This window comes from Burkholderia sp. Ac-20344 (genome assembly GCF_017104975.1).
In the GTDB taxonomy this organism is placed as follows: Bacteria; Pseudomonadota; Gammaproteobacteria; order Burkholderiales; family Burkholderiaceae; genus Burkholderia.
In genome coordinates this window covers 1-56,754 of the sequence record NZ_JAAGPP010000041.1, presented here as the reverse complement: position 1 = coordinate 56,754, position 56,754 = coordinate 1, and the positions used below count along the sequence as shown (strand labels likewise).

52 protein-coding genes are annotated in these 56,754 nt (G+C 66.5%); 25 read left to right on the top strand and 27 right to left on the bottom strand.

What is annotated here, in order from left to right; genetic code table 11:
* Window positions 1-52: 52 nt before the first annotated feature.
* From G3N64_RS15635 to G3N64_RS15625, 3 genes are all read left to right on the top strand, one after another.
* Window positions 53-1,084, top strand: coding sequence for a CDP-6-deoxy-delta-3,4-glucoseen reductase (locus G3N64_RS15635; RefSeq protein ID WP_175034341.1), 1,032 nt, complete (start codon window positions 53-55; stop codon window positions 1,082-1,084).
* 294 nt (window positions 1,085-1,378) lie between these two features.
* Window positions 1,379-2,563 carry an acetylornithine transaminase gene (locus G3N64_RS15630; RefSeq protein ID WP_205784747.1) on the top strand — a complete coding sequence of 395 codons (1,185 nt, stop codon included), beginning with the start codon at window positions 1,379-1,381 and terminating at the stop codon, window positions 2,561-2,563.
* A 13-nt stretch (window positions 2,564-2,576) separates the two neighbouring features.
* Complete coding sequence (locus G3N64_RS15625; RefSeq protein WP_205784746.1) at window positions 2,577-3,032, top strand: GNAT family acetyltransferase; 456 nt, start codon at window positions 2,577-2,579, stop codon at window positions 3,030-3,032.
* Window positions 3,033-3,216: 184 nt separating this feature from the next.
* On the opposite strand, the gene G3N64_RS15620 is transcribed toward G3N64_RS15625, so the two are convergent.
* The 8 genes from G3N64_RS15620 to G3N64_RS40205 form a co-directional block, all read right to left on the bottom strand.
* A complete protein-coding gene (locus G3N64_RS15620; RefSeq protein ID WP_205784745.1) occupies window positions 3,217-3,933 on the bottom strand; it encodes an ABC transporter ATP-binding protein in 717 nt (238 codons plus the stop codon).
* Window positions 3,933-4,709 carry an ABC transporter ATP-binding protein gene (locus tag G3N64_RS15615; protein WP_205784744.1) on the bottom strand — a complete coding sequence of 259 codons (777 nt, stop codon included), beginning with the start codon at window positions 4,707-4,709 and terminating at the stop codon, window positions 3,933-3,935. Before G3N64_RS15615 ends, G3N64_RS15620 begins: the two co-directional genes overlap by 1 nt.
* Window positions 4,710-4,732: 23 nt before the next feature.
* A complete protein-coding gene (locus tag G3N64_RS15610) occupies window positions 4,733-5,902 on the bottom strand; it encodes an ABC transporter ATP-binding protein (protein ID WP_175003776.1) in 1,170 nt (389 codons plus the stop codon).
* 18 nt (window positions 5,903-5,920) lie between these two features.
* A complete protein-coding gene (locus tag G3N64_RS15605) occupies window positions 5,921-6,871 on the bottom strand; it encodes a branched-chain amino acid ABC transporter permease (protein ID WP_006488946.1) in 951 nt (316 codons plus the stop codon).
* A 211-nt stretch (window positions 6,872-7,082) separates the two neighbouring features.
* On the bottom strand, window positions 7,083-7,826 hold the full coding sequence (locus G3N64_RS15600) for an amino acid-binding protein (RefSeq protein ID WP_205784743.1): 744 nt from the start codon (window positions 7,824-7,826) through the stop codon (window positions 7,083-7,085).
* 204 nt (window positions 7,827-8,030) lie between these two features.
* Complete coding sequence (gene ispH / locus G3N64_RS15595; protein WP_011352949.1) at window positions 8,031-9,011, bottom strand: 4-hydroxy-3-methylbut-2-enyl diphosphate reductase; 981 nt, start codon at window positions 9,009-9,011, stop codon at window positions 8,031-8,033.
* Between the two features lie 2 nt (window positions 9,012-9,013).
* Complete coding sequence (locus G3N64_RS15590) at window positions 9,014-9,469, bottom strand: peptidylprolyl isomerase (protein WP_205784742.1); 456 nt, start codon at window positions 9,467-9,469, stop codon at window positions 9,014-9,016.
* A gap of 11 nt (window positions 9,470-9,480) precedes the next feature.
* On the bottom strand, window positions 9,481-9,606 hold the full coding sequence (locus G3N64_RS40205; protein WP_277399109.1) for a hypothetical protein: 126 nt from the start codon (window positions 9,604-9,606) through the stop codon (window positions 9,481-9,483).
* Between G3N64_RS40205 and radC the strand changes: the two genes are divergently transcribed.
* The 4 genes from radC to nadB all read left to right on the top strand — a co-directional run bounded on the left by radC (window position 9,605) and on the right by nadB (window position 12,787).
* A complete protein-coding gene (gene radC, locus G3N64_RS15585) occupies window positions 9,605-10,384 on the top strand; it encodes a DNA repair protein RadC (protein ID WP_205784741.1) in 780 nt (259 codons plus the stop codon). The genes G3N64_RS40205 and radC overlap by 2 nt on opposite strands.
* A gap of 237 nt (window positions 10,385-10,621) precedes the next feature.
* Window positions 10,622-10,855, top strand: coding sequence for a 50S ribosomal protein L28 (rpmB, locus tag G3N64_RS15580; RefSeq protein WP_004186391.1), 234 nt, complete (start codon window positions 10,622-10,624; stop codon window positions 10,853-10,855).
* 17 nt (window positions 10,856-10,872) lie between these two features.
* A complete protein-coding gene (gene rpmG, locus G3N64_RS15575; RefSeq protein WP_006478046.1) occupies window positions 10,873-11,040 on the top strand; it encodes a 50S ribosomal protein L33 in 168 nt (55 codons plus the stop codon).
* A 160-nt stretch (window positions 11,041-11,200) separates the two neighbouring features.
* Window positions 11,201-12,787 carry an L-aspartate oxidase gene (nadB, locus tag G3N64_RS15570; RefSeq protein ID WP_046544591.1) on the top strand — a complete coding sequence of 529 codons (1,587 nt, stop codon included), beginning with the start codon at window positions 11,201-11,203 and terminating at the stop codon, window positions 12,785-12,787.
* Between the two features lie 91 nt (window positions 12,788-12,878).
* Here nadB and nadC read toward each other — a convergent pair whose 3' ends face one another.
* From nadC to purN, 6 genes are all read right to left on the bottom strand, one after another.
* Window positions 12,879-13,760: a carboxylating nicotinate-nucleotide diphosphorylase gene (nadC, locus tag G3N64_RS15565; protein WP_205784740.1), complete on the bottom strand. Its 882-nt coding sequence runs from the start codon at window positions 13,758-13,760 to the stop codon at window positions 12,879-12,881.
* Window positions 13,757-14,893, bottom strand: coding sequence for a quinolinate synthase NadA (gene nadA, locus G3N64_RS15560; protein WP_175011514.1), 1,137 nt, complete (start codon window positions 14,891-14,893; stop codon window positions 13,757-13,759). Before nadA ends, nadC begins: the two co-directional genes overlap by 4 nt.
* 304 nt (window positions 14,894-15,197) lie before the next feature.
* The gene (locus G3N64_RS15555; protein ID WP_175950961.1) at window positions 15,198-16,391 is read right to left on the bottom strand and encodes an acyl-CoA desaturase; all 1,194 of its coding nucleotides are present in this window, start codon (window positions 16,389-16,391) and stop codon (window positions 15,198-15,200) included.
* Between the two features lie 221 nt (window positions 16,392-16,612).
* Window positions 16,613-17,995 carry a mechanosensitive ion channel domain-containing protein gene (locus G3N64_RS15550; protein WP_205784739.1) on the bottom strand — a complete coding sequence of 461 codons (1,383 nt, stop codon included), beginning with the start codon at window positions 17,993-17,995 and terminating at the stop codon, window positions 16,613-16,615.
* A gap of 18 nt (window positions 17,996-18,013) precedes the next feature.
* On the bottom strand, window positions 18,014-19,279 hold the full coding sequence (locus tag G3N64_RS15545) for an RsmB/NOP family class I SAM-dependent RNA methyltransferase (RefSeq protein WP_205784738.1): 1,266 nt from the start codon (window positions 19,277-19,279) through the stop codon (window positions 18,014-18,016).
* Window positions 19,276-19,938, bottom strand: coding sequence for a phosphoribosylglycinamide formyltransferase (gene purN / locus G3N64_RS15540; protein WP_011352958.1), 663 nt, complete (start codon window positions 19,936-19,938; stop codon window positions 19,276-19,278). Before purN ends, G3N64_RS15545 begins: the two co-directional genes overlap by 4 nt.
* Window positions 19,939-20,060: 122 nt before the next feature.
* On the opposite strand from purN, the gene G3N64_RS15535 reads away from it, so the two are divergent.
* The 5 genes from G3N64_RS15535 (at window position 20,061) to dut (ending at window position 26,277) form a co-directional block, all read left to right on the top strand.
* Entirely contained in the window at window positions 20,061-21,053 is a 993-nt protein-coding gene (locus G3N64_RS15535; protein ID WP_205784737.1) for a bifunctional riboflavin kinase/FAD synthetase, read from the top strand.
* Window positions 21,054-21,155: 102 nt separating this feature from the next.
* Complete coding sequence (ileS, locus tag G3N64_RS15530; RefSeq protein WP_205784736.1) at window positions 21,156-23,993, top strand: isoleucine--tRNA ligase; 2,838 nt, start codon at window positions 21,156-21,158, stop codon at window positions 23,991-23,993.
* A gap of 2 nt (window positions 23,994-23,995) precedes the next feature.
* Window positions 23,996-24,496, top strand: a complete 501-nt coding sequence (gene lspA / locus G3N64_RS15525) for a signal peptidase II (protein ID WP_205784735.1) — start codon at window positions 23,996-23,998, stop codon at window positions 24,494-24,496.
* A gap of 67 nt (window positions 24,497-24,563) precedes the next feature.
* Window positions 24,564-25,775 (top strand): bifunctional phosphopantothenoylcysteine decarboxylase/phosphopantothenate--cysteine ligase CoaBC, encoded by a 1,212-nt coding sequence (gene coaBC / locus G3N64_RS15520; protein WP_205784734.1) that lies wholly within the window; start codon window positions 24,564-24,566, stop codon window positions 25,773-25,775.
* Between the two features lie 55 nt (window positions 25,776-25,830).
* A complete protein-coding gene (dut, locus tag G3N64_RS15515; protein ID WP_059531700.1) occupies window positions 25,831-26,277 on the top strand; it encodes a dUTP diphosphatase in 447 nt (148 codons plus the stop codon).
* Between the two features lie 51 nt (window positions 26,278-26,328).
* Here dut and G3N64_RS15510 read toward each other — a convergent pair whose 3' ends face one another.
* The 4 genes from G3N64_RS15510 to clpS all read right to left on the bottom strand — a co-directional run bounded on the left by G3N64_RS15510 (window position 26,329) and on the right by clpS (window position 31,331).
* Complete coding sequence (locus G3N64_RS15510) at window positions 26,329-27,099, bottom strand: hypothetical protein (RefSeq protein WP_205784733.1); 771 nt, start codon at window positions 27,097-27,099, stop codon at window positions 26,329-26,331.
* 136 nt (window positions 27,100-27,235) lie between these two features.
* Window positions 27,236-28,615: an amino acid permease gene (locus G3N64_RS15505; RefSeq protein WP_205784732.1), complete on the bottom strand. Its 1,380-nt coding sequence runs from the start codon at window positions 28,613-28,615 to the stop codon at window positions 27,236-27,238.
* A 104-nt stretch (window positions 28,616-28,719) separates the two neighbouring features.
* On the bottom strand, window positions 28,720-31,020 hold the full coding sequence (gene clpA / locus G3N64_RS15500; protein WP_011352966.1) for an ATP-dependent Clp protease ATP-binding subunit ClpA: 2,301 nt from the start codon (window positions 31,018-31,020) through the stop codon (window positions 28,720-28,722).
* Window positions 31,017-31,331, bottom strand: a complete 315-nt coding sequence (clpS, locus tag G3N64_RS15495) for an ATP-dependent Clp protease adapter ClpS (RefSeq protein WP_006398529.1) — start codon at window positions 31,329-31,331, stop codon at window positions 31,017-31,019. Before clpS ends, clpA begins: the two co-directional genes overlap by 4 nt.
* A 545-nt stretch (window positions 31,332-31,876) precedes the next feature.
* On the opposite strand from clpS, the gene G3N64_RS15490 reads away from it, so the two are divergent.
* Entirely contained in the window at window positions 31,877-32,080 is a 204-nt protein-coding gene (locus tag G3N64_RS15490; RefSeq protein WP_006478030.1) for a cold-shock protein, read from the top strand.
* 182 nt (window positions 32,081-32,262) lie between these two features.
* On the opposite strand, the gene G3N64_RS15485 is transcribed toward G3N64_RS15490, so the two are convergent.
* Entirely contained in the window at window positions 32,263-33,861 is a 1,599-nt protein-coding gene (locus tag G3N64_RS15485) for a multicopper oxidase family protein (RefSeq protein WP_205784731.1), read from the bottom strand.
* A 670-nt stretch (window positions 33,862-34,531) separates the two neighbouring features.
* On the opposite strand from G3N64_RS15485, the gene G3N64_RS15480 reads away from it, so the two are divergent.
* Window positions 34,532-34,756: a hypothetical protein gene (locus G3N64_RS15480; RefSeq protein WP_006490888.1), complete on the top strand. Its 225-nt coding sequence runs from the start codon at window positions 34,532-34,534 to the stop codon at window positions 34,754-34,756.
* Between the two features lie 123 nt (window positions 34,757-34,879).
* On the opposite strand, the gene G3N64_RS15475 is transcribed toward G3N64_RS15480, so the two are convergent.
* Together G3N64_RS15475 and icd are read right to left on the bottom strand one after the other, a co-directional pair.
* Complete coding sequence (locus G3N64_RS15475; protein WP_205784730.1) at window positions 34,880-37,108, bottom strand: NADP-dependent isocitrate dehydrogenase; 2,229 nt, start codon at window positions 37,106-37,108, stop codon at window positions 34,880-34,882.
* A gap of 281 nt (window positions 37,109-37,389) precedes the next feature.
* On the bottom strand, window positions 37,390-38,646 hold the full coding sequence (gene icd / locus G3N64_RS15470; RefSeq protein ID WP_006478026.1) for an NADP-dependent isocitrate dehydrogenase: 1,257 nt from the start codon (window positions 38,644-38,646) through the stop codon (window positions 37,390-37,392).
* A 277-nt stretch (window positions 38,647-38,923) separates the two neighbouring features.
* On the opposite strand from icd, the gene G3N64_RS15465 reads away from it, so the two are divergent.
* From G3N64_RS15465 to G3N64_RS39745, 6 genes are all read left to right on the top strand, one after another.
* Entirely contained in the window at window positions 38,924-39,502 is a 579-nt protein-coding gene (locus G3N64_RS15465) for a pseudouridine synthase (RefSeq protein WP_034178831.1), read from the top strand.
* A 280-nt stretch (window positions 39,503-39,782) separates the two neighbouring features.
* Window positions 39,783-40,001: a hypothetical protein gene (locus G3N64_RS15460; protein WP_072444916.1), complete on the top strand. Its 219-nt coding sequence runs from the start codon at window positions 39,783-39,785 to the stop codon at window positions 39,999-40,001.
* Window positions 40,002-40,161: 160 nt separating this feature from the next.
* Complete coding sequence (locus G3N64_RS15455; protein WP_205784729.1) at window positions 40,162-40,662, top strand: DUF192 domain-containing protein; 501 nt, start codon at window positions 40,162-40,164, stop codon at window positions 40,660-40,662.
* A gap of 218 nt (window positions 40,663-40,880) precedes the next feature.
* Window positions 40,881-42,992 carry an elongation factor G gene (fusA, locus tag G3N64_RS15450; protein ID WP_205784728.1) on the top strand — a complete coding sequence of 704 codons (2,112 nt, stop codon included), beginning with the start codon at window positions 40,881-40,883 and terminating at the stop codon, window positions 42,990-42,992.
* 166 nt (window positions 42,993-43,158) lie between these two features.
* Window positions 43,159-44,169 (top strand): HoxN/HupN/NixA family nickel/cobalt transporter, encoded by a 1,011-nt coding sequence (locus tag G3N64_RS15445; protein ID WP_205784727.1) that lies wholly within the window; start codon window positions 43,159-43,161, stop codon window positions 44,167-44,169.
* Window positions 44,170-44,458: 289 nt separating this feature from the next.
* Window positions 44,459-45,928, top strand: a complete 1,470-nt coding sequence (locus G3N64_RS39745; RefSeq protein ID WP_241020992.1) for a hypothetical protein — start codon at window positions 44,459-44,461, stop codon at window positions 45,926-45,928.
* Between the two features lie 27 nt (window positions 45,929-45,955).
* Here the strand turns inward: G3N64_RS39745 and G3N64_RS15435 are convergent, their stop codons facing one another.
* Complete coding sequence (locus G3N64_RS15435; protein ID WP_205784725.1) at window positions 45,956-46,801, bottom strand: aldo/keto reductase; 846 nt, start codon at window positions 46,799-46,801, stop codon at window positions 45,956-45,958.
* Window positions 46,802-46,967: 166 nt separating this feature from the next.
* Here G3N64_RS15435 and G3N64_RS15430 point away from each other — a divergent pair, with 166 nt between their 5' ends.
* Complete coding sequence (locus tag G3N64_RS15430) at window positions 46,968-47,714, top strand: GntR family transcriptional regulator (protein ID WP_205784724.1); 747 nt, start codon at window positions 46,968-46,970, stop codon at window positions 47,712-47,714.
* Window positions 47,715-47,735: 21 nt separating this feature from the next.
* Here the strand turns inward: G3N64_RS15430 and G3N64_RS15425 are convergent, their stop codons facing one another.
* Together G3N64_RS15425 and G3N64_RS15420 are read right to left on the bottom strand one after the other, a co-directional pair.
* Window positions 47,736-49,127, bottom strand: coding sequence for a CoA transferase (locus G3N64_RS15425; RefSeq protein ID WP_205784723.1), 1,392 nt, complete (start codon window positions 49,125-49,127; stop codon window positions 47,736-47,738).
* A 459-nt stretch (window positions 49,128-49,586) separates the two neighbouring features.
* The gene (locus G3N64_RS15420; RefSeq protein ID WP_205784722.1) at window positions 49,587-49,910 is read right to left on the bottom strand and encodes a DUF2917 domain-containing protein; all 324 of its coding nucleotides are present in this window, start codon (window positions 49,908-49,910) and stop codon (window positions 49,587-49,589) included.
* Window positions 49,911-50,128: 218 nt separating this feature from the next.
* On the opposite strand from G3N64_RS15420, the gene mdtD reads away from it, so the two are divergent.
* Together mdtD and G3N64_RS15410 are read left to right on the top strand one after the other, a co-directional pair.
* Window positions 50,129-51,565, top strand: coding sequence for a multidrug transporter subunit MdtD (mdtD, locus tag G3N64_RS15415; RefSeq protein WP_205784748.1), 1,437 nt, complete (start codon window positions 50,129-50,131; stop codon window positions 51,563-51,565).
* Window positions 51,566-51,755: 190 nt separating this feature from the next.
* Window positions 51,756-53,030 (top strand): EAL domain-containing protein, encoded by a 1,275-nt coding sequence (locus tag G3N64_RS15410; protein WP_205784721.1) that lies wholly within the window; start codon window positions 51,756-51,758, stop codon window positions 53,028-53,030.
* Window positions 53,031-53,049: 19 nt separating this feature from the next.
* Here the strand turns inward: G3N64_RS15410 and G3N64_RS15405 are convergent, their stop codons facing one another.
* From G3N64_RS15405 to G3N64_RS15395, 3 genes are all read right to left on the bottom strand, one after another.
* On the bottom strand, window positions 53,050-53,652 hold the full coding sequence (locus tag G3N64_RS15405; protein WP_205784720.1) for a methyltransferase domain-containing protein: 603 nt from the start codon (window positions 53,650-53,652) through the stop codon (window positions 53,050-53,052).
* Between the two features lie 103 nt (window positions 53,653-53,755).
* Entirely contained in the window at window positions 53,756-54,802 is a 1,047-nt protein-coding gene (locus G3N64_RS15400; RefSeq protein WP_205784719.1) for a 2-dehydropantoate 2-reductase, read from the bottom strand.
* Complete coding sequence (locus G3N64_RS15395) at window positions 54,795-55,319, bottom strand: Mpo1-like protein (RefSeq protein WP_205784718.1); 525 nt, start codon at window positions 55,317-55,319, stop codon at window positions 54,795-54,797. Before G3N64_RS15395 ends, G3N64_RS15400 begins: the two co-directional genes overlap by 8 nt.
* An 81-nt stretch (window positions 55,320-55,400) precedes the next feature.
* On the opposite strand from G3N64_RS15395, the gene G3N64_RS15390 reads away from it, so the two are divergent.
* Both G3N64_RS15390 and G3N64_RS15385 read left to right on the top strand, forming a co-directional pair.
* Window positions 55,401-56,108 (top strand): Crp/Fnr family transcriptional regulator, encoded by a 708-nt coding sequence (locus G3N64_RS15390; RefSeq protein ID WP_205784717.1) that lies wholly within the window; start codon window positions 55,401-55,403, stop codon window positions 56,106-56,108.
* Between the two features lie 85 nt (window positions 56,109-56,193).
* On the top strand, window positions 56,194-56,754 hold a 561-nt coding region (locus tag G3N64_RS15385), incomplete at its 3' end, for a chromate transporter (RefSeq protein WP_241020990.1).

Below are 56,754 nucleotides of genomic sequence, written 5' to 3'. Positions count from 1 at the left end.
AGCTGCCGTGCTCGACATGCACGGTCCCCACATTTTGTTCTAGTTTGGTTCTATGGCATTCAACGTCACTCTCAAGCAAAGCGGCCGGCAATTCCAGGTCGAGTCGGACGAAACCGTGCTGGCGGCCGCGCTGCGCCAGAACGTCCATCTGCCGTACGGCTGCAAGAACGGCGCGTGCGGCTCCTGCAAGGGCCAGATCGTGTCGGGCCAGATCGAACAGGGCCCGCACGCCGCGTCGGCCCTGTCCAACGACGAGCGCACGCGCGGCCTTGCGCTGCTGTGCTGCTCGAAGGCGCAATGCGATCTCGAGATCGACGTGCGCGAGATCGCCGGCGTCGACGGCGTGCAGGTGAAGAAGCTGCCGTGCCGGATCGCCGCGCTCGAGCGCAAGGCCGACGACGTGATGGTCGTGAAGCTCCAGTTGCCCGCCAACGAACGCCTGCAGTATCTCGCGGGCCAGTACGTCGAGTTCATCCTGAAGGACGGCTCGCGCCGCAGCTATTCGATGGCGAACGCGCCGCACGAGGAAGGCCCGATCGAGCTGCACATCCGTCACATGCCGGGCGGCAAGTTCACCGACCACGTGTTCGGCGCGATGAAGGAGCGCGACATCCTGCGCTTCGAAGGCCCGCTCGGCACGTTCTTCCTGCGCGAGGATTCCGACAAGCCGATCGTGCTGCTCGCATCGGGCACGGGTTTCGCGCCGATCAAGGCGATCATCGAGCACGTGAAGCACACGGGCATCACGCGCCCGATGACGCTCTACTGGGGCGCACGCCGCAAGAAGGACATCTACCTCGACGAGCTCGCCGAGCAGTGGGCGCGCGAGATCCCGAACTTCAAGTACGTGCCGGTGCTCTCCGAGCCGGACGCCGGCGACCAGTGGACGGGCCGCACGGGCTTCGTCCATCGCGCGGTGATCGAGGACCTGCCCGATCTGTCGGGCCATCAGGTGTACGCGTGCGGCGCGCCGGTGATGGTCGAATCCGCGCAGCGCGACTTCACGCAGCACCACGCACTGCCGGCCGACGAGTTCTACGCGGACTCGTTCACGAGCGCCGCCGATCTCGCGCATCCGGTCTGACACCTGCCCATCCGCGTCCCGCGTTGCGCACCGCGATGTCACACCCGTGGCATCGCGGCGGTTTACAGTGGGGCGCGGGATGCCTTATGCTTGCGCACATGAACTGCTACCTGTCCGCCCTTCGACGTCGCCGCTCGCCGCTCCGCCCGGATGCCGCAGGCTCGTCACGGACTCGCGCGTAACCCCCACACTGCTTCATCGGTTACGCACACGCTGTTCGAACCCACCAGCCACGGCCTTCCGTGGCTTTTTTATTGCCTGTTTCCCTTTCAACGTCCGCTGGAGTCTGCTGCCATGCCCCTGAACGATTATCCGATCGACTCGCTGATGTACATCACGAACCGCCCCGACATCGTGTTTACGCACGGCAAGGGTTCGTGGCTCTACGATCACACGGGCAAGCGCTATCTGGACTTCATCCAGGGCTGGGCCGTCAACAGCCTCGGCCACTGCAACGACGGCATCGTCGAAGCGCTGAAGACGCAGGCGGAAAAGCTGCTGAACCCGTCGCCCGCGTTCTACAACGAACCGATGGCGAAGCTCGCTGGCCTGCTCACGCAGCACAGCGTGTTCGACAAGGTGTTCTTCACGAACAGCGGCGCGGAAGCGAACGAAGGCGCGATCAAGCTCGCGCGCAAGTGGGGCCGCAAGTTCAAGAACGGCGCGTACGAGATCATCACGTTCGACCACAGCTTCCACGGCCGTACGCTCGCGACGATGTCGGCCAGCGGCAAGCCGGGCTGGGACACGATCTACGCACCGCAAGTGCCGGGCTTCCCGAAGGCCGAGCTGAACGACATCAACTCGGTCGAGAAGCTGATCACCGACAAGACCGTCGCGGTGATGCTCGAGCCGATCCAGGGTGAAGGCGGCGTGATTCCGGCGACGCGTGAATTCATGCAGGCGCTGCGCGCGCTGACGAAGCAGCACAACCTGCTGCTGATCGTCGACGAAGTGCAAAGCGGCTGCGGCCGCGCGGGCACGCTGTTCGCGTACGAGCTGTCCGGCATCGAGCCGGACGTCATGACGCTCGCGAAAGGCATCGGCGGCGGCGTCCCGCTCGGCGCGCTGCTGTCGAAGGCCGACGTCGCGGTGTTCGAGGCCGGCGACCAGGGCGGCACGTACAACGGCAATCCGCTGATGACGGCGGCCGGCTATTCGGTGATCTCGCAGCTCGTCGCGCCGGGCTTCCTCGAAGGCGTGCGTGCGCGCAGCGAATACCTGAAGCGCAAGCTGCTCGAGCTGTCGGAAGAGCGTGGCTTCGAAGGCGAACGCGGCGAAGGCCTGCTGCGCGCGCTGCTGCTCGGCAAGGACATCGGCCCGCAGATCGTCGAGAAGGCGCGCGACATGCAGCCCGACGGCCTGCTGCTCAACGCCGCGCGTCCGAACCTGCTGCGCTTCATGCCCGCACTGAACGTGACGACCGAGGAAATCGACCAGATGATGGCGATGCTGCGGTCGGCTCTCGACACGCTCTGAGGAGACCCTGCCGATGGATGCCGCCGCCGATGCTGTCGCAATCCGCCCGTTCGAACGCGCCGACACCGATGCCGTGCTCGCGGTATGGCGCGACGCGTTCCCGCAGTATGACGAAGCCGGTGCGCCGCCGCACCGCGATCCGCTGCGATCGATCGAGCTGAAGCTCGCGACGCAGCCGGATCTGTTCTTCGTCGCGACCAGCGGCGCACGCGTCGTCGGCACGCTGATGGCGGGTTTCGACGGGCATCGCGGCTGGCTCTACTCGTTCGGCGTATCGAACGACGCGCGGCGGCTTGGCATCGGCCGCGCACTGATCGCGCATGCGGAACACGCGCTCGCCGCGCGCGGCTGCCTGAAGATCAACCTCCAGGTGCTGCCCGGCAACGACGACGCGTGCCGCTTCTACGCAGCGCTCGGCTATCGCGTCGAGGAACGCATCTCGTTCGGCAAGACGCTGCCGGCCGCGTGAAGCGAAGGCCGGCGGCCCGCCACAACAGTCGAATGGAGTCGTGCCCGCCCGCACAAGTTCGACTCGCATCGCATGACACGAAAAAAAAGGCTGTCACGGCATCCCGTGACAGCCTTTCGAAAGCCCGTGTGCGACGCGCCCGGCATCCGCCGTCGCGCGCTACCGGGCCCGCTCATTCACTCACTCATTCACCCAGGTACGCAGCCCGCACCTTCGGATCGTCGAGCATCTGCTTCGCGTCGCCTTCCATCGTGACCGTGCCAGAGTCCATCACGTAGCCGCGGTCGGCCGCCTGCAGCGCGAGGCGTGCGTTCTGCTCGACCAGCAGCACTGTGATGCCCTCCTGCGAGATCGTCCGCACCACTTCGAAGATCTTCTCGACCATGATCGGCGACAGCCCCATCGACGGCTCGTCGAGCAGCAACAGCTTCGGCTTGGACAGAATCGCGCGCGACATCGCCAGCATCTGCTGCTCGCCGCCCGACAGCGTGCCCGCGAGCTGCGTCGCACGCTCCTTCAGGCGCGGGAAGAAGCCGAACATCCGGTCGACGTCCTTCTTGATCTGCTCGTTGTCGTTGCGCAGGTACGCGCCCATCTGCATGTTCTCGACGATCGACATCCGCGCAAAGATCCCGCGGCCTTCCGGCACCATCGCGAGGCCGCGCTTGAGCAGTTCGTGCGACGGCACGCCCTTGATCGACTTGCCGTCGTACTCGATGTCGCCTGCCGAATACGCCTTGAGACCCGTGATCGCCTTCATCGTCGTGGTCTTGCCGGCACCGTTCGCGCCGATCAGCGTCACGAGTTCGCCTTGGCGGACTTCCATGTCAACGCCCTTGACGGCCTGGATGCCGCCGTAGTTGACCTGCAAGCCCTTGATTTTCAACATTGCCGCTGCCATCAGTGCACCCCTGCGCCGAGATATGCCTCAATCACCTTCGGATTCTTCTGCACGTCCTGCGGCAGACCCTCGGCGATCACCTTGCCGTAATCGAGCACCGTCATCCGGTTGCACAGCCCCATCACGAGCTTCACGTCGTGCTCGATCAGGAGAATCGTGCGGCCGTCCGAGCGGATCTTGTCGAGCAGGCGCGTGAGTTCGACCTTCTCGGTCGCGTTCATCCCCGCCGCCGGCTCGTCGAGCGCGAGCAGCTTCGGGTCGGTCGCCAGCGCACGCGCGATCTCGAGACGGCGCTGGTGGCCGTACGACAGGTTGCGCGACGTGTAGTCCGCGTACTGCAGCACGCCGACGTATTCGAGCAGCTCGATCGCGCGCTCCTTGATCTCGCGCTCTTCCTGGCGTTCAGCCGGCGTCTGGAACACCGCGCCGAGCAGCCCGTGCTTGGTGCGCACGTGGCGGCCCACCATCACGTTCTCAAGCGCCGTCATCCCGCCGAACAGGCGGATGTTCTGGAACGTGCGCGCGATGCCCGTCTTCGCGACCTGATGCACCGCGGTCGGCTTGTATTCCGTGCCGTCGAGCTTGAACTCGCCGGAGTCCGGCGTGTAGAGGCCCGTGATCACGTTGAAGAACGTCGTCTTGCCGGCGCCGTTCGGGCCGATCAGCCCGTAGATCTCGCCTTCCTTGATCTCGAGGCCGACGTCGGACAGTGCCTGCAGGCCACCGAAGCGCTTGTTCACGCCCTGCACGGACAATCGGATTTGTTTGTCGCTCATGTGTGTATCCCCTTGTCCGTAGGTTAAGCGCGCACCGGCTTCTTGCTGGCGCGCTTCGCCAGTTTCGCGATCTTGTCCTCATGCTTCGGCGCGGGCCACAGGCCTTCCGAGCGGTACAGCATGATGACCACCATCGCGAGGCCGTACAGCGCCTGGCGGATCACTTCCGTATCGACGATGTCATGACCGAACAGCGCGTGCTGCAGCGGGCTCATCGTCGAGCGCAGGAACTCCGGGAAGATCGCGAGCAGCACCGCGCCCAGGATCACGCCCGGGATGTGGCCCATGCCGCCGAGCACCACGCACGCGAGCACGACGATCGATTCCCAGAACGTGAACGATTCCGGCGACACGAAGCCCTGGAACGAGCCGAACATCGCACCCGACAGGCCGCCGAACGACGCGCCCATCGCGAATGCGAGCAGCTTCACGTTACGCGTGTTGATGCCCATCGCCTTCGCCGCGATCTCGTCTTCGCGGATCGCCGCCCATGCGCGGCCGATACGCGAGTGCTGCAGGCGCGTACACACCCAGATCACCAGCAGCGAGCACAGCACGAACAGGTAGTAATACATGTACACCGACGGCAGCTGGATGCCGAACAGCGAGTGCGTCTGCGACAGGTTGAAGCCGCCGACGTGCACCGGATCGATGCCCGTGATCCCCTTCGGGCCGTTGGTGATGTTCACCGGACGGTCGAGGTTGTTCATGAAGATCCGGACGATTTCACCGAAGCCGAGCGTCACGATCGCCAGGTAGTCGCCGCGCAGGCGCAGCGTCGGCGCACCGAGCAGGATCCCGAAAGTCGCCGCCAGCGCCATCGCGATCGGCACGATGATCAGGAACGGCACATGCAGCCCGTTCGGCGCGAGCGCCGCGATCCACTCGAACTGCGAGGTCAGGTGCGGCGAGCTCAACAATGCCGCGGTGTACGCGCCCACCGCGTAGAACGCGATATAGCCCAGGTCGAGCAGGCCGGCGAAGCCGACCACCACGTTCAGGCCCAGCGCGAGCATCACGTACAGCATCGCGAAGTCGAGCACGCGGACCCAGTAGTTGCCGCCGGCCGAGCCGATGATGATCGGCGCGGCGATCACGAAGACAGCGGTCAGGAGGCCGATGATGACGGTCTTGGCGGTGTTGCGCTCTTCGACGAGCGACGTCGAGGATTCGATCGGTTGAATGGATGTCATGTTGTTTGCTCCCTTCCGTTACGCACGATCCGCGACACGTTCGCCCAGCAGGCCGGACGGACGGAACACCAGCACGATGATCAGCACGATGAAGGCGAACACGTCCTGGTAGTTACTGCCGAATACGCCGCCCGTGAGGTTGCCGATGTAGCCGGCCCCGAGCTGCTCGATCAGGCCGAGCAGCACGCCGCCGACCATCGCGCCGCCGAGGTTGCCGATCCCGCCCAGCACCGCGGCCGTGAACGCCTTCATGCCGGGGATGAAGCCCATGTAGAAGTGCACGTTGCCGTATTCGGACGCGATCATCACGCCGGCCAGTGCAGCAAGCGCGGAGCCGATCATGAACGTCGCCGAGATCACGAAGTTCGGGTTCACGCCCATCAGGCTCGCGGTGTTCGGGCTTTCGGCGATCGCGCGCATCGCGCGGCCGAGCTTGGTCTTGTGCACGAGCAGCAGCAGGCCGCCCATCACGATGAACGCCACCGCGATGATCACGATTTCAGTAACCGAGATCACGGCGCCGGGCGTCGTGTCGGTGGCCTTGATCACGTTGATCGGGTCGGTCGGCAGCAATTGCGGGAACGGCAGCGGGTTGCGCGACCAGATGATCATCGCGGCGGTCTGCAGCAGGATCGACACGCCGATCGCGGTGATCAGCGGGGCGAGGCGCGGTGCGCGGCGCAGCGGCCGGTAGGCGACCCGTTCGATCGTGAAGCCGACGAATGCGCAGACGACTGCGGCGATACCCAGGCCGATCGTCAGCGTCGCGACGTTGCCGAGTCCGGGGAAATGGTTCTGCAGCACGGTGATGGCCGACAGCGCGACCATCGCGCCGATCATCAGCACGTCGCCGTGCGCGAAGTTGATGATGCCGAGAATGCCGTACACCATCGTGTAGCCCAACGCGATGATGGCGTAGACACTGCCGAGCACCAGCCCGTTGAGAACCTGCTGGACGAAAATATCCATTTAAAGCTCCTTGGCCCGTGCTGCCGGAGGACGTTGCGCCCCGCGGGTAAGCGAGGAATCGCGCCTTCTCGGCGACACTGCGGGTACTAGTCGATACCGGTAAGGGTGGATCGTCCCGGCGCGCGCCGCCCGGCCTGTACGGCCGGACCTGCCGCCGGAGCGGATACAAAAACGGCACCGCACTGTTCCGGTGCCGTCATGAGTCCCGTCGCTAAATCGTCACGACATCGAGGACGGTGTTCGTGGCCTCCTTGAAGTCGTGGGGCAGCATGCCGAGACGGCCATCGTCCGGTTGCCCGGCATCCGTGCCTTTTCCCGTCCGGCGCGAGGCAAGCCCCGCACCCGGACGGATCGGATTCCGTGCCGCGTCGCCTCGCAAGGCACCGCGAACGCCGCGTCCGACATTCGCCAGGACTGCGTCGGAATCCATCGTACGAACCAGACCGCGCGCCGCGACACCATTGCTCGCGGCAACGCGCTGTTTCGTCGAATCGAAATGAAAGGGGGCTGGCGACATCGGCACGCTGCCCGCATCGCCGGGCGCGATGGCCGGCATGCGTCGCTCGACGTGCCCGGTCGCTGTCGTGTCACGACCGGCGGCTTGCTGTGTTGCAACCTGCATGTCCGCTGCCCGACCGTTCGCCAGGCCAAGCGCGTTGATTTCCTCGATCGCCAAACGTGCCCCGTTTTCCTTGTCCTTGCCCAATTGCGCAATGCGGCACGCGAACGGTGCCGCACGATCGGTTCCGGCGACGCGCACGCCGCTGGCCGGCGGTGCCGCGAACACCGCAGCCTCCCTCCCCGCCCCGTCGTCGCTCTTTTTGCTGCAGCCGGCAAGCATTGCAACCGGTGCGGCGACGGACACGGCGTAAGCCAACTTCACATGCATTGAATGGTCTCCCGCGCCTTGCCAAAACCCGATTTCAAAGCCATTCAGGCCTGAAAACGGGCGCATTGTAACTCCATTTATAGGACGCCAATAATCCTGATTCGATGGGGTTTTCCTGCATTGCAACCAATTTTGAGAGACGCTTGGGAACGCGCGGAGCAACCCGGTTGCACCATGAATGCGGATAATGGTTGCGATTGCAATTCCGGCAGGCCAAAAAAAAGCGCGCCGGGAGGCGCGCTTCGGTGTTCCGCGGGTGCGATGCGTCAATCAGGCAGCGGGCGGCAAGTTCAACCCGCGCGGCAGCGGAAACGACACGTTTTCCTCGATGCCGTCGAGCGCACGGACGTTGCGCACGCCGAGTTCGCGCAGTCGCGCGATCACAGCCTGGGCGAGCACTTCGGGCGCCGATGCGCCGGCCGTCACGCCGATGCGGCGCTTGCCTGCAACCCATGCCGGATCGATCTGGTCGGGCGCATCGACCATGTACGCGTCCACCCCGCGCTTCTCGGCCACTTCGCGCAGGCGGCTCGAATTCGAGCTGTTCGGGCTGCCGACGACGATCACGACATCGCACTGCGGCGCCATGAACTTCACCGCGTCCTGGCGGTTCTGCGTCGCGTAGCAGATGTCCTGCTTCTTCGGCTCGCGGATCTTCGGATACTTGGCCTTCAGCGCGCCGATGATCTCGGCTGCGTCGTCGACGGACAGCGTCGTCTGCGTGACGAGCGCGATGCGTTCGGGATCGGCGAGTTCGAGCTTCTGCACGTCCTCGACGCTCTCGACGAGATGCATGCCGCGCTCGACCTGCCCCATCGTGCCCTCGACTTCCGGATGGCCCTTGTGCCCGATCATGACGATGTCGACGCCGTCCTGGCGCATCTTCGCCACCTCGACGTGCACTTTCGTGACGAGCGGGCAGGTCGCGTCGTAAATGCGCAACCCGCGCACGTCGGCCTCGTCGCGCACGGCCTTCGACACGCCATGCGCGCTGAAGATCACGGTATTGCCGGCCGGTACTTCCTCGAGTTCCTCGACGAAGATCGCGCCTTTCTTCTTCAGATCCTCGACCACGTACTTGTTGTGGACGATCTCGTGACGAACGTAGATGGGCGCACCGTGCATCGCGATTGCGCGCTCGACGATCTCGATCGCGCGATCGACGCCCGCGCAGAAACCGCGGGGCTGGGCCAGCAGGATTTCGGCGTCGGCTGCGACGGTCTGCCCGGACAGCGTATCGGTGGTGCTCATGATTACAGGATTCCGATGATTTTCACTTCGAACGTAAGCGCTTGGCCCGCGAGCGGATGATTGAAGTCGAACAGCGCCGAGGTCTCGCTGACTTCCTTCAGCACCCCCGCGTATCGGCCGCCGTCCGGCGCGTTGAACTCGATCAGTTCGCCCGGCGTGAAATCGTCGCCGACCATCCCGTTCTCGCGCAGCGTCGACAGCGTGACGCGCTGGAGCATGTCGGGATTGCGGGGACCGAACGCCTGTTCGGGCATTAGCTGAAAAGTCGAATGGTCGCCGACCCTGAGCCCGATCAGAATCTGTTCCAGCGACGGCGCCAGCTGCCCCGCGCCGAGCAGCAGCGTGGCCGGCTTGTCGGTGAAGGTGTTGACGATGTCGGCGCCGTCGGCCAGTGCGAGCCGGTAATGCAACGTGACGTGGGAACCGGGCTTCACTTCGGATAGATCGATGAGGCTCATGAATTACTCGTTCAGTCGGCGCCCGATACGGCCGAAAGGCCCGGCGCAAAGCCAATATTGTAAGTCACCTGAGCGCGCAAGGCGGAAAGTGCGACGACGTCGCGCACACCGCCCGCCGCCATTGGAGATTCGAGCATGCTGTCACCCTGCCTGGCCCTGCCTCTGCCACCCGTCGAATGCCGCGACGCCGCCGATCTGCCGGCCGATCCGCCCGGCCGTATCCTCCCGATCCGCCAGCGCAAGCGCCGCCCGGGCGACTGGCGGCCCGAGCGGCCGCGCGAGCGATTGCTGGAGCGCGGGCCGGCCGCGCTGACCGACGACGAACTGATTGCACTGCTGCTCGGTACGGGCAAGCCGGGACACGATGTTTTCGTCACCGCCCGCGCCCTGGTCGGGCAGTTCAAGACGTTGCGCGGGCTGCTCGAGGCGACCGCCGACGATTTCGAGGCGCACCCCGGCATCGGCCCCGCGCGTTCCGCGCGGCTGGTTGCGGTCACGGAAATCGCGCGACGCATGCTGAAGGAGAAAGCGCGCGAGAAGAAGCAGATCGATTCGCCCGGCGCGGTCGAGGACTATCTGCGGATGAAGATCGGCGCGCGTCCGTACGAAGTGTTCGCCGCGGTCTACCTCGACGCGCGCCACTACCTGATCGAAACGGAGGAAATCACGCGCGGCTCGCTGACGCGCATGGCCGTCTACCCGCGCGAGATCGTGCGCCGCGCGATGACGCACAACGCCGCGGCGCTGATCGTCGCGCACAACCATCCGTCGGGCGCGGTGCAGCCGAGCGCGGAAGATCGCCGCCTGACCCGCGTGCTGCACGACGCGCTCGCGCTCGTCGACGTGCGGCTGCTCGATCACGTCGTCATCGGCATCAGCGATACTTTTTCGTTCGCCCGGGCCGGTTGGCTGTAGACTATGCGGTTGCGGCCCGCCTGAGGGCGCCGCAACGGTGAAGCGAAATTAGGTTTGATTTTTCTGAACTTTTTCTGCTAGAATCGCCGTCTGTCTTTTTTCCAACCAGTTCTAGCCATCGAAGGGCCTTGTCTGTAAGGGCTTCGGCGTTCTGAGTGCAGCCATGGATCACGTGGCGGTGCGATGGAACCTTCATCGGCGATCGAACCCCGAATTTAGCGTATTAGGAGTGCTCTCATGGCACGCGTATGCCAAGTAACTGGGAAAGCGCCGATGAGCGGCAACAACGTTTCCCACGCCAACAACAAGACGAAGCGCCGCTTCCTGCCGAACCTGCAAAACCGCCGGTTCTGGGTGGAGAGCGAAAACCGCTGGGTGCGCCTGCGCGTCTCGAACGCCGGCCTGCGCCTGATCGACAAGAACGGCATCGATTCCGTGCTCGCTGACCTGCGCGCACGCGGCGAAGCCTAAGCCCAAGGAGCACAATCATGGCAAAAGGCGCACGCGACAAGATCAAGCTCGAGTCGACCGCTGGTACGGGTCACTTCTACACGACCACGAAGAACAAGCGCAACATGCCGGAAAAGATGGCGATCAAGAAGTTCGATCCCGTCGTCCGCAAGCATGTGGAATACAAAGAAACCAAGATCAAGTAATCTCCGGTTTCTGCTAGCCTGACGGCGACCGAAAAGCCCCGCACATGCGGGGCTTTTTGTTTTGCGCGCACGGTCCCGCGCGACGCGGTATGCTCTCCCCTTTCCGCGGCCACGGCCGCCGGAACGCACAAGATCAAAAGCGTAACGATGGAGATGCAGCATGAAATTCGACGTGGCGATCGTCGGCAGCGGCCTGGCAGGGCTGTCGGTCGCACTCAACCTGGCCAGCACGCGACGTGTCGCGCTGATCGCGAAACGGTCGATGATGGAGGGCGCGAGCGATAACGCGCAGGGTGGCATCGCGGCTGTCCTCGATTCGGCGGACAGCATCGAGAACCACGTCGACGACACGCTGGTCGCTGGCGGCGGCTTGTGCGACGAAGGCGCGACGCGCTACATCGTCGAGCACGGCCGCGAAGCGATCGAATGGCTGATCTCGCAGGGCGTGCCGTTCACGAAGGACGACGCGGCCGAGCTCGGTTTCCACCTCACGCGCGAAGGCGGCCACAGCCACCGCCGGATCATCCACGCGGCCGACGCAACCGGCCATGCGGTGCTCGCGACGCTGTCGGCGCGTGCGCGCCAGCATCCGAACATCACGTTCTTCGAAAACCACCACGCGATCGACCTGATCACGTCGGACCGGCTCGGCCTGCCCGGCCGCCGCTGTCACGGCCTGTATGCGCTCGACGTCGACAACGACCGCACGATCACGATCGAGGCGCCGCACACGGTGCTCGCAACGGGCGGCGCCGGCAAGGTCTACCTGTACACGACGAACCCCGACACCGCGACCGGCGACGGCATCGCGATGGCGTGGCGCGCGGGCTGCCGCGTGTCGAACATGGAATTCATCCAGTTCCACCCGACCTGCCTGTTCCATCCGTATGCGAAGTCGTTCCTGATTTCCGAAGCCGTGCGCGGCGAAGGCGGCCTGCTGAAGCTGCCCGACGGCACGCGCTTCATGCCCGCACACGATCCGCGCGCCGAACTCGCCCCACGCGACATCGTCGCGCGCGCGATCGACTTCGAGATCAAGAAGCGCGGGATCGACTGCGTGTATCTCGACATCAGCCATCAGCCGGAAGCGTTCCTGCGCGAACACTTCCCGACGATCCACGCACGCTGCCTCGAATTCGGCATCGACATCGCGAAAGAACCGATTCCGGTCGTGCCGGCCGCGCACTACACGTGCGGCGGCGTCGTCACCGACCTCGCGGGGCGTACCGATCTCGCGGGCCTGTATGCGGTCGGCGAAACGTCGTACACGGGGCTCCACGGCGCGAACCGGCTCGCGAGCAACTCGCTGCTCGAATGTCTCGTGATCGGCCGCGCGGCGGCCGAGGCGATCGAGGCGGCCGGCTTCGATGCCGAAACGCCGGCCACGCTGCCCGCGTGGGACGAAAGCCGCGTGTCGGATGCGGACGAGGAAGTCGTCGTTGCGCACAACTGGGACGAGCTGCGCCGCCTGATGTGGAACTACGTCGGCATCGTGCGCACCGACAAGCGCCTCGAACGCGCGAAGCATCGGCTGTCGCTGCTGCGCGACGAGATCCAGGAGTACTACGCGAACTTCCGCGTGACGCGCGACCTGCTCGAGCTGCGCAACCTCGTCGACGTGGCGACGCTGATCGTGAAGAGCGCGCATTCGCGCCGCGAAAGCCGCGGGCTGCACTACAGCCGCGACTGGCCGAATTCGCTGCCGAAGGCGCTGCCGAGCGTGCTCACGCCGCGCGCGCGTCGCTGAGCGGTACGCCCTCCCCGGCTGCGGCCGCACAGGAAAAAAGCCGTTGGCGTTTGCGCGCCAACGGCTTTTTTGTCTGATCGATGACGCTCGGTCAGTCGACGATCCGCATCGAATAGTCCGTCGCGCGCACGTCCTTCGTCAGCGCGCCGATCGAGATGCGGTCGACACCCGTTTCCGCGAACGCCCGCACCGTATCGAAATTGACGCCACCCGACACTTCGAGCACGGCCTTGCCGTTCGCCACGCGCACCGCTTCACGCATCATGTCGAGCGTGAAGTTGTCGAGCAGCACCGACTGCGCGCGATGCGCGAGCGCCGTATCGAGTTGCTCAAGCGTCTCGACTTCGACCTGCACGGGCACGCCCGACTCCAGCGCGAACGCCGCGTCGAGCGCCTCGCCGACACCGCCTGCCGCCGCGATGTGGTTTTCCTTGATCAGGATGCCGTCATACAGCGCGAGACGCTGGTTCTCGCCGCCGCCGACGCGCACCGCGTACTTCTGCGCGAGCCGCAGGCCCGGCAGCGTCTTGCGCGTATCGAGGATCTTCGTGCGCGTGCCTTCGACGCGATCGACGTAACGGCGCGTCGCGGTCGCGACGCCCGACAGCAACTGCAGGAAGTTCAGCCCGTTGCGCTCGGCCGTCAGCAGCGCGCGCGCCGGCCCTTCGAGTTCGCAGACGGTCGAATCGGGGGTCATCCGGTCGCCTTCGCGATAGCGCCATTGCACGACGATCGCCGGATCGATCCGTGCAATCACGGCCTCGAACCACGGCACGCCGCACAGCACGGCTTCCTCGCGCACGATGATGCGTGCACGGCGGCGCCCGCCGGCCGGTACGAGCCGCCCGGTCTGGTCGCCGGTGCCGACGTCTTCCGCGATCGCATCGGCCACGTTGCGCGCGATCGCGTCGTCGAATGCCGCGCCGTATTGCTCGCGGACGATGTCGAACAGCGGGGATACAGCCTGGCTCATGCAGCCCCCACGTTCGCAAACAGTTGCTGGTCGCGCTGCAGATCGCCGCTCGCCTGCACGCGCTTCTTGTGCGCGGCCGCGAAATCGAGCATCCGGTCGATCGGCAGGCGTGCGCGCTCGCCGATCGCCGGATCGACGAAGATCTCGTTGTGACCGCGCTCGAGCACGTCGGCGAGGTTCGCGAGGCCGTTCATCGCCATCCACGGGCAATGTGCGCAGCTCTTGCAGGTCGCGCTGTTGCCGGCCGTCGGCGCGGCGATGAAGGTCTTGCCGGGCGCGGCAAGCTGCATCTTGTGCAGGATGCCGAGATCGGTCGCGACGATGAAGTGCGTCGCGTCGAGCTTGACGGCCGCGTCGATCAGTTGCGTGGTCGAGCCGACCACATCGGCCTGCGCGACGACGTTTTCCGGCGATTCGGGGTGGACGAGCACCTTTGCGTCCGGATATTCGGCGCGCAGCAGGTCGAGCTCGATGCCCTTGAACTCGTCGTGGACGAGGCACGAGCCTTGCCACAGCAGCATGTCCGCGCCGGTTTTCTTCTGGATGTAGCTGCCCAGATGGCGATCCGGCGCCCAGATGATCTTCTCGCCGCGCGCGTGCAGGTCGGCCACGATCTCGAGGCCGATCGACGACGTGACCATCCAGTCCGCGCGCGCCTTCACGGCAGCGCTGGTATTCGCGTAGACGACGACGGTGCGGTCGGGATGTGCGTCGCAGAATGCAGAGAATTCGTCGACCGGGCAGCCGAGGTCGAGCGAACAGGTCGCGTCGAGGTCGGGCATCAGGATCCGCTTGTTCGGGCTCAGGATCTTCGCGGTTTCGCCCATGAAGCGCACGCCGGCGACGACCAGTGTCTGTGCGTCGTGATCGCGGCCGAAGCGGGCCATTTCGAGCGAATCGGCGACACAGCCGCCCGTTTCGTCGGCCAGTTCCTGCAATTCGGCGTCGACGTAGTAGTGCGCGACCAGCACGGCCTTTTCACGCACGAGCAATGCCTTGATGCGTTCCTTTAGCGCGGCACGCTCTTCGGCGGACGGTGCATCGGGCACCTTGGCCCATGCCTGCCCCACGCCGCACACGGTCCCTGCTGCAACGGGCCGGTCGTACTCGACGGGTTTGATCGTCGATTGCATCTCCATATCTCCTGTCGGTGGGAGTTAGCGCTTTAGCGCTTACTCACACCCCATGCTTCGCGGTCGGTCGGAGTTAGCGCTTTAGCGCTTACTCCCACCCCATGCTTCGCGGTCGACCAGCGTTAGCGCTTTAGCGCCAACTCCGATCCCATCCTCTGAACTCGCCCCGGAACAACACTTCCGCGCCGCCCCAAGCCTCATACGAATCCGGTCCTGCCGATCACCCTTCAAAAACCGGCGACCCAAATAAAAAACCCCGCCAACGCGGGGTTTTTGACGTCCTTAGATTCTAATCGATTTCGAATCAGGCGTAGCGGCGCAGGCGCGTCGCAAATTCCTGCAGTGCCTTGATGCCGCTTTGTTCTGCGCGATGGCACCAATCCTGCAATTGCGCGAGAAGCTGTTCGCGCGATGCGGTCGAACGATCCCAGATCGCGGCGAGATCCTGGCGCAACTGGAAGTACGTGTGCAGCTTCTGGCTGTTCGCGAAGATTTCCGGCAGCAGCTTCTTCTGCGGCTCGTCGAGGCCGTCGGCATCCTTGTGGAACCACTTGCGTGCGCCGCGCATCATCTGGTACTTCTCGCCGCCGATTTCCTTCAGGTGCGCAAGCTCCTGGCGGTACGCACGCTTCACGGCCTTGCCGTAGCGCGCCATCACTTCGTAGCGGTTCGACAGCACGGCCTGCAGCGTTTCCTGGTCGAGCACCGTCTTCGGCTTGTTCAGGCGCGGCGTCGGCGCGACCTTCTTCACCTTCGCGAGACCGAACGCCGACATGATGCGGATGTACATCCAGCCGATGTCGAACTCATACCACTTGTTCGACAGCTTCGCCGACGTCGCGAACGTGTGGTGGTTGTTGTGCAGTTCTTCGCCGCCGATCACGATGCCCCACGGGAACAGGTTCGTGCTCGCGTCGGCCGAGTTGAAGTTGCGATAACCCCAGAAGTGACCGAAGCCGTTGACGACGCCGGCCGCCCAGAACGGAATCCAGACCATCTGCACGGCCCACACGGTGAGGCCGAGCACGCCGAACAGCGCGACGTCGATCACCATCATCAGGCTCACGCCGAGGATCGGGTACTTCGAGTAGATATTGCGTTCGATCCAGTCGTTCGGCGTGCCGTGGCTGAACTTGCGCATCGTCTCTTCGTTCTTCGCTTCCGCGCGATACAGCTCGGCGCCTTCGAGGAACACCTTCCAGATGCCGCGCGTCTGCGGGCTGTGCGGATCTTCCTCGGTCTCGCACTTCGCGTGGTGCTTGCGGTGAATCGCAGCCCACTGGCCGGTCAGCATGCCGGTCGTCATCCACAGCCAGAGGCGGAAGAAGTGGCTCGCGATCGGATGCAGCTCGAGCGCGCGGTGCGCCTGGCAGCGGTGCAGGTACACCGTCACGCCGATGATCGTGACGTGCGTGACGGCGAGCGCGAACAGCGCGACCTGCCACCACGAAAAATGCAGGAGCCCGTGGGAAAGAAAATCGAGCAGGGAATTCAACAAGGCAGTTACCTGTGATGAGAGCGACGCCGGCCCGCGCCAAGCGTCAGAAAAATGAAAGCATACCGCGTGTAGACCAGAATTTTACTTCAACCGTTCCAAGTCTTTGTAAAAAATGAATATTTTCTTGCCCTGACGCAACAAGTGCAGTCTATGGACGGACTCGAAAAGGCCCGCGATCCGGTTCCGGCCGCGCGGTCGATGCAATTGGCGACCGGCACGCGCTACGCAGCCGGTGCGCGCCCGTCCACCGCGCCGTTGCCGGCCGCCGGATCGAGCCCGGCCGCCGCGCCCGCGGCGGGAAAGCCGTCGGGCAACCCGACGACGCGCACTTCGCGCTGCGGGAACGGAATCGAAATCCCGTGCTCGCTGAACAGCCGCCAGATGTTGCGGTTCACGGTCGAACGCACGCCGGACGTGCCTTTCGCGGAATCCTCGATCCAGAACCCGAGCTCCAGGTCGATCCCGTCCGCACCGAAACTCACCAGATACGGGGTCGGAGCCGGCTCCGCCAGCACGCGCGGCACGTCCCTGGCTGCCTCGGCGAGCAACGCGAGCGCGTGCTCGACATCGCTCGTGTACGCGACCTGCACCGCGACCTTTGCGTAGCCGCGCGTCAGGTACGACGACTGGTTCTGCACGACGTCGGTGATCAGCTTCTCGTTCGGGATCAGCGTCTCGTTGCCGTCGAGGCCGCGCACGACCGTGTAGCGCGTGCGGATCTGCGTGACGATGCCCTGCAACCCGCCGACGCTGATCGCATCGCCGAGCCGCAGCGAGCGGTCGAGCAGGATGATGAAGCCCGACACGTAGTTGCTGGCGATCTTCTGCAGCCCGAAACCGAGGCCGACACCCACCGCGCCGCCGAACACGCCGAGCACCGTCACGTCGATGCCGACCAGCGACAGCCCGATCAGGATCGCCGCGAACACGAGCAGCGCGCGGCCGACCCGCGACAGCACGACCTTCAGGTTCGCGTCGAGCGTGCTCGCGCGCGTGAGGCGATCCTCGAGCACCGAGCCGAGCCACATCGCGACCATCAGCGTCACGCACACCCACAGCGCGCCGGAAATCACCGATAGCAGCGTGAGGTGCGCATTGGCGACACGAAACTGCACGCTGTCGAGCCAGCCGAGCACGTCGCGCTGGATGCCGAGCACGGTCAGCACCATCGCAGCCCACACGACGGTCGACACGATCTTCTCGACGATCGACAGCCACGCGTGCGTGTGGCCGTCGCGCGCGAACACGCGCCGCGCAAAGAAGAACAGCACGTAGATCAGCCCGATGCCGAACAGCGGCACGAGCGCGAGCGACAGCAGCGACGTCGACATGAACGGGTCGAACGCGAGCTGCGCGCCGCCCACGAACAGACTGCCGAACAGCGGGAACAACGCGCGCTTCAGGCTTTGCGCGCCCGCACCGGGCGCGCGTCCGGCCGCCCGGCGGCGCGCATCGATCCGGCCGTGCACGAAGCGCGCGGCCACCCACGCGAAGCACAGCGCGCCGATGAGGATTGCCGCCTGCCAGATCATCACCGGCTGGTGGAAATCACTGATGACCGACGCCAGCCGGCGCGACAGCAGGCGGCTCTGCAGATTCTCCATCGTCCGTCCGGCCCGCCGTTACTGCGCGGCGCGCCGTTCGAGCACCGCGGCGAAGAAGCCGTCGGTCGCGTGACGGTGCGGCCACAGCGACAGGTAGTCGCCCGTCTCGAGCTCGATGCGCTGGTCGTCCAGCACCTTCTGCGCCGGTACCAGCACGAACTCGGGGTGATCGGCGAGGAACTGTTCGACGATGCGTTCGTTCTCGGCGTCGAGCACGCTGCAGGTGGCGTAGACGAGCCGGCCGCCCTTCTTCACGAGGCGAGCCGCGCTCGCGAGGATCGACGCCTGCTTCGGCGTCAACTCGTCGATCGCCGTGCGCGTCTGGCGCCACTTCAGGTCCGGATTGCGGCGCAACGTGCCAAGGCCGCTGCACGGCGCATCGACCAGCACGCGGTCGATCTTGCCGGCGAGCCGCTTGATCTTCGCGTCGTGCTCGCTGTCGATCAGCACGGGGTTCACGTTCGACAGCCCGCTGCGCGCGAGGCGCGGCTTCAGCTTCGCGAGGCGCTTCTCCGACACGTCGAACGCATAGAGGCGCCCGGTCGAGCGCATCATCGCGCCCAGCGCGAGCGTCTTGCCGCCCGCACCGGCGCAGAAATCGACGACCATCTCGCCGCGGCGCGGCGCGACCAGCGAGCACAGCAGCTGGCTGCCTTCGTCCTGCACCTCGATCGCGCCTTCCTCGAACAGCTTCAGGCGCGTCAGCGCCGGCTTGCCGACCACGCGCACGCCGAACGGCGCGAACGGCGTCGCGCCCGCATCGATGCCGCTCACGCGCAGCGCTTCGATCACCTGGTCGCGCGTCGCCTTCTGCGCGTTGGCACGCAGGTCGAGCGGCGCCGGGTAATTCAGCGCGGCGGCGAGCTGTGCGAGCTCCTCGCCATCGAAACGGGCCGACAGCGCCTGGTGGATCCAGTCGGGCAGGTTCGTGCGAATGCGCACCGGCAGGCTCGCCGGGTCGATTTTCGACACGTGCTCGAGCCACGCGGATTCGGTGTCCGACAGGAACGGCTTCAGCGCATTGCGGCCGACCGTCTGCATCAGGCCGAGCAGCGTGAGGCGCCGCGCGGGCGTGCCCGTGCCGCTCTCGGCGAGGTGCGAAAACTCCATCTTCCGGCGCAGCACCGCGAACACGGCCTCGGCGATCACGCCGCGCTCGGCATGCCCGAGCTTCGGGTGCGCGCGGAAGAACCGGCTCGTCGTCGCGTCGGCGGGGCCGGCGAACTTCAGCACCTCGGCCAGCAAAGTCTCGGTCTGGCCGATCAGGAATCCGTGCAGCTTCATACGCCCTCACTCGTTTCGGTATGCGGTTGATCCGCGAAAATCCAGCGCGCCTCTTCCGGCGCCACCACTGCACGGCCGTTCTCGAGACGCAGACGGCCCTCGATGAACCAGCGCACCGCGCGCGGATACAGCACATGCTCGACCGTCAGCACGCGCTGCGCGAGCGCGGCTGCGTCGTCGCCCGCGCGCACGGGCACCGCGCCCTGCGCGACGATCGCGCCGCTGTCGAGCTCGGGAATCACGAAATGCACGCTCGCGCCGTGCAGCGCGACACCCGCGTCGAGCGCCTGCTGGTGCGTGTGGATGCCCTTGAAGCTCGGCAGCAGCGACGGATGGATGTTCAGCAGCCGGCCTTCGTATCGTCTGACGAATGCGGGCGTGAGGATGCGCATGAAGCCGGCGAGGACAACGAGATCGGGTGCGAATCGGTCGATCTCGGCGGCAAGCGCCGCGTCGAAGCTGTCGCGGCCGTCGAACGACCGGTGGTCGACCACCGCCGTCGCCACCCCGTGCGACGCGGCAAAAGCCAGTCCGGCCGCATCGGGCCGGTTGGCGATCACGGCGGCAATCTCGGCCGGCCAGCGTTCCTGCGCGCACGCGCGAACGATGGCCTCCATGTTGCTGCCGCGACCGGAAATCAGGATCACGAGTTTTTTCATCCGCGAATTTTACCATTCGCCCCCGCGTTTCCCCCCTTCTCGGCCCCCGGCCCGCCCGAACGTTTATAATCTTCTGCTTTGCGGCATCCCACCGCCCATTCCCCGACGCTGCATCCGCTATCGTGAAAGTCTTCCGCGGCCTGCCCAACGCCGAGAGCCGCGCCCCGTGCGCGCTGACGATCGGCAACTTCGACGGTGTCCATCGCGGCCACCAGGCCCTGCTCGCGCGCGTGCGCGCGGCAGCGGACGCGCGCGGCCTGCCCGTGTGCGTGATGACGTTCGAGCCGCACCCGCGCGAATTCTTCAACCCGGCCGGCGCGCCGCCGCGCATCGCGATGCTGCGCGACAAGCTCGAGGCGCTGCGCGACCACGGCGTCGACCGCGTGGTCGTCGAGCACTTCAACCACACGTTCGCAAGCCAGTCGCCGCAGGCGTTCGTCGAACGCACGCTGGTGAACGGGCTGCATACGCGCTGGATGATGGTCGGCGACGATTTCTGCTACGGCGCGAAACGCGCGGGCACCTTCGATACGCTGAAGGCGGCCGGCGAGCAGTACGGCTTCGAGGTCGAGCAGATGGGCACGGTGGCCGGCAGCGACGGCACGCGCATCTCGAGCTCGGGCGTGCGCGCCGCGCTCGCGGCCGGCGATCTCGACGCGGCCGCGCAGGCGCTCGGCCACGGCTATGCGATCAGCGGCCACGTCGCACACGGGCTGAAGCTCGGCCGCGACCTCGGCTTCCCGACGCTGAACCTGCCGATCGCACACAAGCGGCCGGCGCTCGCGGGCATCTTCGTCGTGCAGGTGCACGGCCTCGGCCCCGCCCCGCTGCCGGGCGTCGCCAGCCTCGGCCTGCGTCCGACCGTCGACGATTCGGGCCGCGTGCTGCTCGAGGTCCACCTGCTCGACTGGCACGGCGATGCCTACGGCAAGCTCATCCGCGTCGAATTCCTGAAGAAGCTGCGCGACGAGGCGAAATTCGACGATCTCGAAGCGCTGTCGCGCGCGATCGCGCTGGACGTCGCGAATGCGCGTGCGTACTTCGTCGAGCGCGACCGTGCGCCGGGCAGCCGCGCCACGGGCTTCTCGACGTCGGCCACCGACCGAATTAGCTGATCCGGACGGCGGCGCCCCGCGCCGCACCCTCGCGCCGCTCACTCGCGCGCCTACCCGATTCACGACGCTCGCGCGTCCCCCGATTTAGATAGCGATCCCATCATGAGCAACAAGAAAGCCGATTCGAAACCGCAGGCCAAGTATCCGGTCAACCTGCTCGACACGCCGTTCCCGATGCGCGGCGACCTGCCCAAGCGCGAGCCGCAGTGGGTCAAGGAATGGGAAGAGCGCGGCCTCTACGAGAAGATCCGCGCGGCCAGCGCAGGCCGGCCGAAGTTCATCCTGCACGACGGCCCGCCGTATGCGAACGGCGACATCCATCTCGGCCACGCCGTCAACAAGATCCTGAAGGACATCGTCGTCAAGTCGCGCAACATGGCCGGCTTCGACGCACCGTACGTGCCGGGCTGGGACTGCCACGGGATGCCGATCGAGATCCAGATCGAGAAGCAGTTCGGCAAGTCGCTGCCGGCGGCCGAAGTGATGAGTAAGGCGCGCGCGTACGCGACCGAGCAGATCGAGAAGCAGAAGGTCGGCTTCAAGCGTCTCGGCGTGCTCGGCGACTGGGCCAACCCGTACAAGACGATGAACTTCGTCAACGAGGCGGAAGAGATCCGCGCGCTCGGCAAGATCATCGAGAAGGGCTACGTGTATCGCGGGCTGAAGCCGGTGAACTGGTGCTTCGACTGCGGCTCGGCGCTCGCGGAAGCGGAAGTCGAGTACAAGGACCGCACCGACCCGACGATCGACGTGATGTTCGCGTTCGCGGAACCGGAAAAGACCGCGCAAGCGTTCGGCCTGCCGGCACTGCCGCGCGCCGAAGGCGGCATCGTGATCTGGACCACCACGCCGTGGACGATCCCCGCGAACCAGGCGCTGAACCTCCATCCGGAAATCGTCTATGCGCTGGTCGACACCGAGCGCGGCCTGCTGATCGTCGCGGAAGAGCGCGTCGAAGCCTGCATGACCGACTTCAAGCTGACCGGCCGCGTCGTGGCGACCACGCCGGGCGTGAAGCTCGCTAACCTGCGCTTCCACCACCCGCTCGCGTCGGCCCACCCCGGCTACAAGCGCACCGCGCCCGTCTACCTCGGCGACTACGTGACGACCGATACGGGTACCGGCGTCGTGCACTCGTCGCCCGCATACGGCATCGAAGACTTCCAGTCGTGCAAGGCGCACGGGATGACCGACTCGGACTTCATCAACCCGGTGATGGGCGACGGCCGCTACATCGAATCGCTGCCGCTGTTCGGCGGCCTGTCGATCTGGGACGCGAACCCGAAGATCGTCGAGGCCCTGAACGCGGCCGGCTCGCTGCTGCGCAGCGAGAAGTACACGCACAGCTACATGCACTGCTGGCGCCACAAGACGCCGATCATCTACCGCGCGACGTCGCAGTGGTTCGCCGGCATGGACGTGACGCCGCGCGACGGCGGCAAGACGCTGCGCGAGACGGCGCTCGAAGGCGTCGACGCGACCGCGTTCTACCCGTCGTGGGGCAAGCAGCGCCTGTTCAGCATGATCGCGAACCGTCCCGACTGGACACTGTCGCGCCAGCGCCAGTGGGGCGTGCCGATGGCGTTCTTCGTGCACAAGGAAACCGGCGAGCTGCACCCGCGCACGCTCGAGCTGCTCGAGGAAGTCGCGAAGCGCGTCGAGCAGTCGGGTATCGAAGCATGGCAGACGCTCGACCCGCGCGAGCTGATCGGCGACGACGCGAACCTGTACGAAAAGAACCGCGACACGCTCGACGTGTGGTTCGACTCGGGCACGACGCACTGGCACGTGCTGCGCGGCTCGCACAAGGATCAGCTGCAGTTCCCGGCCGATCTCTACCTCGAAGGCTCGGACCAGCACCGCGGCTGGTTCCACTCGTCGCTGCTCACGGCCTCGATGATCGACGGCCGCGCGCCGTACAAGGGCCTGCTTACGCACGGCTTCACCGTCGACGGCGAAGGCCGCAAGATGAGCAAGTCGCTCGGCAACGGCGTCGACCCGCATGAAGTCGCGAACCGCCTCGGCGCGGAAATCATCCGCCTGTGGATCGCGTCGACCGACTATTCGGGCGAGCTCGCGATCTCCGAGGAAATCCTGAAGCGCGTGACCGAAGGCTATCGCCGCATCCGCAACACGCTGCGCTTCCTGCTCGCGAACCTGTCGGATTTCGACTTCGCGCAACATGCGGTGCCCGTCGACGAATGGCTCGAGATCGACCGCTATGCGGTCGCGTTCTCGCAGCAACTGCAGACGGAACTGCTCGGCCACTACGAGAAGTACGAATTCCACCCGGTCGTCGCGAAGCTGCAGACGTACTGCTCGGAAGATCTCGGCGGCTTCTACCTCGACGTGCTGAAGGACCGCCTGTACACGAGCGCGGCCGATTCGCGCGCACGCCGCTCCGCGCAGACGGCGCTGTACCACCTGACGCACGGCCTGCTGCGCGTGCTCGCGCCGTTCCTGTCGTTCACGGCGGAAGAAGCGTGGAAGGTGTTCCAGCCGGCCAGCGACACGATCTTCACGGAAACCTACTATGCCTATCCGGAAGTCGCCGGCTCGGCCGCGCTGATCGAGAAGTGGGCGCTGCTGCGCGACGTCCGCGGCAACGTGACGAAGGCGCTCGAGGAAGCGCGCACCGCGAACCGCATCGGTTCGTCGCTGCAGGCCGAAGTCGCGGTGCACGCGAGCGGCGCACGCTACGACGCACTCACGAGCCTCGGCGACGATCTCAAGTTCGTGCTGATCACGTCGGCTGCGACGGTCGTCAAGGTCGACGACGAAGCGCAGGAAAGCGTCGACGTGGCCGCGTCGAAGTACCAGAAGTGCGAGCGCTGCTGGCACTACCGTGAAGATGTCGGTGCGCATGCCGATCATCCGACGCTGTGCGGCCGCTGCTTCTCCAACCTGTTCGAAAACGGCGAAATCCGGAGCGCTGCTTAAATATGGCGAAAACCCTGTCGAAACCGGCCAGCGGCGCGCTTGCGCCCTGGCTCGGCATTTCGCTGATCGTGATCCTGTTCGACCAGCTGTCGAAGATCGCGATCCTGAAAACGTTCGCGTACGGCGCGCAGCACGAGCTGACGTCGTTCTTCAACCTCGTGCTGGTGTACAACCGCGGCGCCGCGTTCGGCTTCCTGTCGACCGCGGGCGGCTGGCAGCGCTGGGCGTTCACTGCGCTCGGCATCGCCGCGACGCTCGTGATCTGCTTCCTGCTGAAGCGTCACGGCCAGCAGCGGCTGTTCAGCCTGTCGCTCGCACTGATCCTCGGCGGCGCGCTCGGCAACGTGATCGACCGGCTCGTCTACGGCCACGTGATCGACTTCCTCGATTTCCATCTCGGCGCCTGGCACTTCCCGGCGTTCAACCTCGCCGATTCCGCGATCACGATCGGCGCGGTGCTGCTGATCTACGACGAACTGCGTCGCGTGCGCGGCTCGCGCTAAGCGCGCATACTCGGCGTCGACGGCCGGCTTCGCGCCGGCCGTTCCGTTCGACCCTTGGAGGCCTGAGTTGGCACACGCAGAACTCGCTGGAAAACACCTCGTTCTCGGCCTGACGGGCGGCATCGCCTGCTACAAGATCGCCGAGCTCACTCGGCTGCTCACCAAGGCCGGCGCGACCGTACAAGTCGCGATGACCGAAGCCGCCACCCAGTTCATCACGCCCGTCACGATGCAGGCGCTGTCGGGCCGGCCCGTCTATACGAGCCAGTGGGACGCGCGCGTCGACAACAACATGGCGCACATCGACCTGTCGCGCGAAGCCGACGCGATCGTGATCGCGCCCGCATCGACGGATTTCCTCGCGAAGCTCGCGCACGGCTTTGCCGACGACCTGCTGTCGACGCTGTGCATCGCACGCGACTGTCCGCTGCTCGTCGTGCCCGCGATGAACCGCCAGATGTGGCAGAACCCGGCCACGCAGCGTAACGCCGCGCAACTGCGCGCGGATGGCGTGTCGGTGCTCGGCCCGGATTCGGGGGCGCAGGCGTGCGGCGAAGTCGGCGACGGCCGCATGCTCGAGCCCGAGGCGATCTATGAAGCGATCGTCGCGCACTTCGCGCCGAAGGTGCTCGCGCACCGGCGCGTGCTGATCACGGCCGGCCCGACGTTCGAACCGCTCGACCCGGTGCGCGGCCTCACGAACCGCTCGAGCGGCAAGATGGGCTTCGCGCTCGCGCGCGCCGCGCAGCAGGCCGGCGCCGACGTGCATCTCGTCGCGGGGCCGGTCGCGCTCGACACGCCGTGGGGCGTCTACCGCCAGGACGTGCAGACGGCCCAGCAGATGTACGACGCGGTCATGCATGCCGTCGCCGATGCCGACATCTTCATCGCGGTGGCTGCGGTCGCCGACTGGCGCGTCGCCCAGCCGGCCGAGCACAAGATGAAGAAGACGGCCGACCACAAGGTGCCCGCCCTCGCCTTCGTCGAGAACCCCGACATCCTCGCGTCGGTCGCGGCGCTGCCCGATCCGCCGTTCTGCGTCGGGTTCGCGGCCGAAAGCGGCGACCTCGACGTGCACGGCGACGAGAAGCGCAAACGCAAGAACGTGCCGCTGCTCGTCGGCAACCTCGGCCCGCTGACGTTCGGTCGCGACGACAACGAAGTCGTGCTGTTCGAGGCCGCCGGCCTCACGCGCCTGCCGCGCGCACCGAAGGACGAACTCGCGCACACGCTCGTCGCGGAAATCGCAAAGCGCCTGCCCGACAACAGCCTGATCTGATCTCCCGCGCGGCGGCGGCCGCCGCCGCGCCCTTCCCGACTCATCCGACGACCGCATGAAACTCGACCTGAAGATTCTCGACGCGCGCATGCGCGACTACCTGCCCGCCTACGCGACCACCGGCAGCGCGGGCCTCGACCTGCGTGCGTGCCTCGACGCACCGGTCACGCTGCAGCCGGGCGAAACGACGCTCGTGCCGACCGGCCTCGCGATCCATCTCGCCGATCCCGGCTACGCGGCGCTGATCCTGCCGCGCTCGGGCCTCGGCCACAAGCACGGCATCGTGCTCGGCAACCTCGTCGGCCTGATCGATTCCGACTACCAGGGCCAGTTGATGATCTCGACGTGGAACCGCGGCCAGACCGAGTTCGTGCTGAATCCGTTCGAACGGCTCGCCCAGCTGGTGATCGTGCCGGTCGTGCAGGCGCAGTTCAACATCGTCGACGACTTCGCGGAAAGCGATCGTGGCGAGGGCGGCTTCGGCAGCACCGGCCGTCACTGAACGACGCAATGAACAAGGGGCCTCGCGGCCCCTTGTTCTTTTCTTGGGCCGTCATTCCTCGACGGCTTGCGCGATCCGCGCGGGCGTCAGGTCGCGCTGCCGCGCCTGGGCCACGATCGCGTAGATCACCAGTGCGACCAGCACGCCGAGCAGCACGGCAGACGAACCGACCGTGCCGAGCGCGAGGCCGCCCTTCGCGACCGGCTTCGTCAGCAGGTCGCCGACCGTCGCGCCAAACGGACGCGTGAGTACGAACGCGGCCCAGAACAGCAGCACGCCAGAGATCCGCGTGAAATTGTGCGCGAGCACGATCACCGCGAGCAGCCCGCCGATCAGCAGCGCGCCGCCGCCGAAGCCGAGCCCCGAGCTGTCCGCGAGGAAATCGCCGAGCGCGGTGCCGAGCGTGTTGGAGAACAGGATCGCGATCCAGTACAACAGCTCGACTTTGCGCGTGCGGATCAGGTCGACCGACAGCGATTCGCCGCTGAGGCGCCACACCGCGAAGATCGCCAGCAGGATCGCAACGAGGATCGACGAGCCGGCCGCATAGCCGAGGCCGAGCGTGCGATCCATGAAATCGGACATCGTCGTGCCGGCCGTGCTCGTCGCGACGATCACGGCCCAGTAGATCGCCGGACGGTAACGCGTTGTCCTGAGCTGCGCGCCCAACGTCACGAGAAAGAAACCGAACAGCAGGATCGAGCTCACCGCGTAGCCGACGTTCAGCGTCATCGACAGCAGGTCGCCGCCGGTTTCGCCGAGCGTCGTCGCGCAGATCTTCATGATCCAGAACGCGAGCGTGATTTCGGGCAGTTTGCTCATTCGAACCCCTTTTTGCAGGAAAGCGGCAGGCCGGCGCGGGCCGGCCTGCCTTGCAGACAGGATCGAATGTAGTCGCCGCGGGCTTAACGGAACCTTAGCGAACGGGAAAACGGAGCGAGCGGCCCCGCCGGCACCGTCAACGAGCGTGTTCGTGCCGGTAATGCAGCGCGTACGCGAGCGTGAGCAGCACGACGAACACGACGCCGACCACCATCGTCATCCGGAATTCGCGCGTGAACGCGGTCGTAAACAGGATCGCCGCGACGAGCCCCGCACCGAGCAGGCTGCCGAACGGGTGCCCCCACATCCGGAATGCGAGCGCGGGGCCGCGATACCGCGAACGGAAGCGCAGGTGAGTGACGAAGATCATCAGCCACGTGAACAGTGCGCCGAACATCGCGATCGCCATCATCACGGTGAACGCGGTGTCGGGCGCGAGCGCAACCAGCACGGCCGCCACCGCGACGCCGCTCGTCGAGATCCACAGCGCCGCACGCGGCACGCCGTTCGCGCCGAGCCGGCCGAACACCGCGGGCGAGAGCCTTGCGCGCGACAGGCTGAACATCATCCGCGTCGTCACGTAAAGCTGGCTGTTCATCGCCGACAGCGCCGCAATCAGCAACACGAAGTTGATCACGCCTGCCGCATACGGCACGTGGGTCGCGGCCATCACCTTCACGAACGGGCTTTCGTCGGTGCCGGCCTGTGTCCACGGCACGATCGCGAGCATCAGCGACAGCGTCAGCAGGTAGAACAGCACGAGCCGGAACACGGTCGAGCGGAACGCGCGCGTGACCGCATGCTGCGGATCGCGCGCCTCGCCGGCCGCGATCGCGACGGCTTCGATGCTCATGTAGCTGAAGATCGCGACGATCACCGCGACCCAGGTGCCCCACGGCCCCTTCGGCATGAAGCCGCCGTGCGCGGTGTAGTTCGCGAATCCGATGCCCGATGCGGCCGGCGCCGACCACACGAGAGAGGCACCGAGCACGATGAACACGACGATCGCCGCGATCTTCAGCAGCGAGAACGCGTATTCGACCGTGCCGTACAGCGTGACGCTCGCGAGGTTCACGGCGATCAGCAGCGCGGAGAAGCCGATCACCCAGTACCAGCCGGGCACGGCCGGGAACCAGTACTTCATGAACACGGCGATCGCGCTGATCTCGGTGCCGATCGCGAACACGACCGCGAACCAGTACGCATAGCGCACCAAGAAGCCCGCCAGCGGGCCGACATAGTGCTCGGCATATGCGCCGAACGACCCGGCCGTCGGATGCGCAACCGTCATTTCCGCGAGCGCGCCCATCAGCAGCAGCGCGATCAGCGCGCCGATCGCGTACGAGACGAGCACGCTCGGGCCGGCGAGCCCGATCGCGAACCCGCTGCCGAGGAACAGCCCCGTGCCGATCGCGCCGCCGATCGCGATCATCGCCATCTGCCCGGAAGTCAGCGCATGGCGCAAACCCTGTTCGCGCGCGACGATGTCGTCGAACGTCCGTTGTTGTTGTGTCACTGCCTTGCCACTCCCCTGCACCACCATCGCGCCGCCGGCGCCAGATAAAACGAAACGGCGCGGAAGACATCCCGCGCCGTTCGCATGAACTACCCGATTATCGCTTACTCGACTTCGACTGCCTCTTCGTTCGGCTTGTGCGGCGGATTCGCCAGCTTGTCGAACGACAACTGCACCTTGTCGTTTTCGTCGACATCGACCGTCACGTGGCCGCCGTTGACGAGCTTGCCGAACAGCAGCTCGTCGGCCAGCGCGCGCCGGATCGTATCCTGGATCAGCCGCTGCATCGGCCGCGCGCCCATCAGCGGGTCGAAGCCATGCTTCGCGAGATGCTTGCGCAACGCGTCGGTGAAGAGCGCGTCGACCTTCTTCTCGTGCAGCTGTTCCTCGAGCTGGATCAGGAACTTGTCGACCACGCGCATGATGATTTCCTCATCGAGCGAGCGGAAGCTGATGATCGAATCCAGGCGGTTGCGGAACTCCGGCGTGAACAGGCGCTTGATGTCGGTCATCTCGTCGCCCGTTTCGCGGCGCGTCGTGAAGCCGATCGTCGCCTTCTGCATCGACTCGGCGCCCGCGTTCGTCGTCATGATGATGATGACGTTGCGGAAATCCGCCTTGCGGCCGTTGTTGTCCGTCAGCGTGCCGTGGTCCATCACCTGCAGCAGCACGTTGAAGATGTCCGGATGCGCCTTCTCGATTTCGTCGAGCAGCAGCACGCAGTGCGGCTTCTTCGTGACGGCTTCGGTCAGCAGACCACCCTGGTCGAACCCGACGTAGCCCGGCGGCGCGCCGATCAGGCGGCTCACCGCGTGACGCTCCATGTATTCCGACATGTCGAAGCGGATCAGCTCGATGCCGAGCGTGAATGCGAGCTGGCGCGCCACTTCGGTCTTGCCGACACCCGTCGGGCCGGAGAACAGGAACGCGCCGATCGGCTTGTCCATCTTGCCGAGGCCCGCGCGCGCCATCTTGATCGAAGCCGCGAGCGCGTCGATCGCCGGATCCTGGCCGAACACGACGCTCTTCAGGTCGCGGTCGAGCGTCTGCAGCTTGCTGCGGTCGTCCTGCGACACGCTCTGCGGCGGCACACGCGCGATCTTCGAGATGATTTCCTCGATCTCGCTCTTGCCGATCGTCTTCTTCTGCTTCGACTTCGGCAGGATGCGCTGGGCGGCGCCCGCTTCGTCGATCACGTCGATCGCCTTGTCGGGCAGGTGACGGTCGGTGATGAAGCGCGCCGACAGTTCGGCCGCGGCCGACAGTGCACCCGACGAATACTTGACGCCGTGATGCTCCTCGAAGCGCGACTTCAGCCCGCGCAGGATCGCGACCGTCTGCTCGACGGTCGGCTCCGTCACATCGACCTTCTGGAAGCGCCGCGACAGCGCCGCATCCTTTTCGAAGATGCCGCGATATTCGGTGAACGTGGTCGCGCCGATGCACTTCAGCACGCCTGACGACAGCGCCGGCTTCAGCAGGTTCGACGCATCCAGCGTGCCGCCCGACGCGGCACCCGCGCCGATCAGCGTATGGATCTCGTCGATGAACAGGATCGCGTGCGGACGCTCCTTCAGCTCTTTCAGCACCGTCTTCAGCCGTTGCTCGAAATCGCCGCGGTACTTGGTGCCCGCGAGCAGCGCGCCCATGTCGAGCGAGTAGACCTGCGCGTTCGCGAGGATGTCCGGCACTTCGCCGCGCGTGATGCGATAGGCGAGCCCTTCCGCGATCGCGGTCTTGCCGACGCCGGCCTCGCCGACGAGCAGCGGATTGTTCTTGCGGCGACGGCACAGCACCTGGACCACGCGCTCGACCTCGGGCTCGCGACCGATCAGCGGATCGATGCGGCCGTCCTTCGCCATCTGGTTCAGGTTCTGCGTGAATTGCGCGAGCGGCGTTTCCTTTTGCGCATTCGCGTCTTCGCTTTCCGCGTTCGCATCGGCCGACTTCGCGGCTTCGCCGTTGTTCGTCTTCGCGATGCCGTGCGAAATGAAGTTGACGACGTCGAGGCGCGTGACGCCCTGCTGCTGCAGGTAGTACACGGCGTGGGAATCCTTCTCGCCGAAGATCGCGACCAGCACGTTCGCGCCGGTGACTTCCTTCTTGCCGTTCGACGTCGACTGGACGTGCATGATCGCGCGCTGAATCACGCGCTGGAAACCGAGCGTCGGCTGGGTATCGACATCGTCGGTGCCCGGGACGGTAGGTGTGTTGTCGTGGATGAAATTGCGCAGGTTCTGACGCAGGTCCTCGATGTTTGCCGCGCACGCGCGCAACACCTCGGCTGCCGTCGGATTATCCAGCAGGGCCAGCAGCAGATGCTCGACCGTAATGAACTCATGGCGCGCCTGGCGTGCTTCCATGAACGCCATGTGCAGGCTGACTTCCAATTCCTGGGCAATCATGCTTCCTCCATCACGCACTGCAGCGGATGCCCGGCCTGCCGCGCATGGGTAACGACTTGCTCAACCTTGGTCGACGCGATGTCCCGCGTATAGACCCCACAAACTCCTCGCCCTTCGCGATGGACCTTCAGCATGATCTGCGTGGCCGTCTCGCGATCCTTCTTGAAATACTCCTGGACCACCATCACGACGAATTCCATCGGCGTGAAGTCGTCGTTCAGCAGCACCACCTTGTACATCGAAGGCGGCTTGAGCTTCTGCTGCTTGCGTTCCAGGACGGTGCTGTCCTGCTTGTCCGGGATAATCGCCATACACCCATTCTAAACAACTCGGACAGGCCCGCAATCCTGCCATTACCCGACCGACCGGCCGGCGCCCTCCCCGGAATCCCGGAACACGCGATCTTCTTCGCGCCATACGAAAGCCGGCTGCGGTGCCGGCTTTCACGCGTGGCGCGGAACACGAACCGTCAGGGGGAACCGCACCGGAACGTCGTATCCGCATCCAGTATCCCACAAGCCGGGACGACTCGAACGCGTGTCACTCGAGCCTGGTATATGAGCTGATTATGCGGCTTTTCAAGTCCCCGCGCTTGGCCGCGTGCTGCAAAGCAAAGCCGGAAAAACCCTGAAAATGGGTTCTTTACAACGGCCCTCTAAACGTCTAAAAATTCCACTTGACACTCCAATAAAGAGCGCCAACAATCAAGCTGGCACTTTTTTCAATTTGCCGGTTGGCGAAATGAAAGAGGCCGAGGTGAGCTTGTGAGGGGGGAACGGCTGCATTTTCCGGTCGTTTAGCTTTTCGAGCGTGCTCGTGGTAAGTAGCAGCGACTGTGTGACAGGGGAAGTAGGAAATGGCAACTGGTATCGTTAAGTGGTTCAACGACGCGAAGGGCTTCGGTTTCATCACTCCCGACGAGGGCGGTGAGGATCTGTTTGCGCACTTCTCGGCAATCACCATGAATGGCTTCAAGACGCTGAAGGAAGGCCAGAAGGTGAGCTTTGACGTCGTTCAAGGACCGAAGGGCAAGCAAGCATCGAACATCCAGGCCGCATAAGGGCATCGGATTTCGAACGAAGAAACCCGGCGCAATGCGCCGGGTTTCTTTTTTTTGAGGCCGGCCAATCGATAATCGATTGGCCGGCCTTTTCGTTCAATCCCGGTAATTGAACACGCATTGTCTCGTCTCGCGCGCAGATCGGATACTCGTCCCTCACGTGAAACATAATCGCCACTTCGTTACACGACCTTCAGCGTGCCCATCATGCCGAGATCCTCGTGTTCGAGAATGTGGCAATGAAACATGCGCTCGCCCGGCATGTCTTGCGTGACGAGAATCGTCACGGTTTCGCCGCTGCGTACGTTCACGGTATCGCGCCATGCGCGGAACGGTTCGCTCTTGCGCGAACCGCCCGACGCGCGCTCGATCACCTGGAACTGCGTGCCGTGCAGGTGGAACGGGTGATCCATGTCGGTGCCGTTGCGGATCGTCCAGCGCTCGACGTCGCCACGGCGGCTCGTCAGCGTCGCGCGGTGCGGCGCGTAGGTGTCGCCGTTGATCGTGAAGCGCATGCCCGCCGGGCGGCCGTGCGCGCCGCCCTTCATCATCGCGTCCATGTCCATCTCTTCGCCGAACGCCACCTCCTTGTGCGCGACCGGCTCGCCCAGCGGCGGCACCGCACGCAGCGTCGCGGGCAGCACACGTGCAGTGGCCGGCGCGAACGCGACGTCGGCCAGGGCCAGCGCCGGATCGGGCGGCAGGCTGCCGTGCCCGTCATCGTGCGACATCGACATCTTGCGGCGGTCGTATTCGGCCGCCTGCAGTACCGCGCGCGACGCACGATCGCCGGCGCGCACCAGCAGCTCCGCCCGCTCACCCGGCGCGATCAGCAGCGACGTGACGCGGCGCGGCGCGTCGAACAGCCCGCCGTCGGTGCCCGCGTGCTCGAACGCGCGGCCATCGTCGAACGCGACGCGCAGGTAGCGGGCGCTGCACGCGTTCCACACGCGCCAGCGCTCGTCGCCCGCGACGTCGATCCGTGGCCGGCGTGCGCCGTTGACCAGCACGAACTGGCCCTCGCGGCCGTTCATCCAGTCCATCATGTCGTTCGGTGCAATCGTGCCGTCGCGCGCAAGCTTCAGGTCCGACACGAACAGGTTGCGCTCGGGCCAGCCGGCTAGCGGATCGTCCGCGGCGCGCACGACGAACGGGCCGGCCAGCCCGCGGAAGACCTGCTCGGCCGTCATCATGTGCGGATGCGGGTGGTACCAGTAGGTGCCGGCGCTCCCCTTCGGCAGCGTGAAGCGGTACACGCGCGACGCGCCGGGCGCGACGGGGTCGGACGGGTTGCCGTCCTGGTCGGGCGGCACGGGCAGGCCGTGCCAGTGGATCGTCGACGGCTGCGGCAGCTTGTTCACGAACTTGATCTCGACCGTGTCGCCCTCGCGCACGTCGATCAGCGGACCGACGACAGGGCCCTGCGTGCCCGCGCCGAACTGCCAGAACGTGGTCGGCCGTGCACCGTGCAGCATCGGGCGCGCTACCGGCTGCGCCACCAGCGTAGCCCGGAACGTGCCGGGCTCGCGGCTTTCGTTCGCGAGCGTGCGCAGCGCCGCGAGCGGCGCGCCGGCCGGCAGCGCGTCGGCGGCCGCGAGCGCGGCCGGTGCGGACTTGCCGTGCTGCCCGTGACCCGCCATCCCTGACATGCCCGACATGCCGGGCATGTCGTCCATCGAATCCATGCCGGCGTGACCGGCATGCTGCGCCCACGCGGCACGCGCGAACAGCGACGCAGCCGCGACACCGATAGCGCGCGACAGAAAGGTTCTCCGTATCATCAATCGTTCCTCATTATCCATGCTGCGTCGCGCGGCCGCCGCGACGCCTGCGCCGGCCGGTTCAAGCGCCGATGCGCGACGCAAATCCTGATGCCCGCGTCATCATAACCGCAGGCCCATATCGAAAAGCACCACCGCCGGCCGGGCGGCGATACGCCGCAGCGCTCGACGACGCCACACCCGATTCGGCACGCATCGACCGGCATCGTCGACCCGCGCTGCACGGCCCTTCACTCGCGACCGCAGCACCGCTCACCCCGCCGCGTGCAGCTTCCAGACGGTTGCCTGACGCCCGCCGTTCGGCCCCGCCCTGGCGCTTGCCACGCCACCGATCCGCAAACCCGCCAATATTTCACGATGCGGAACAAGTCTCTGCGTTGTAAAAATTCGTGGTGCAGGGCACAAATTTCCCGTTTCGCGATGCCAAAAAACGTTCCGCAATACAAAACGGCAAGAATAATTGTTTGTTTTTAAAAGAGAATTTTTGTCTATTGAAGCCGTTCTACATGCACTATCCGACCCGGTCGCGGACGTAGACTTTGTCCCATGCACTGACGCTTCGCCACGACGTTCGAAATGGAACCCGGCGCAAGCAGCCAGTCGGGCCACAGCCCGCCGAACCGGCAGGCGGCACAACAGAATCGCTTGTGATCAGAAAGGGAGAACGGAAATGAAGGGATTTCGCTTTGGTTCAGCGCTCGGGTCGTTCTACATCCTGCCGGGTAACGGCGGCTGGGAAGCGACGTTCGGCAACGCCCTGCTCGGCGCATTCTCGTGCCCCGAAGTGGCAGCCGACCACATCTCCCGTGGCGACTGCGAGCAACTGTCCGAACTGGACACGGCAACGCTCGAAGTGCCGCACGAAATCGCCGAATGGGAAATCGTTCACGTCTGAATGGCAAGCCTGCAACGAAAAACGCCCCGGGCGTCCGGGGCGTTTTTCTTTTGTAACGGGCGGCAGGCAGCGATGCCCGCCGCGCCCGCACACGCAACGACTCGCGCGATCGCGCGGCTCGCGTCAGGCGATCGCGTCGACGATGCCGTTCAGCGTCGCGCTCGGGCGCATGGCCTGGCTCGTCAGGTCGACGTTCGGACGGTAGTAGCCGCCGATGGCCTGCGCCTTGCCCTGCGCGGCCGCCAGTTCTTCCAGGATGCGTGCTTCGTTGTCGGCCAGCGCCTTCGCCACGCCTTCGAACTGCGCCTTCAGCGCTGGGGCCTCGGTCTGCTCGGCCAGCGCCTGTGCCCAGTACAGGCACAGGTAGAAGTGGCTGCCGCGGTTGTCGAGGCCGCCGACCTTGCGCGCCGGCGACTTGTTCTCGTCCAGGAACTTGCCGGTCGCCTGGTCGAGCGTCTTCGCGAGCACGACCGCCTTCGGGTTCTCGTATGCGTTGCCGAGGTGTTCGAGCGACGCGGCCAGCGCGAGGAATTCGCCGAGCGAATCCCAGCGCAGGAAGCCTTCCTCGACGAACTGCTGCACGTGCTTCGGCGCGGAACCGCCCGCACCCGTTTCGAACATCCCGCCGCCGGCCATCAGCGGCACGATCGACAGCATCTTCGCGCTGGTGCCGAGTTCCATGATCGGGAACAGGTCGGTCAGGTAGTCGCGCAGCACGTTGCCGGTGACCGAGATCGTGTCCTTGCCCGCGCGGATGCGCTCGAGCGAGAAACGCGTCGCGTCGACCGGCGTCATCACGCGGATGTCGAGGCCGTTCGTGTCGTGATCCTTCAGGTAACGCTCGACCTTCGCGATGATCTGCGCGTCGTGCGCACGTGCCGGATCGAGCCAGAACACGGCCGGTGCGCCGGTCGCACGCGCGCGGTTCACCGCGAGCTTGACCCAGTCCTGCACCGGCGCGTCCTTCGTCTGGCACATGCGCCAGACGTCGCCCGATTCCACGGCATGCTCGAGCAGCACGTTGCCCGCTTCGTCGGTGACGCGCACGACGCCGTCCGCCGGGATCTGGAACGTCTTGTCGTGCGAACCGTATTCTTCAGCCGCCTGCGCCATCAGGCCGACGTTCGGCACGCTGCCCATCGTGACCGGATCGAACGCGCCATGCTGCTTGCAGTCCTCGATCACGGCCTGGTAGACACCTGCGTAGCAGCGGTCCGGGATCACGGCCTTCGCGTCGGACAGTTCGCCGTCCGGGCCCCACATGCCGCCCGAATCGCGGATCATCGCCGGCATCGATGCGTCGACGATCACGTCGCTCGGCACGTGCAGGTTCGTGATGCCCTTGTCCGAGTTGACCATCGCGAGACGCGGGCGCACTGCGTACTCGGCCTTGACGTCGGCTTCGATCGCTTCGCGCGTGTCGGCCGGCAGATCCTTCAGGCGCGCGTACAGGTCGCCGATCCCGTTGTTCGGGTTGAAACCAAGTTGCGCCAGCACGTCCGCGTGCTTCGCGAGCGCGTCGCGGTAGAACACCGACACGAAGTGACCGAACAGGATCGGGTCCGAGACCTTCATCATGGTCGCCTTCAGGTGCACCGAGAACAGCACGTCCTGCGCCTTCGCATCGGCGATCTGTGCTTCGATGAAGCTGCGCAGCGCGTTGCGGCTCATCACCGAAGCGTCGATCACTTCACCGGCCTTCACCGCCGTCTTTTCCTTCAGCACCTTCTTCACGCCGTCGGTCGTCGTGAGTTCGATCTTCACGCTGCCGGCATCGGCGATCAGCGCCGACTTCTCGCTGCCGTAGAAGTCGCCTTCGCTCATGTGCGCGACGTGCGCCTTCGACGTGGCCTTCCACGCGCCCATCTTGTGCGGATGCTTGCGTGCGTAGTTCTTGACCGACAGCGGCGCGCGGCGGTCGGAGTTGCCTTCGCGCAGCACCGGGTTCACCGCGCTGCCCTTGATCTTGTCGTAGCGGGCCTTGACCGCCTTCTCTTCGTCCGTCGACGGATCTTCCGGGTAGGCCGGCAGCTTATAGCCCTGCGCCTGCAGTTCGGCGATCGCGGCCTTGAGCTGCGGCACCGATGCGCTGATGTTCGGCAGCTTGATGATGTTCGCTTCCGGCTTCAGCGTGAGCTGGCCCAGTTCGGCCAGATCGTCGGCACCCTTCTGCTCGGGCGGCAGGATGTCTGCAAATGCCGCGACGATGCGGCCGGCGAGCGAGATGTCGCGCGTCTCGACGGCAACGCCGGACGAGCGCGTGAAGGCCTTGACGATCGGCAGCAGCGAATAGGTCGCGAGCGCGGGCGCTTCGTCGGTGAGGGTGTAGATGATCTTGGGCGAAGTGGACATGGTCGATGCGTTGCTACGTGAAAATTTTGGACTGAGGAGCGCCGGCGGTAACCGGCGGGGAGCGACCGGGTGAGTCGCGAAAGGGGCGCGCCGGCTCAGCCGGGCGGTGGTGTTGCGAGGGCCGTCATGTTCTACCTTGCAGGGCCTCCGGGCCGCTTCGCGGCGCCGCGGCCCGCATGCCGGACCGCCCTGCCAACAAACCTGCCATCCACGAAACGCTCCGGCGCCGGCAGTCAGCGCCGGGGCGGCCGGCAACCTGCCGGCCCACCCCGGAAGGGGACTTACATGTTCTCGATCAGCACTTCACCGAAGCCCGAGCACGACACCTGCGTCGCACCTTCCATCAGGCGCGCGAAGTCGTACGTGACGCGCTTCTGCAGGATCGACTTCTCCATCGCGGCGATGATCGTATCGGCTGCTTCCGTCCAGCCGAGGTGGCGCAGCATCATTTCCGCCGACAGGATCTCGGAACCGGGGTTCACGTAATCCTTGCCTGCGTACTTCGGTGCGGTGCCGTGCGTCGCTTCGAACATCGCGACCGAATCCGACAGGTTCGCGCCCGGCGCGATCCCGATGCCGCCGACTTGCGCGGCCAGCGCGTCGGAGATGTAGTCGCCGTTCAGGTTCAGCGTGGCGATCACGTCGTATTCGGCCGGGCGCAGCAGGATCTGCTGCAGGAACGCATCGGCGATCGAATCCTTGATCACGATCTCGTTGCCCGTCTTCGGGTTCTTCACGCGCATCCACGGGCCGCCGTCGATCAGCTCGCCGCCGAATTCCTTCTGTGCAAGCGCGTAGCCGGCGTCACGGAACAGGCCTTCCGTGAACTTCATGATGTTGCCCTTGTGCACCAGCGTGACCGACTTGCGATCGTTGTCGATCGCGTACTGGATCGCCTTGCGCACGAGACGCTCGGTGCCTTCGGTCGACACGGGCTTGACGCCGATCCCCGAGGTTTCCGGGAAGCGGATCTTCTTCACGCCCATCTCGTCCTGCAGGAACTTGATCACCTTCTTCGCCTGCTCGGAGCCCGCGGCCCATTCGATGCCTGCGTAGATGTCTTCCGAGTTCTCGCGGAAGATCACCATGTCGATCTTTTGCGGTTCGCGCACCGGCGACGGCACGCCCTTGAAGTACTGCACCGGGCGCAGGCACACGTACAGGTCGAGCTCCTGGCGCAGCGCGACGTTCAGCGAACGGATGCCGCCGCCGACCGGGGTCGTGAGCGGCCCCTTGATCGACACCACGTATTCCTTGAGCACCTGCAGCGTTTCGTCCGGGAGCCACACGTCCGGACCGTACACCTTCGTCGCCTTCTCGCCCGCGAAAATCTCCATCCAGTGGATCTTGCGCTTGCCCTTGTAGGCATGCGCGACCGCCGCGTCGACGACCTTGATCATGACCGGCGTGATATCGAAGCCCGTACCGTCGCCTTCGATATAGGGAATGATCGGCTGATCGGAAACGTTGAGCGAGAAGTCCTTGTTGACGGTGATCTTGTCACCGCCTTCCGGAACCTTGATGTGCTGATACGGCATGATCGACTCCAGTGACGTGGCTGAGCAGGTGATGCTGGTCGAAGCTGCGCGCGCGGCGGGGGCGCGGCATGGCCACCCCGTGACGGCAACAGCGAGCCGCTATTCTAGCGCCCCAACCGGGCACTTCGGCATGAAGCGCGGCACTGCGTATCAAGACCCCACTTATGTCTTATATAAGACAGAGGACTTGCCGTTCCGTATTATGCATTAAGATTCCGCCATTTGCCATAGACCGCCCGCCTCCGCTTCCCGCGGCCCGCCGGGCGGGCGCCCCGCCATGAACCTGATCGCCCTCAACAAGCCGTTCGGCACGATTTGCCAGTTTTCCGCGCACGAGACGCGCCCGTCGCTCGGCGACTGGGTAAAAACGCCCGGCGTCTACGCGGCCGGCCGGCTGGACGCGGACAGCGAGGGATTGCTGCTGCTCACCGACGACGGCGCGCTGCAGGCGCGCATCGCCGAGCCGCGCCACAAGCTCGTCAAGCGCTACTGGGCGCAGGTCGAGGGCGCGCCCGGCCCCGCCGACCTGAAGGCGCTCGCGCGCGGCGTCGACCTCGGCGACTACGTGACGCGTCCGTGCCGCGCCGAATTCATCGAACCGCCCGACGCGCTGTGGCCGCGCAACCCGCCGATCCGCTACCGCGCCGCGATCCCGACGACGTGGATCGAGCTTGCGATCACCGAGGGCAAGAACCGGCAGGTGCGCCGGATGACGGCAGCCGTCGGCTTCCCGACGTTGCGCCTGGTGCGCGTCGGCATCGGCGCGCTGGACATATTCGCGCTCGGCATTGCACCGGGAGAAACAATCGCGCTGCCGCCACGCGCGCCGTGGGACGGTTTCGCGCCCGCTGGATGACGATTTCGGGACGCGCGAATTTTTCGTCGTCTTTTTCGTCAACCGCCCGCGAAGATCGCGCGTTAAACCACGCAGATGCCACCCTTAGCTATCCGGCATTGGCAGCCGAGCCGTGTTTGCGTCACGAAAGCGACGTTTTTATCGAATACGATTCGGCGCCCGCAGCGCAATGAGAAATTTCTCGAAGCGTCTGTCAACCGAAAGGTGGATGGCACCGTTAGACGACATGACTCCTATTGCCGGGTCATTTGGTTAATTAACTAAAGCTGAGGAACACAACATGAACAAACTGATCGCCGCTCTGGTCGCTGGCCTCTTCGCAACGGCTGCTTTCGCACAAGCATCGGCTCCGGCCGCTCCGGCTGCTGCTGCTCCGGCAGAAGCTGCTTCGGCACCGGCTAAGAAGGCAACGCACAAGAAGCACCACGCAGCTAAGAAGCACCACGCTGCGAAGAAGGCTGCTAGCGAAGCCGAAGCACCGGCAGCTGCTTCGAACTAAGTAAGCTTGCTGTAATAACGCAGTCAAGAACACGCAGTCTTGCCGTTCTTACGGCGTTGAAAGGCAGATCACCGCAAGGCGATCTGCCTTTTTCTTTTATGTGCCCGCCCGCGCGCATCGCGTACCATGCGGGTCTTGTTTTCCAGATAGGAGCCTTGCTGTGCAATTCTCCCTGCGTTCGTCGCTCGGCCGCCTTGCGCGCGCCGCCGTGTTTCCCGCCGCGCTCGCCGTCCTCGCGCTCGGCATGCAGGCCGCCAGCGCGCAAGTGCCGCCCGGCGCCAAGCAGCCGAGCGAATTCCCGCGCGTGAAGCTGCGTGCCGGCATGTACGTGATCGACGCGGCCGTCGCCGCGAACGACCCCGACCGCGAACAGGGGCTGATGTACCGTTCGCAGCTCGCGCCGAACGAAGGCATGCTGTTCGTGTTCAACGAGAACGCGGTGCACTGCTTCTGGATGAAGAACACGCTGATCCCGCTGTCGATCGCGTTCATCCGCGCGGACGGCACGATCACCGACATCGACGAGATGAAGGCCGAGACGACCGACAACCACTGCCCGCGCAACAACGGCGTCTATGCGCTCGAAATGAGCAAGGGCTGGTTCGCGGCGAAGGGCATCAAGCCCGGCATGAAGCTCGAGGGCCTGCCGCGGGCCCAGTAACGGCCATCGCCGCGGCGTTGCACCGCGCACCGACCGAAGCCGGCCGCCCGTTGCGTGCCGGCTTTTTTTTCGCCCGCCGGCGGTGGCGCCCGACTTGATTCCACCGGTGCCGGCCGCATCTGCAAAAGCCACGCGCAAGCGCTATGCTTTAAGTCTCGCTTGTCTACTCCGGGCCGGCCCTGCCGGCCCGCTTACGATCCGAACCTAAGGAGGTTCACGTGCCCCGCAAAACCCCCATCGAGCGCTATCGCAATATCGGGATCAGCGCTCACATCGATGCCGGCAAGACCACCACGACCGAGCGCATCCTGTTTTACACCGGCGTGAGCCACAAGATCGGTGAAGTGCACGACGGCGCGGCCACGATGGACTGGATGGAGCAGGAGCAGGAACGCGGCATCACGATCACGTCGGCTGCGACCACTGCCTTCTGGAAGGGCATGGCCGGCAACTATCCGGAACACCGGATCAACATCATCGACACGCCCGGGCACGTCGACTTCACGATTGAAGTCGAGCGCTCGATGCGCGTGCTCGACGGCGCGTGCATGGTCTACGACTCGGTCGGCGGCGTGCAGCCGCAGTCCGAAACCGTCTGGCGTCAGGCCAACAAGTACAAGGTGCCGCGCATTGCGTTCGTCAACAAGATGGACCGCATCGGCGCCGATTTCTTCCGCGTGCAGCGGCAGATCGGCGAGCGCCTGAAAGGCGTCGCCGTGCCGATCCAGATTCCGATCGGCGCGGAAGATCATTTCCAGGGCGTCGTCGATCTCGTGAAGATGAAGGCGATCGTGTGGGACGACGAAAGCCAGGGCGTGAAGTTCTCGTACGAGGACATCCCCGCGAACCTCGTCGAGCTCGCGCACGAATGGCGCGAGAAGATGGTCGAGGCCGCGGCGGAAGCCAGCGAGGAACTGCTCGAGAAGTATCTGCACGACCATGAATCGCTGACCGAGGACGAAATCAAGGCCGCGCTGCGCAAGCGCACGATCGCGAACGAGATCGTGCCGATGCTGTGCGGCAGCGCGTTCAAGAACAAGGGCGTGCAGGCGATGCTCGACGCGGTGATCGACTACCTGCCGTCGCCGGTCGACGTGCCGGCCATCCTCGGCCACGACTTCGCCGATCCGGAAAAGCCGGCGGAACGTCATCCGAGCGACGACGAGCCGTTCTCGTCGCTCGCGTTCAAGATCATGACGGACCCGTTCGTCGGCCAGTTGATCTTCTTCCGCGTGTATTCGGGCGTCGTCGAATCGGGCGACACGGTGCTCAACGCGACCAAGGACAAGAAGGAACGGCTCGGCCGGATCCTGCAGATGCACGCGAACGAGCGCAAGGAAATCAAGGAAGTGCGCGCGGGCGACATCGCGGCGGCCGTCGGCCTGAAGGAAGCGACCACCGGCGACACGCTGTGCGATCCGGCCAAGCCGATCATCCTCGAGAAGATGGAATTCCCGGAGCCGGTGATCTCGCAGGCCGTCGAGCCGAAGACGAAGGCCGACCAGGAAAAGATGGGCCTCGCGCTGAACCGCCTCGCGCAGGAAGATCCGTCGTTCCGCGTGCAGACGGACGAAGAGTCCGGCCAGACGATCATTTCGGGGATGGGCGAGCTTCACCTCGAAATCCTGGTCGACCGGATGAAGCGCGAATTCGGCGTCGAAGCGACGGTCGGCAAGCCGCAGGTCGCGTATCGCGAGACGGTGCGCACGACTGCATCCGACGTCGAGGGCAAGTTCGTCAAGCAGTCGGGTGGCCGCGGCCAGTACGGCCACGCGGTGATCACGCTCGAGCCGAACCCCGGCAAGGGCTACGAGTTCCTCGACGAGATCAAGGGCGGCGTGATTCCGCGCGAATTCATCCCGGCCGTCGACAAGGGCATCACCGAGACGCTGAAGAGCGGCGTGCTCGCGGGCTATCCGGTCGTCGACGTGAAGGTGCACCTGACGTTCGGCTCGTACCACGACGTCGACTCGAACGAAAACGCGTTCCGGATGGCAGGCTCGATGGCGTTCAAGGAAGCGATGCGCCGCGCGAAGCCCGTGTTGCTCGAGCCGATGATGGCCGTCGAGGTCGAGACGCCCGAGGACTTCATGGGCAACGTGATGGGCGACCTGTCGAGCCGGCGCGGCATCGTGCAGGGGATGGAGGACATCGCAGGCGGCGGCGGCAAGCTCGTGCGCGCCGAAGTGCCGCTCGCGGAGATGTTCGGCTATTCGACGTCGCTGCGTTCGGCCACGCAGGGCCGCGCGACGTACACGATGGAGTTCAAGCATTACGCGGAAACGCCGGCCAACGTATCGGAAAGCGTGATCAACGCGAAAGTGAAGTAAGCGCGGGGCGATCTCTCGCCCCGTCGCATGCACGTGAGGCCCGTCCGGTTCCGGACGGGCCTTTTTTCATTCGGCGCGCGCGGTGTTCGCAGCTTTTTGATCGACACGCCAGGCATTTTTTTCGCGTGCCACAATGCACGGCGATTCGTCAGATGGAACCCGCCCGATGCCGCCCACCCCTGCCCTGCGCCGACTGCTGATGCTCTACGCCGGCCTGATCGCCGCGAACGCCGCCGTCTGGCTGTGGGCGCTCGCGGTACTGCGCGATCATCCGCTGCTGCTCGGCACCGCGGCAATCGCGTACGGGCTCGGGCTGCGTCACGCGGTCGACGCCGATCACATCGCCGCGATCGATGTCGCAACCCGCAAGCTGATGCAGGAAGGCCAGCGTCCGGTGAGCGTCGGCCTGTTCTTCTCGCTCGGCCATTCGACGATCGTGATCGCGGCGACGCTCGGCATCGCGCTGACCGCGTTCGCGCTGCGCGACCGGTTCGATGCATTCCGCGAGATCGGCGGCACGATCGGCACGGCGGTGTCGGCCACTTTCCTGCTCGTGCTCGCGTGCGTGAACCTGGTGATCCTTCGCGACGTGTGGCGGCGCTATCGCGGCAAGCACGGGCACGCGCACGATGCCGCACATGTGCACCGTCCTGCCGGGCTCGTGTCCCGGCTGCTGCGTCCGCTGTTCCGGTTCGTGTCGAAGAGCTGGCACATGTATCCGGTCGGCGTGCTGTTCGGTCTAGGTTTCGACACTGCAACCGAAATCGGCCTGCTCGCGATCGCCGCCGCGCAGGCGAGCCAGGGGCTGCCGGTCTATACGGTCATGCTGTTTCCCGCGCTTTTCACCGCCGGCATGACGCTGATCGACTCGACCGACAACGTGCTGATGATTCACGCGTACGGCTGGGCGATGGACGATCCGCAGCGCAAGCTGCTCTACAACGCGAGCATCACGTTCGTGTCGGCGGCTGTCGCACTGGCGATCGGCGGGATCGAGGCAGCCGGCCTGCTGGCCGACAAACTGTCGCTGACGGGCCCCGTGCGCGACGCGCTCGATGCGCTCGGCGAACGCTTCGGCTCGATCGGCTACGGCATCGTCGCCCTGTTCCTGGTCTGCTGGATCGCGTCGATCCTGTTCCACCGCTGGCAGCGCGCGGCCGATGCGCCTGCGCGCTGAACTTAGCTCAGACGTTTCATTCCGGAAACAAAACTCCCCCAAAGACGTTGCATGCATCGTCGCGTGCCTGCGTGCGCCTTGCACGACGGGCGCAAGCGGCCGGTGGCACGGATCTCGCAGATAGGGATTCGCACGGCGGGCCCGCGTGCCGTTCCGCGATCGCGGCTGGCGTCAAGCGCCGGCCCGACGGCGATCGGCTGCCGACAGGACTCCGAACCTTTACCGGCCCCCTGCACCACACGTAGATAGTCGCGCGGCGACGAGGCATCGCGCGCATGGGGAGGCCATGATGCTCAAGACGAAACAACCGTTCCGTACGCCGGGACGGCGCTATCGCGCAACCTTGTTCGCCGCAGCCGCTTTCGCGTGCTGCTGTTCGTATGCCGTCGCACAAGACGCGACACCTGACCCCGCACCCGATGCAGTTGCCAGCGCGGACGCCGTCATGATGCTGGTCGACGACGCTGCGCCATGCGCGGCCAATCCGGCTGCGTGCGCGGTGCACGTCTACGCCGGCGGGCATGTCGGCAGTCATGGCGCGGGCCCGAACGGCAATGGCAGCGGCAGCAGCCCCGGTAGCGGAAATGGCAATGGCGGCGGCAGCGGCAACAACGGGAACGGTGCCGTCGGACCTGCTGGCATCGGCGGAACGACGAGCGGGACTTCCGGCGGCACGAGCAGTTCGGGCCGCGGAGGCAGTGCATCTGGCAATAGTGGTTCGGGGGGCAGTACTTCCGGGGGCGGTACTTCCGGGGGCGGTACTTCCGGAGGCGGTACTTCCGGAGGCGGTACTTCCGGAGGTGGTACTTCCGGAGGCGGCACTTCCGGAGGTGGTACTTCCGGAGGTGGTACTTCCGGAGGTGGTACTTCCGGAGGCGGTACTTCCGGAGGCGGTACTTCCGGAGGTGGTACTTCCGGAGGTGGTACTTCCGGAGGCGGTACTTCCGGAGGCGGTACTTCCGGAGGCGGTACTTCCGGAGGCGGTACTTCCGGAGGCGGAGGTCACGGCGGACACGGTGGCCATGGTGGTAGTGGCGACGGTGACGGTGGTGGCCACGGCAACGGCGGTGGTCATGGCAACGGTGATGGCGGTGGTCACGGCGACGGCGGCGGCCATGGCAACGGTGATGGCGGCGGTCACGGCAACGGCGGCGGCCATGGCAACGGTGATGGCGGTGGTCACGGCGACGGCGGCGGCCATGGCAACGGTGATGGCGGCGGTCACGGCAACGGCGGTGGCCATGGCAATGGTGACGGCGGTGGTCACGGCAACGGTGGCGGCCATGGCAACGGCGGTCACGGTAATGGCGGTGGCAATGGAAACGGCAGCGGCGGCGCCGGCAATGGCGGTGGTGCTGGCGGCAACGGCGGCCATGGTAATGGCGGTGGCAATGGAAACGGCAGTGGCGGCGGCGGCAATGGCAGTGGTGCTGGCGGCAACGGCGGCCATGGTAATGGCGGTGGCAACGGCAGCGGCGGCGCTGGCAATGGCAGTGGCGCTAGCGCTGGCGGCAACGGCGGCCATGGCGGTAATGGCGGCAACGGCGGTACCGGTGGCAACGGCAGCAATGGCGGCCACGGCGGTACCGGTGGCAACGGCAGCAATGGCGGCCACGGCAATGGCGGTGGCAACGGCAATGGAAACGGCAGTGGCGGCGCCGGCAATGGCGGGGCCAACGGCGTCGGCAATGGCCATGGCGCCGGAAACGGCACTGGCGGCGGACACGGCAACGGCGGATCGTCCGGAGGCAACCACTGACCTGCCGCGTTGCCCGGCCGGGTGCCGTCAGAGCATTTCGAGCGCGCGCTTGCTGCGTGGCGGACGGAAGTACGCGTCAAGCTGCGCGCGCTCGTCATCGCTGAATATGAAATCGAGCGCGGCCCGGTTGTCGTGCACGTGTTCGATCCGCGCCGCCTTCGGGATCGCGAAAACCCCCGGCTGCGCGAGCACCCACGCGAGCGCGACGCGCATCACCGACACCCCGCGCTGCCGCGCGATCTCGTCGAGCGGCGAGCGCTTCGGCAGCCGCCCGTGATCGACCGGGCTGTATGCCATCGCCGGCATCCGGTGCCCGGAAAGCCACGGCAGCAGGTCGAACTCCGGGCCGCGACGCGCGATGTTGTAGAGGATCTGGTTGGTCGCGCATGCGCCACCGCCCGCGTCATCGACGAGCTCGGCCATGTCGGCCGTATCGAAGTTGCTGACACCCCAGTGACGGATCTTGCCCGCGCGCTGCAGCGCTTCGAAGCCTTCGACCGTCTCCTCGAGCGGCACCGAGCCGCGCCAGTGCAGCAGATACAGGTCGAGGCGATCGGTACGCAGGCGCTTGAGGCTCGCATCGCACGCGGCGACGACGCCACGCCGGCTCGCATGGTGCGGATAGACCTTGCTGACGAGGAACACATCGTCGCGCAAGCCCGCAAGCGCCTCGCCGACGAGTTCCTCGGTCGCACCGTCGCCGTACATCTCGGCCGTATCGACCAGCGTCATCCCGAGTTCGACGCCCTCGCGCAGCGCGGCGATCTCGTCCGCGCGCCGGGCCGGCCGCTCGCCCATTTCCCACGTGCCCAGGCCAAGCTTCGGAATCGTCTCGCCGTCCGGCAGGACGACCGTGGCGATCGTGTCTGTCATGCGTTCCTCGTTGCGGATTCGTGGCCGCGCACCGCGGCCCGAGCATGGAATACGACGCATCAGTGTAGTCAATCGGCGCGCAATTCACCTATTGCACGGCAAAAACCGGCTATAACGGCGCCACGCGATGACTTAGAATGGCCGCAACCTGATCGATACCCACTCCATGAAGTCATCCACGGACGACCGCTGGCAGGACCTGCGCCCCGACCCCGACAACGACACGCCGCTCTACCTGCAGCTCGCCCGCAAGCTCGGCGACGCGATCCACGACAACCGCTGGACGGCCGGTGAGGCCTTGCCCTCCGAGCGCGTGCTGTCCGATGCGCTCGGCGTATCGCGCATCACCGCGCGCAAGGCGATCGCGCTGCTCGTCGAGCAAGGGCTGATCCGCCGCACACAGGGCGCCGGCAACTTCATCCAGCCGCGCTACGAGGATCCGCTGTCGCGGCTGTCGAGCTTCAGCGAAATGCTCGAACGGCGCGGCTTCAAGCCGAGCTCGCAATGGATCGCGCGCGAGATCCAGCCGGCGAACCGCGACGAGGTGATCCAGCTCGGGCTCTCGCCGGCCGCATCGGTTACGCGCCTGAAGCGCCTGCGCCTCGCCGACGGCATCGTGATGGCCGTCGAGAATTCGACGTTTCCCGCGACGCTGATCCCCGATCCGCAGGCGATCGGCGGTTCGCTGTACAGCTATCTCGAAGCGCGCGGCACGCCGATCGTGCGTGCGCTGCAGCATTTCCGCGCGGTCAACGCGACCGACGAGATCGCCGAGCAGATGGGCATCGCACCGCACGACGCGCTGCTGCTGATCACGCGAATCGGCTATACGTCGGACCAGCGTGCGATCGAACTGACCGATACCTACTGCCGCAACGACTACTACGACTTCGTCGTCGAGCTGCGCAAGTAACGTCAGCCGCACCGCCGGCGCTCACAGCCAGCGCGCGTCGTCGGCGCCGAGCGGCACGGGCGGGCGCGCCAGCGACGGCGGTGTCGCCGACAACCGCTCGGCCGGCCGCACCGCGTCGAGCGTGCCGAACGGCGATGCGATGCGCTCGATCCGGTCGCGCACGTCGGCGTGCGCAAAATCGGGGGCCTGCAGGCCGTCCGGCACGATGCCGAACGACTGCAGCCAGCGTCCCGTCTGCGCGAGCGACAGCCGCACATGCCAGCTTCCCCCTTCGCGCGCCCGGCGCGCGAGCGCGATCATCGCGCCGAACGCCGCGAGATAACCCGTTGCATGATCGAGCGCCTGGCACGGCAGGTGGCGCGGCCCGTCCGCGTGCGCGCCCTGCTGCTCCTGCCACGCGATCCCGCTCGCAGACTGCACGAGGCTGTCGAAGCCGCGCCGCTGCGCCCACGGCCCCGCGTGCCCGTACGCGGATATCGACACGTACACGATGCCGGGCCGCCGCGCCGCCAGCGCTTGCGGTGCGAAGCCGCGCGCCGCGAGCGCGCCGGGCCGGTACGATTGCAGGAACACATCCGCGTCGCGTGCGAGCGCATGCAGCGTATCGATGCCGGCCGCGTCGCGCAGGTCGATCCACGTCGAACGCTTGCCACGCCCGTTGTCGATCACGAGCGGTGCGATGTTCGGCAGGTGCGGGCCGTTGACGAGCAGCGTCTGCGCGCCGTGCGACGCCAGCGTGCGGCCCGCGACCGGCCCCGCGATGATGCGCGTGAGATCGAGCACGCGCACCCCTGCGAGCGGCTGGCCGGCTTCGCCGCGGCCGATCGGCTCGACCGGCGCGTCGCCGATCCGCTCGATCTCGAACAGCGGCAGCGACGCGATCGCGCGCGCCTGCTCGTGCGCCGCCCACTCGTCAGGTGTTCTGATCAATGCGGCGCACAGGCCGGCCTCGGCCAGCGCGGTATCGAGTGCCGCGCCATCCCGCGTGCGGATCGCCGCGGCGACATCGTCCCGCTGCGCGCCGCAGCCGAGCACGTCGAGAATCCCGCGCAGGTGATGCGGAAAGTTCGCGTGCAACTGGATCCAGCGCCCGTCGCCCGTCTCGAAGAAGCCCGTCACCGGATGACGCAACTCCGGCGGCGGGCCGTCGTCCACGCGCAGGTAGCGTTCGCTGCGGAACGCGACGAGCGCGTCGCGCACCGACACGTCGACCGATTGCGCGACGCCCGTGCGAAGCCGGTGGCATTCGGCCGCCGCGAGCCCGGCTGCCGCGATCGTCGCCACAGCGAGCGTGCCGACCCGGAAGGTCGACGGCAGCGTCGGGTCCTGCCCCGTCACGGTCGTGCGGGGCAGCGCATCGGGGGCGCCCTGGGCGAGCCGCCACAGATGCGTCAACGCGAGTTCGGGTGTCATGGCGGGATGGGCGGTGGGGGACAAGGTCGAGTCTAGAATTCGCGACAGCCGCGAGCAACCCTGATTGCGCGAATCAGCGCAACGCGCACGGTCGTAGCATAGGTGCGCCGCCTTCGCCGCGGCAGGAGCGGCCGGCATCACATTCCCCGACACGCAGGAAGCCTGCCGGCACCTCGGTACCGGCGTGAACCCCTGCACATTCGAACCGCGACCTGCCGCGTTCGCTGCCGGACGGCGCGGCCAGGCACCGCTGCTGCCACGCGGACAAAGTGCGGCTACCCGCACGCCGCCGTACCAACACGAAACGCTCCGTCGGCGGCATCGAACGTTCGCTCGCCCCGGGACGTGCCGGAGCCGGGCTCGCCGATCACCGCGATCGCCAGCCGGTCGCACGGCCGGCCGGACCGCGCATGCGCTCGAACCCTGCACGGACGGAAAGCCGATCCAGCCCCGGGCGCGCTACGTCGGCAGCGATGCGGGCGCGTGACGCCGGCCGTCGCGCCATGCGACGAGCGGCCACCACCACGCCTGCGCGGCGCGCCTGGCCGGCATCTCGAGCGGGCCGAACGCGAACATCGCGCCCTGCGCCCCCGCGCTGACCCAGATGCGCATGCCGGGCGTGAGCATCAGCGAATCGCCGGCGCCGAGCCAGTGATCGTCGGGCCGGCCCTCGATCGTCACCCAGGCCTCGCCGTCGGCCACCTCCAGTGCGGTACGATCGACGATCCGCCACCGACCGGCCGGCTCGTCGCCATCGATTACGTAAAGTCGCAGTTCGCGCATGGCAGCCTCCTGGTCGCACGGGTCCGATGGCATCAGTATTTCGGACAGTGGCAGCACACGGACAGATACGGCTGCAGACACTTTCGGCTGAACTGTACTGGTCACTCGACGGTGACGGGCACCCGCCTGACGGACTTCGCGCCGCCCTTGCGCCGAACCTGCAGGGTGCGATGGCTTTCCCTACAATGTCGGCTGTCCCGCGCCACCACCCCGCCTCCATGTTCCAGCGCCCGCCTGCCGCCGCTCCCGGCGAAAAGAACCTCACCGTGATGCTCTGGCTCGTCGCAACGGGCTTCTTCATGCAGACGCTCGACGCGACGATCGTCAACACGGCGCTGCCGTCGATGGCCGCGAGCCTCGGCGAATCGCCGCTGCGCATGCAGTCGGTCGTGATCGCGTACTCGCTGACGATGGCGGTGATGATCCCCGTGTCGGGCTGGCTCGCCGACACGTTCGGCACGCGGCGCGTGTTCTTCAGCGCGATCCTGGTGTTCTCGCTCGGCTCGCTGCTGTGCGCGAACGCGCATACGCTGACGCAACTCGTCGCGTTCCGCGTCGTGCAGGGGGTCGGCGGCGCGATGCTGCTGCCGGTCGGCCGGCTCGCGGTGCTGCGCACGTTCCCGGCCGAACGCTACCTGCCCGCGCTGTCGTTCGTCGCGATTCCCGGCCTGATCGGCCCGCTGATCGGACCGACGCTCGGCGGCTGGCTCGTGAAGATCGCGTCGTGGCACTGGATCTTCCTGATCAACGTGCCGGTCGGCGTCGCGGGCTGCATCGCGACCTTCTATTCGATGCCCGATTCGCGCAACCCGGCCGTGGGCCGCTTCGACCTGAAGGGCTATCTGCTGCTGACGATCGGCATGGTCGCGATCTCGCTGTCGCTCGACGGGCTTGCCGATCTCGGCATGCAGCACGCGGCCGTGCTGGTGCTGCTGATCCTGAGCCTCGCGTGCTTCGTCGCGTACGGGCTGTATGCGGTGCGCGCGCCGCAACCGATCTTCTCGCTCGAACTGTTCCGGATCCACACGTTCAGCGTCGGGTTGCTCGGCAACCTGTTCGCGCGGATCGGCAGCGGCGCGATGCCGTACCTGATCCCGCTGCTGCTGCAGGTGAGCCTCGGCTACTCGGCATTCGAGGCCGGGTTGATGATGCTGCCGGTGGCGGCGGCCGGGATGTTCTCGAAGCGGATCATCACGCGCCTGATCACGCAGCACGGCTACCGCAAGGTGCTGCTCGCGAACACCATCATGGTCGGCGTGATGATGGCGAGCTTCGCGCTGATGCGCGACACGGTGCCCGTCTGGGTGAAGGTCGTGCATCTCGCGCTGTTCGGCGGCTTCAACTCGATGCAGTTCACTGCGATGAACACGCTGACGCTGAAGGATCTCGGCACGGGCGGCGCGAGCAGCGGCAACAGCCTGTTCTCGCTCGTGCAGATGCTGTCGATGAGCCTCGGCGTCACGGTCGCGGGGGCGCTGCTCGCGACGTTCACGGGCATGCTGCGCACCGTGACGCCGAGCAACACGCTGCCGGCGTTCCATGCGACGTTCGTCTGCGTCGGGATCATCACGGCCGCGTCCGCGTGGATCTTCGCGCAGCTCGCGCCCGAGATCCGCAGCACCGCGCGCAAGACCGACCCGTCCGAGCGCGCGTGACGCGCGGCGCGCGCCGAACCGGATCGGCGCGCACCATTGCGGTGCAGCGCGGCCCTGCGATGTGGCTGTGATACGGCTGCACTGCCCGGCGGCTCGACCGCGACGCGCCGCCGCACGGGGTACGATGCCGTGCACGCTTCTTGCTCGCCTATTCTCTAGGTAAACTGGCAGTCTTCCTTCGGCCGACATCATGAGCATGATCGAAATCGATCCCCCCGGCTTTCAGCCGCCCCGCCCCGTCGCCGGTGACGACGGGAACCGGCGCACCGTGCTGTACGGCGGCTACACCGTGTTCAGCGTGTTCCAGCCCGTTTTCTCGGTGTCGCACCGCCGCGCGATCGGCTATCACGCGTCGCTGCGTGCGCACGACGAGGAAAGCCGCCAGGTGGCGTCGCACGAGGTGTTCACGCAGGCGGCGCGGCGCGGCGACCTGCTCGAGCTCGGCCGGCTCGCCGAATCGCTGCATCTCGGCAACTTCCACGCGTTCGACAGCCATGACGAATGGCTCTTCCTGAGCCTGCATCCGGCCGCGCTGATGGACACCGTCTACAGCGACGCCATGCTCGCGAACCTGAAGGCGCTCGGGCTGCCACCGCACCGCGTGGTGCTCGAGGTGCCCGAGCAGGCCGGCGGCGAGACGCCGCGCTACGCGGCGATCGTCGACGGGTTGCGCAAGGCCGGCTTCCTGATCGCGCTCGTCGGGTTCGGCGCGAAGCATTCGAACATCGACCGCGTGTGGCACCTGCATCCCGACATCGTCACGCTCGACCGCGGCATCCTCGCGCAGGCGAGCGAGCACTCGCATCTCGAACGCGTGCTGCCGGGGCTCGTGTCGCTGCTGCACGAATCCGGCCAGCTCGTGCTGATGGGCGGGCTCGCGACCGAGCGCGACGCGCTGATCGCGCTCGAATGCAACGTCGATTTCGTGCAGGGGCAGTACTTCGCGGGGCCGAGCGTCGAACCGGTGCAGCCGCAGGCCGCCGCGGGATGCATGGATATGCTGTCGGCCGCGTTGCGGCTGCGCGTCGCGCAACGCGAGCACACGCAGGCGGAACGGCTCGCACCGTACGTCGCGGCGCTCGAGGAAGCGAGCCAGAAGCTCGTCGCGGGAGAATCGCTGACCGACGCGGCGGCTGTCGTACTCGGGCTGCCCGAGACCGCGCGCTGCTTCCTGCTCGACGCATCGGGCCGCCAGATCGGCGACAACGTGGTCGCACGCGGCGGCGTATCGCAGCGCGCCAAGCGTTTCCGGCCGCTGCTGCATTCCGAAGGCGCGAGCTGGGAACGGCGCCCGTACTTCATCGACGCAATGCGCGCGCCGGGCCGCGTGCACCTGACGCCGCCCTACCTGTCGATCAACGAGGCGCACCTGTGCGTGACCGCGTCGATCGCCGCGCCAGTTGCGACCGGCATGCAGGTGCTCTGCGTCGACATCAACTGGGAAGCGGCACTCAACCGCGAATGAACGCGCTGCCGCGCCGCACTCAAGCGGCGGCGGCCTTGCGCACGATCAGCCGGTGCACGCGCTTGCCGGACGATGCGCTGACGACCTCGTGCTCGTCGATCACCTGCGTGCCGGCGCCGAGCGCCGCCCGCATCCGCGCCGAATCGAGCGGCGTGTAGAGGCGGCCGCGCTCATCGCGCAACGCGCCGTTTCCGGCCACCCGCCAGCTCAGGTACAACGTGCCGCCCGGCATCAGGAGTTCGGCCAGCCGCGTGGCAGCCGCCGCCGCGTCCGCCTGTTCGAGATGCATGACGACCGTTTCGCACAGCACGTTGCGAAACACGCCGGACGGCACGCCGGCCAGTGCCGGCAGCGCGGCCAGTTCGAAGGTGAGATCCGGATGGCGGCGCCGCGCCTCGTCGAGCAGCGCGGCGCTCGCGTCGTAGCCACGCACGTCGAAGCCGCGCGACGCGAGCCAGGCCGTATCGCGCCCGGCTCCGCAGCCGACGTCCGCGGTCGGCCCCGGCGAGAAATGCTGCTCCAGCAGCGCGTACATGTCGTCGGGCGCAGCCTGGTCGAGCCAGTCCTGCGCGTATTGCGCGGCATAGGCGTCGTAGGCATCGAGAGTCGGGCGATCCACCATGGTGACTGCTCCGCAGAGGCGTCGCATGACGCACCCCGCATCTTAGCCGTTGCACACCCCGTGCGGCATCACGCACGCGCACTCAGTGCGACGGGTCGCGCCCCTACGCGGCCCGCACGTCGCCCGCGCGCGGCGCCTGCGCGGTCAGCTCGGCCCACAGCGCATCGCCACGCCAGGCCGGGCGCGCCGCCGCGCGTTCCGCGTCGTGCACGAGCGCGCACAGTCGCGCATTGACAGGCGCCTGCGCGCCGAAGCGCGCGGCCAGCCGCACGACCTCTCCGTTGATCCACTCGACTTCCGTCACACGCTGCGCCGCGAGATCGTCGGACATCGACGAACGCGCGAGCGGGTCGATCGCCAGCATCCGCCCACCGAGCACGCGGAACGCGGCATCGGGCAAGTCGAGCACGGCCGGGATCCACGCGGCCGGCAACGGCGTCAGCCGCGCAGGCCGGATCGCGGCCCGCGCCAGCCAGTGCAGCGCTTCGCGCTGCGCGAGCGCGACGCAGCGCCGGTACGCACGTTGCGCGAGTTCGTCGCGCAGCGGCAGGTTCGCGAGCGCGTTGACCGCGTTGTTCAGGTTGAGCAGCAGCTTCGCCCATTGCACGGCCCGCATGTCGCGGTGCAGCGCGAGCGGCAGCCCGGCGCGCACGAATGCGGCGGCGAACGGCTGCAGCGCGGGGGACGCGTCAGCCGCCAGCGTACCGGCCGAGCCCTGGTGAAACGCACCGGGCGCCCGCTCGATCGCGTTGAACGGCACCATGCCGGCGAGCACGGTCGCCTGCGGCAGCGCCTCGCGTAGCACGTCGGCGTTGTGCAGGCCGTTCTGGAAGCTGATCACGACCGTGCCGGACCGCAGCACGCCGGCGAGCTGCGCCGCGGCCTCGCGCGTCGCCGCCGATTTCACCGCCACAAGGACGAGCCGCGCGGCTGCCGCAGCCTCCGGATCGATTGCGAACCCGACATCGGCCGGCGCAAGCGTCGCGCGATAGCCGCGCTGGTCGGTCAACGTCAGCCCGTGCCGATGAATCGCGTCACCGATCCTTGCGCGGCCGACGAGCGTCACCTGCGCGCCGGCCGCCGCGAGCCGTCCGCCGAGATAGCAGCCGACGGCGCCCGCGCCGAACACGCAGACCGGTGCGTCAGACATGCGAATGCGCGCCGCCGTGCACGGGGCCGGCCCGCCGCTCGACTTCGCGGCGCACGTCGCCGCGCAACCCCGCGAAGAACGCGACCTCGGCGACGACGAACAGCGGCCCGACCATCAGGCCGACCAGATCGTCGACGAATGCGGGCTTGCGCCCTTCGAACCAGTGCCCGACGAACTGGACGATCCAGCCGACGACGAACGCGCCGATGCCGATCGCGAGCCATTGCGCGGTCGGCAGCAACGCAAGCGCCTGCGCGACCCACAGGCCCAGCGCGAACAGCGCGGTCATCACGATACCGAACCGCAGGTCGAGACGCAGGTAGAACACCGCGAACGCGACGGCCAGCAGCAGCGCCGGCGACAGCGCGATGCCGGCCAGCATGCCGAGCGCCGGCCGCGACAGCAGCACCTCGACCGCGAATACGATCATCGGGATCCCGACCAGATGCGTCGCGATGTTGCGCGCGTCGCGGTGGTAGGCCGCATACTGGGCAAGATGGTCTTCAAGCGTCTTCATCGCGTCTCCTGGTCGGTTATTGAGCGCTATGATGCGCGTCACGCCCGAAAACCTCTGTCAGCTACCCGACATCGCGTGCCCATGCCCTCTTCGCTCGCCCCGTACCTGCCGCAGATCGAAGCGAACCCGTGGTTCGCCGCGCTGCCGCCCGCGTTGCGCGCGGATCTGCTCGCCCGCGCGGCGCTGCGCCGGCTGCCGGCCGGCCATGCGCTGTTCCGGCGCGGCGACCCGCCGTGCGGGCTGTACGCGGTACTGGCCGGTTCACTCACGATAGGTGCGGTCGACCCGCTGGGCAAGGAGGCGCTGCTGACGGTGGCCGAGCCCGTCACCTGGTTCGGCGAGATCGCGCTGTTCGACGGCCAGCCGCGCACACACGATGCGATCGCACTCGACGATGCGCTGCTGCTGCACGTCCCGCAGGCCGCGTTGCTCGCGATCCTCGACGCGACGCCGCAATACTGGCGGCAATTCGCGCTGCTGATGGCGCAGAAGCTGCGCCTGAGCTTCCTGACCGTCGAATCGATGAGCGTGATGCCGGCCGCGCAGCGGCTCGCCGCCCGGCTGCTGATGATCGCCGACGGCTATGGCGGGATCAGCGCCGGCCGCACCCGCATCCGGCTGTCGCAGGAAAAGCTCGCGGCCATGCTGTCGCTGACGCGGCAGACCACCAACCAGTTGCTGAAGGCGCTGCAGGCCGACGGCGTCGTGCGGCTGCACGTCGGTGAGATCGAGCTCGTCGACGTCGACGCGTTGCGGCGGGCGAGCGGGTTGCCCGACGGCGTGCGCTGAGCCCCGGCACCACCGTCACGCGGCCTCCCCGCCGTCACCGCGTTGCGCTATCGTGGCGGCTCGTCCGTTCATCCGCCCGCACGCCTTGAGCACGTCGACCGCCTCCGCTCCGTCCCGCCATCCTTGGCCGGTATTCGTCGCGTTCCTGCGGCTCGGCCTCACGTCGTTCGGCGGCCCGGTCGCGCATCTCGGCTACTTCCGCACCGAATTCGTCACGCGGCGCGGCTGGCTCACCGAGCGCACGTACGCGGATCTCGTCGGGCTGTGCCAGTTCCTGCCGGGGCCCGCGAGCAGCCAGGTCGGGATGGCGATCGGCCTCGCGCGCGCCGGCTACGCGGGCATGTTCGCCGCGTGGCTCGGCTTCACGTTGCCGTCGGCGTTGCTGATGATGCTGTTCGCGCTCGGCGTGCACGCGACGGGCGCGCCGATCGAAGCCGGCGCGCTGCACGGGCTGCGCATCGTGTCGGTCGCCGTGATCGCGCAAGCCGTGTGGGGCATGGCGCGCACGCTGTGCCCGGATGCCCTCGCCACCATAAGCCAGCCGCAGCCCGCCCCGCGCGCCCGATCGCGCAATCTCGGTCGGCGTCGCGCCCAGCACACGATTCATCCAGTTCGCCATGTGGCTCTGGTGCGCAAACCCGGCTTC

What these genes read in the sequence shown, in the direction of transcription:
- G3N64_RS15635 (WP_175034341.1), top strand. Translation starts at nt 53, where the DNA reads ATGGCATTCAACGTCACTCTCAAGCAAAGCGGCCGGCAATTCCAGGTC.
- G3N64_RS15630 (WP_205784747.1), top strand. Translation starts at nt 1,379, where the DNA reads ATGCCCCTGAACGATTATCCGATCGACTCGCTGATGTACATCACGAAC.
- G3N64_RS15625 (WP_205784746.1), top strand. Translation starts at nt 2,577, where the DNA reads ATGGATGCCGCCGCCGATGCTGTCGCAATCCGCCCGTTCGAACGCGCC.
- G3N64_RS15620 (WP_205784745.1), bottom strand. Translation starts at nt 3,933, where the DNA reads ATGGCAGCGGCAATGTTGAAAATCAAGGGCTTGCAGGTCAACTACGGC.
- G3N64_RS15615 (WP_205784744.1), bottom strand. Translation starts at nt 4,709, where the DNA reads ATGAGCGACAAACAAATCCGATTGTCCGTGCAGGGCGTGAACAAGCGC.
- G3N64_RS15610 (WP_175003776.1), bottom strand. Translation starts at nt 5,902, where the DNA reads ATGACATCCATTCAACCGATCGAATCCTCGACGTCGCTCGTCGAAGAG.
- G3N64_RS15605 (WP_006488946.1), bottom strand. Translation starts at nt 6,871, where the DNA reads ATGGATATTTTCGTCCAGCAGGTTCTCAACGGGCTGGTGCTCGGCAGT.
- G3N64_RS15600 (WP_205784743.1), bottom strand. Translation starts at nt 7,826, where the DNA reads ATGCGCCCGTTTTCAGGCCTGAATGGCTTTGAAATCGGGTTTTGGCAA.
- ispH (WP_011352949.1), bottom strand. Translation starts at nt 9,011, where the DNA reads ATGAGCACCACCGATACGCTGTCCGGGCAGACCGTCGCAGCCGACGCC.
- G3N64_RS15590 (WP_205784742.1), bottom strand. Translation starts at nt 9,469, where the DNA reads ATGAGCCTCATCGATCTATCCGAAGTGAAGCCCGGTTCCCACGTCACG.
- radC (WP_205784741.1), top strand. Translation starts at nt 9,605, where the DNA reads ATGCTGTCACCCTGCCTGGCCCTGCCTCTGCCACCCGTCGAATGCCGC.
- G3N64_RS40205 (WP_277399109.1), bottom strand. Translation starts at nt 9,606, where the DNA reads ATGCTCGAATCTCCAATGGCGGCGGGCGGTGTGCGCGACGTCGTCGCA.
- rpmB (WP_004186391.1), top strand. Translation starts at nt 10,622, where the DNA reads ATGGCACGCGTATGCCAAGTAACTGGGAAAGCGCCGATGAGCGGCAAC.
- rpmG (WP_006478046.1), top strand. Translation starts at nt 10,873, where the DNA reads ATGGCAAAAGGCGCACGCGACAAGATCAAGCTCGAGTCGACCGCTGGT.
- nadB (WP_046544591.1), top strand. Translation starts at nt 11,201, where the DNA reads ATGAAATTCGACGTGGCGATCGTCGGCAGCGGCCTGGCAGGGCTGTCG.
- nadC (WP_205784740.1), bottom strand. Translation starts at nt 13,760, where the DNA reads ATGAGCCAGGCTGTATCCCCGCTGTTCGACATCGTCCGCGAGCAATAC.
- nadA (WP_175011514.1), bottom strand. Translation starts at nt 14,893, where the DNA reads ATGCAATCGACGATCAAACCCGTCGAGTACGACCGGCCCGTTGCAGCA.
- G3N64_RS15550 (WP_205784739.1), bottom strand. Translation starts at nt 17,995, where the DNA reads ATGGAGAATCTGCAGAGCCGCCTGCTGTCGCGCCGGCTGGCGTCGGTC.
- G3N64_RS15545 (WP_205784738.1), bottom strand. Translation starts at nt 19,279, where the DNA reads ATGAAGCTGCACGGATTCCTGATCGGCCAGACCGAGACTTTGCTGGCC.
- purN (WP_011352958.1), bottom strand. Translation starts at nt 19,938, where the DNA reads ATGAAAAAACTCGTGATCCTGATTTCCGGTCGCGGCAGCAACATGGAG.
- ileS (WP_205784736.1), top strand. Translation starts at nt 21,156, where the DNA reads ATGAGCAACAAGAAAGCCGATTCGAAACCGCAGGCCAAGTATCCGGTC.
- lspA (WP_205784735.1), top strand. Translation starts at nt 23,996, where the DNA reads ATGGCGAAAACCCTGTCGAAACCGGCCAGCGGCGCGCTTGCGCCCTGG.
- dut (WP_059531700.1), top strand. Translation starts at nt 25,831, where the DNA reads ATGAAACTCGACCTGAAGATTCTCGACGCGCGCATGCGCGACTACCTG.
- G3N64_RS15510 (WP_205784733.1), bottom strand. Translation starts at nt 27,099, where the DNA reads ATGAGCAAACTGCCCGAAATCACGCTCGCGTTCTGGATCATGAAGATC.
- clpA (WP_011352966.1), bottom strand. Translation starts at nt 31,020, where the DNA reads ATGATTGCCCAGGAATTGGAAGTCAGCCTGCACATGGCGTTCATGGAA.
- clpS (WP_006398529.1), bottom strand. Translation starts at nt 31,331, where the DNA reads ATGGCGATTATCCCGGACAAGCAGGACAGCACCGTCCTGGAACGCAAG.
- G3N64_RS15490 (WP_006478030.1), top strand. Translation starts at nt 31,877, where the DNA reads ATGGCAACTGGTATCGTTAAGTGGTTCAACGACGCGAAGGGCTTCGGT.
- G3N64_RS15485 (WP_205784731.1), bottom strand. Translation starts at nt 33,861, where the DNA reads ATGATACGGAGAACCTTTCTGTCGCGCGCTATCGGTGTCGCGGCTGCG.
- G3N64_RS15480 (WP_006490888.1), top strand. Translation starts at nt 34,532, where the DNA reads ATGAAGGGATTTCGCTTTGGTTCAGCGCTCGGGTCGTTCTACATCCTG.
- G3N64_RS15475 (WP_205784730.1), bottom strand. Translation starts at nt 37,108, where the DNA reads ATGTCCACTTCGCCCAAGATCATCTACACCCTCACCGACGAAGCGCCC.
- icd (WP_006478026.1), bottom strand. Translation starts at nt 38,646, where the DNA reads ATGCCGTATCAGCACATCAAGGTTCCGGAAGGCGGTGACAAGATCACC.
- G3N64_RS15465 (WP_034178831.1), top strand. Translation starts at nt 38,924, where the DNA reads ATGAACCTGATCGCCCTCAACAAGCCGTTCGGCACGATTTGCCAGTTT.
- G3N64_RS15460 (WP_072444916.1), top strand. Translation starts at nt 39,783, where the DNA reads ATGAACAAACTGATCGCCGCTCTGGTCGCTGGCCTCTTCGCAACGGCT.
- G3N64_RS15445 (WP_205784727.1), top strand. Translation starts at nt 43,159, where the DNA reads ATGCCGCCCACCCCTGCCCTGCGCCGACTGCTGATGCTCTACGCCGGC.
- G3N64_RS39745 (WP_241020992.1), top strand. Translation starts at nt 44,459, where the DNA reads ATGCTCAAGACGAAACAACCGTTCCGTACGCCGGGACGGCGCTATCGC.
- G3N64_RS15435 (WP_205784725.1), bottom strand. Translation starts at nt 46,801, where the DNA reads ATGACAGACACGATCGCCACGGTCGTCCTGCCGGACGGCGAGACGATT.
- G3N64_RS15430 (WP_205784724.1), top strand. Translation starts at nt 46,968, where the DNA reads ATGAAGTCATCCACGGACGACCGCTGGCAGGACCTGCGCCCCGACCCC.
- G3N64_RS15425 (WP_205784723.1), bottom strand. Translation starts at nt 49,127, where the DNA reads ATGACACCCGAACTCGCGTTGACGCATCTGTGGCGGCTCGCCCAGGGC.
- G3N64_RS15420 (WP_205784722.1), bottom strand. Translation starts at nt 49,910, where the DNA reads ATGCGCGAACTGCGACTTTACGTAATCGATGGCGACGAGCCGGCCGGT.
- mdtD (WP_205784748.1), top strand. Translation starts at nt 50,129, where the DNA reads ATGTTCCAGCGCCCGCCTGCCGCCGCTCCCGGCGAAAAGAACCTCACC.
- G3N64_RS15410 (WP_205784721.1), top strand. Translation starts at nt 51,756, where the DNA reads ATGAGCATGATCGAAATCGATCCCCCCGGCTTTCAGCCGCCCCGCCCC.
- G3N64_RS15405 (WP_205784720.1), bottom strand. Translation starts at nt 53,652, where the DNA reads ATGGTGGATCGCCCGACTCTCGATGCCTACGACGCCTATGCCGCGCAA.
- G3N64_RS15400 (WP_205784719.1), bottom strand. Translation starts at nt 54,802, where the DNA reads ATGTCTGACGCACCGGTCTGCGTGTTCGGCGCGGGCGCCGTCGGCTGC.
- G3N64_RS15395 (WP_205784718.1), bottom strand. Translation starts at nt 55,319, where the DNA reads ATGAAGACGCTTGAAGACCATCTTGCCCAGTATGCGGCCTACCACCGC.
- G3N64_RS15390 (WP_205784717.1), top strand. Translation starts at nt 55,401, where the DNA reads ATGCCCTCTTCGCTCGCCCCGTACCTGCCGCAGATCGAAGCGAACCCG.